The sequence below is a fragment of the Weissella cibaria KACC 11862 genome (assembly GCF_000193635.1).
Taxonomy (GTDB): Bacteria; Bacillota; Bacilli; order Lactobacillales; family Lactobacillaceae; genus Weissella; species Weissella cibaria.
In genome coordinates, this window is record NZ_AEKT01000039.1 from 1 (window position 1) to 57,671 (window position 57,671).

At 45.5% G+C, this 57,671-nt stretch carries 46 protein-coding genes (1 of these 46 running past the window's edge); 10 read left to right on the forward strand and 36 right to left on the reverse strand.

The features are described from left to right. Positions 1-291: 291 nt before the first annotated feature. The 18 genes from lysS to ESE_RS0108610 all read right to left on the reverse strand — a co-directional run bounded on the left by lysS (position 292) and on the right by ESE_RS0108610 (position 26,786). A complete protein-coding gene (gene lysS, locus ESE_RS0108525; protein ID WP_010373869.1) occupies positions 292-1,776 on the reverse strand; it encodes a lysine--tRNA ligase in 1,485 nt (494 codons plus the stop codon). Between the two features lie 103 nt (positions 1,777-1,879). Continuing rightward, positions 1,880-2,773 (reverse strand): Hsp33 family molecular chaperone HslO, encoded by an 894-nt coding sequence (gene hslO / locus ESE_RS0108530; RefSeq protein WP_010373871.1) that lies wholly within the window; start codon positions 2,771-2,773, stop codon positions 1,880-1,882. 92 nt (positions 2,774-2,865) lie between these two features. After that, positions 2,866-4,929 carry an ATP-dependent zinc metalloprotease FtsH gene (gene ftsH, locus ESE_RS0108535; RefSeq protein ID WP_010373872.1) on the reverse strand — a complete coding sequence of 688 codons (2,064 nt, stop codon included), beginning with the start codon at positions 4,927-4,929 and terminating at the stop codon, positions 2,866-2,868. Positions 4,930-4,993: 64 nt separating this feature from the next. Next, positions 4,994-5,590, reverse strand: a complete 597-nt coding sequence (hpt, locus tag ESE_RS0108540; RefSeq protein WP_010373874.1) for a hypoxanthine phosphoribosyltransferase — start codon at positions 5,588-5,590, stop codon at positions 4,994-4,996. Positions 5,591-5,697: 107 nt separating this feature from the next. After that, entirely contained in the window at positions 5,698-6,675 is a 978-nt protein-coding gene (tilS, locus tag ESE_RS0108545; protein WP_010373876.1) for a tRNA lysidine(34) synthetase TilS, read from the reverse strand. 101 nt (positions 6,676-6,776) lie between these two features. After that, complete coding sequence (locus tag ESE_RS0108550) at positions 6,777-7,151, reverse strand: FtsB family cell division protein (protein WP_010373879.1); 375 nt, start codon at positions 7,149-7,151, stop codon at positions 6,777-6,779. Between the two features lie 241 nt (positions 7,152-7,392). After that, positions 7,393-7,668, reverse strand: a complete 276-nt coding sequence (locus ESE_RS0108555) for an RNA-binding S4 domain-containing protein (RefSeq protein WP_010373881.1) — start codon at positions 7,666-7,668, stop codon at positions 7,393-7,395. Then, positions 7,668-9,257 (reverse strand): polysaccharide biosynthesis protein, encoded by a 1,590-nt coding sequence (locus tag ESE_RS0108560; RefSeq protein ID WP_010373883.1) that lies wholly within the window; start codon positions 9,255-9,257, stop codon positions 7,668-7,670. The genes ESE_RS0108555 and ESE_RS0108560 overlap by 1 nt, the downstream gene beginning before the upstream one ends. Then, positions 9,244-12,762, reverse strand: a complete 3,519-nt coding sequence (gene mfd, locus ESE_RS0108565) for a transcription-repair coupling factor (protein ID WP_010373885.1) — start codon at positions 12,760-12,762, stop codon at positions 9,244-9,246. Before mfd ends, ESE_RS0108560 begins: the two co-directional genes overlap by 14 nt. 10 nt (positions 12,763-12,772) lie before the next feature. Further along, the gene (gene pth, locus ESE_RS0108570; protein ID WP_010373887.1) at positions 12,773-13,339 is read right to left on the reverse strand and encodes an aminoacyl-tRNA hydrolase; all 567 of its coding nucleotides are present in this window, start codon (positions 13,337-13,339) and stop codon (positions 12,773-12,775) included. Positions 13,340-13,540: 201 nt separating this feature from the next. Beyond that, entirely contained in the window at positions 13,541-15,220 is a 1,680-nt protein-coding gene (locus tag ESE_RS0108575) for a glycoside hydrolase family 13 protein (protein ID WP_010373890.1), read from the reverse strand. A gap of 12 nt (positions 15,221-15,232) precedes the next feature. Then, positions 15,233-17,644: a glycogen/starch/alpha-glucan phosphorylase gene (locus ESE_RS0108580; protein ID WP_010373893.1), complete on the reverse strand. Its 2,412-nt coding sequence runs from the start codon at positions 17,642-17,644 to the stop codon at positions 15,233-15,235. A gap of 18 nt (positions 17,645-17,662) precedes the next feature. Further along, complete coding sequence (glgA, locus tag ESE_RS0108585; protein ID WP_010373894.1) at positions 17,663-19,093, reverse strand: glycogen synthase GlgA; 1,431 nt, start codon at positions 19,091-19,093, stop codon at positions 17,663-17,665. Further along, positions 19,093-20,217 carry a glucose-1-phosphate adenylyltransferase subunit GlgD gene (gene glgD, locus ESE_RS0108590; RefSeq protein WP_010373896.1) on the reverse strand — a complete coding sequence of 375 codons (1,125 nt, stop codon included), beginning with the start codon at positions 20,215-20,217 and terminating at the stop codon, positions 19,093-19,095. Before glgD ends, glgA begins: the two co-directional genes overlap by 1 nt. After that, a complete protein-coding gene (locus ESE_RS0108595) occupies positions 20,210-21,373 on the reverse strand; it encodes a glucose-1-phosphate adenylyltransferase (protein ID WP_010373898.1) in 1,164 nt (387 codons plus the stop codon). Before ESE_RS0108595 ends, glgD begins: the two co-directional genes overlap by 8 nt. Further along, complete coding sequence (gene glgB, locus ESE_RS0108600) at positions 21,366-23,258, reverse strand: 1,4-alpha-glucan branching protein GlgB (RefSeq protein ID WP_010373901.1); 1,893 nt, start codon at positions 23,256-23,258, stop codon at positions 21,366-21,368. Before glgB ends, ESE_RS0108595 begins: the two co-directional genes overlap by 8 nt. A gap of 261 nt (positions 23,259-23,519) precedes the next feature. Further along, a complete protein-coding gene (locus ESE_RS12285; RefSeq protein ID WP_010373903.1) occupies positions 23,520-23,693 on the reverse strand; it encodes a hypothetical protein in 174 nt (57 codons plus the stop codon). 189 nt (positions 23,694-23,882) lie between these two features. Then, on the reverse strand, positions 23,883-26,786 hold the full coding sequence (locus ESE_RS0108610; protein WP_010373905.1) for a YhgE/Pip domain-containing protein: 2,904 nt from the start codon (positions 26,784-26,786) through the stop codon (positions 23,883-23,885). Between the two features lie 157 nt (positions 26,787-26,943). Here ESE_RS0108610 and ESE_RS0108615 point away from each other — a divergent pair, with 157 nt between their 5' ends. Beyond that, a complete protein-coding gene (locus tag ESE_RS0108615; RefSeq protein ID WP_010373907.1) occupies positions 26,944-27,546 on the forward strand; it encodes a TetR/AcrR family transcriptional regulator in 603 nt (200 codons plus the stop codon). Between the two features lie 76 nt (positions 27,547-27,622). Here ESE_RS0108615 and cbpA read toward each other — a convergent pair whose 3' ends face one another. From cbpA to ESE_RS0108635, 4 genes are all read right to left on the reverse strand, one after another. Further along, positions 27,623-28,267, reverse strand: coding sequence for a cyclic di-AMP binding protein CbpA (cbpA, locus tag ESE_RS0108620; RefSeq protein ID WP_010373909.1), 645 nt, complete (start codon positions 28,265-28,267; stop codon positions 27,623-27,625). A 180-nt stretch (positions 28,268-28,447) separates the two neighbouring features. Then, positions 28,448-29,545 carry a DUF871 domain-containing protein gene (locus ESE_RS0108625; protein WP_010373912.1) on the reverse strand — a complete coding sequence of 366 codons (1,098 nt, stop codon included), beginning with the start codon at positions 29,543-29,545 and terminating at the stop codon, positions 28,448-28,450. Positions 29,546-29,547: 2 nt separating this feature from the next. Further along, the gene (locus tag ESE_RS0108630) at positions 29,548-30,882 is read right to left on the reverse strand and encodes a PTS sugar transporter subunit IIC (RefSeq protein ID WP_010373914.1); all 1,335 of its coding nucleotides are present in this window, start codon (positions 30,880-30,882) and stop codon (positions 29,548-29,550) included. 198 nt (positions 30,883-31,080) lie between these two features. Then, entirely contained in the window at positions 31,081-32,463 is a 1,383-nt protein-coding gene (locus ESE_RS0108635) for an MFS transporter (protein ID WP_010373915.1), read from the reverse strand. Positions 32,464-32,775: 312 nt separating this feature from the next. Between ESE_RS0108635 and ESE_RS0108640 the strand changes: the two genes are divergently transcribed. Continuing rightward, on the forward strand, positions 32,776-33,108 hold the full coding sequence (locus ESE_RS0108640) for a hypothetical protein (RefSeq protein ID WP_010373917.1): 333 nt from the start codon (positions 32,776-32,778) through the stop codon (positions 33,106-33,108). A 201-nt stretch (positions 33,109-33,309) separates the two neighbouring features. Here ESE_RS0108640 and ESE_RS0108650 read toward each other — a convergent pair whose 3' ends face one another. Beyond that, positions 33,310-33,771 (reverse strand): LysM peptidoglycan-binding domain-containing protein, encoded by a 462-nt coding sequence (locus ESE_RS0108650; RefSeq protein WP_010373921.1) that lies wholly within the window; start codon positions 33,769-33,771, stop codon positions 33,310-33,312. A gap of 529 nt (positions 33,772-34,300) precedes the next feature. Between ESE_RS0108650 and ESE_RS0108655 the strand changes: the two genes are divergently transcribed. Continuing rightward, positions 34,301-35,221, forward strand: coding sequence for an aldo/keto reductase (locus ESE_RS0108655; protein WP_010373923.1), 921 nt, complete (start codon positions 34,301-34,303; stop codon positions 35,219-35,221). Between the two features lie 58 nt (positions 35,222-35,279). On the opposite strand, the gene xylB is transcribed toward ESE_RS0108655, so the two are convergent. From xylB to ESE_RS0108670, 3 genes are all read right to left on the reverse strand, one after another. After that, complete coding sequence (gene xylB / locus ESE_RS0108660; protein WP_010373925.1) at positions 35,280-36,788, reverse strand: xylulokinase; 1,509 nt, start codon at positions 36,786-36,788, stop codon at positions 35,280-35,282. A 267-nt stretch (positions 36,789-37,055) separates the two neighbouring features. Then, positions 37,056-38,441 (reverse strand): xylose isomerase, encoded by a 1,386-nt coding sequence (gene xylA, locus ESE_RS0108665; RefSeq protein ID WP_010373927.1) that lies wholly within the window; start codon positions 38,439-38,441, stop codon positions 37,056-37,058. A 272-nt stretch (positions 38,442-38,713) separates the two neighbouring features. Next, positions 38,714-39,937, reverse strand: a complete 1,224-nt coding sequence (locus ESE_RS0108670) for an ROK family protein (RefSeq protein ID WP_010373929.1) — start codon at positions 39,935-39,937, stop codon at positions 38,714-38,716. A gap of 362 nt (positions 39,938-40,299) precedes the next feature. Between ESE_RS0108670 and ESE_RS0108675 the strand changes: the two genes are divergently transcribed. The 6 genes from ESE_RS0108675 to ESE_RS11595 all read left to right on the forward strand — a co-directional run bounded on the left by ESE_RS0108675 (position 40,300) and on the right by ESE_RS11595 (position 47,937). Further along, entirely contained in the window at positions 40,300-41,748 is a 1,449-nt protein-coding gene (locus tag ESE_RS0108675; protein ID WP_010373931.1) for an MFS transporter, read from the forward strand. A 252-nt stretch (positions 41,749-42,000) separates the two neighbouring features. Beyond that, on the forward strand, positions 42,001-43,689 hold the full coding sequence (locus ESE_RS0108680) for a glycoside hydrolase family 43 protein (RefSeq protein WP_010373933.1): 1,689 nt from the start codon (positions 42,001-42,003) through the stop codon (positions 43,687-43,689). A gap of 293 nt (positions 43,690-43,982) precedes the next feature. After that, on the forward strand, positions 43,983-45,371 hold the full coding sequence (locus tag ESE_RS0108685; RefSeq protein WP_029237501.1) for a sugar porter family MFS transporter: 1,389 nt from the start codon (positions 43,983-43,985) through the stop codon (positions 45,369-45,371). Between the two features lie 94 nt (positions 45,372-45,465). Beyond that, positions 45,466-46,356, forward strand: a complete 891-nt coding sequence (locus ESE_RS0108690; RefSeq protein WP_010373937.1) for a YihY/virulence factor BrkB family protein — start codon at positions 45,466-45,468, stop codon at positions 46,354-46,356. 341 nt (positions 46,357-46,697) lie between these two features. Continuing rightward, complete coding sequence (locus ESE_RS0108695; RefSeq protein ID WP_010373939.1) at positions 46,698-47,465, forward strand: threonine/serine exporter family protein; 768 nt, start codon at positions 46,698-46,700, stop codon at positions 47,463-47,465. Positions 47,466-47,478: 13 nt separating this feature from the next. Continuing rightward, complete coding sequence (locus ESE_RS11595; RefSeq protein WP_010373941.1) at positions 47,479-47,937, forward strand: threonine/serine exporter family protein; 459 nt, start codon at positions 47,479-47,481, stop codon at positions 47,935-47,937. A gap of 66 nt (positions 47,938-48,003) precedes the next feature. On the opposite strand, the gene ESE_RS0108705 is transcribed toward ESE_RS11595, so the two are convergent. The 5 genes from ESE_RS0108705 to ESE_RS0108725 all read right to left on the reverse strand — a co-directional run bounded on the left by ESE_RS0108705 (position 48,004) and on the right by ESE_RS0108725 (position 51,484). Then, positions 48,004-48,567: a DNA-3-methyladenine glycosylase I gene (locus tag ESE_RS0108705; protein ID WP_010373943.1), complete on the reverse strand. Its 564-nt coding sequence runs from the start codon at positions 48,565-48,567 to the stop codon at positions 48,004-48,006. 84 nt (positions 48,568-48,651) lie between these two features. Next, a complete protein-coding gene (locus ESE_RS0108710; protein WP_010373945.1) occupies positions 48,652-49,503 on the reverse strand; it encodes an undecaprenyl-diphosphate phosphatase in 852 nt (283 codons plus the stop codon). Between the two features lie 89 nt (positions 49,504-49,592). Then, the gene (locus tag ESE_RS0108715; RefSeq protein ID WP_010373947.1) at positions 49,593-50,531 is read right to left on the reverse strand and encodes a DUF4097 family beta strand repeat-containing protein; all 939 of its coding nucleotides are present in this window, start codon (positions 50,529-50,531) and stop codon (positions 49,593-49,595) included. Continuing rightward, the gene (locus ESE_RS0108720; RefSeq protein ID WP_010373948.1) at positions 50,524-51,162 is read right to left on the reverse strand and encodes a DUF1700 domain-containing protein; all 639 of its coding nucleotides are present in this window, start codon (positions 51,160-51,162) and stop codon (positions 50,524-50,526) included. The genes ESE_RS0108715 and ESE_RS0108720 overlap by 8 nt, the downstream gene beginning before the upstream one ends. Then, positions 51,152-51,484, reverse strand: a complete 333-nt coding sequence (locus ESE_RS0108725; protein ID WP_010373950.1) for a PadR family transcriptional regulator — start codon at positions 51,482-51,484, stop codon at positions 51,152-51,154. The genes ESE_RS0108720 and ESE_RS0108725 overlap by 11 nt, the downstream gene beginning before the upstream one ends. A 134-nt stretch (positions 51,485-51,618) precedes the next feature. On the opposite strand from ESE_RS0108725, the gene ESE_RS0108730 reads away from it, so the two are divergent. Further along, positions 51,619-51,882: a PspC domain-containing protein gene (locus tag ESE_RS0108730; protein ID WP_010373952.1), complete on the forward strand. Its 264-nt coding sequence runs from the start codon at positions 51,619-51,621 to the stop codon at positions 51,880-51,882. Positions 51,883-52,243: 361 nt separating this feature from the next. Here ESE_RS0108730 and ESE_RS0108735 read toward each other — a convergent pair whose 3' ends face one another. The 5 genes from ESE_RS0108735 to phnC all read right to left on the reverse strand — a co-directional run. Continuing rightward, the gene (locus ESE_RS0108735; protein ID WP_010373954.1) at positions 52,244-53,485 is read right to left on the reverse strand and encodes a NupC/NupG family nucleoside CNT transporter; all 1,242 of its coding nucleotides are present in this window, start codon (positions 53,483-53,485) and stop codon (positions 52,244-52,246) included. Between the two features lie 176 nt (positions 53,486-53,661). After that, on the reverse strand, positions 53,662-55,221 hold the full coding sequence (locus ESE_RS0108740; protein WP_010373956.1) for a bifunctional metallophosphatase/5'-nucleotidase: 1,560 nt from the start codon (positions 55,219-55,221) through the stop codon (positions 53,662-53,664). Between the two features lie 105 nt (positions 55,222-55,326). Beyond that, positions 55,327-56,121 carry a phosphonate ABC transporter, permease protein PhnE gene (phnE, locus tag ESE_RS0108745; RefSeq protein WP_010373958.1) on the reverse strand — a complete coding sequence of 265 codons (795 nt, stop codon included), beginning with the start codon at positions 56,119-56,121 and terminating at the stop codon, positions 55,327-55,329. Continuing rightward, on the reverse strand, positions 56,121-56,903 hold the full coding sequence (gene phnE / locus ESE_RS0108750; RefSeq protein WP_010373960.1) for a phosphonate ABC transporter, permease protein PhnE: 783 nt from the start codon (positions 56,901-56,903) through the stop codon (positions 56,121-56,123). The genes phnE (ESE_RS0108745) and phnE (ESE_RS0108750) overlap by 1 nt, the downstream gene beginning before the upstream one ends. Before the next feature lie 2 nt (positions 56,904-56,905). Beyond that, positions 56,906-57,671, reverse strand: partial view of a phosphonate ABC transporter ATP-binding protein gene (gene phnC / locus ESE_RS0108755; RefSeq protein WP_010373962.1) — the 3' portion only. The gene runs 2 nt beyond the window's last position; 766 of the gene's 768 nt are visible here — the last part of the coding sequence; only part of the start codon is in view: it crosses the right edge, with 1 base visible at position 57,671; the stop codon is at positions 56,906-56,908.

Below are 57,671 nucleotides of genomic sequence, written 5' to 3' on the forward strand. Positions count from 1 at the left end.
TTTGACAACTTATTCATCTTATCAGTTCATCAACTCGTTGTCAACAACTTGTTTCAAACTGATTTCGATTCGATTGCAACGAGATGAATACCCCGTAACAACTTAATCTATATTACAGAAGCGAACATCAATTGTCAACAACTAATTTCGACTTCTTTTGTTTCATTTTTCGAGCGAAAGTCGCTCACTGAAAAACTCAACTTGAATATAATACGACTATCATCCAAACTTTGCAATACTTTTTGTAAACAAAAAACGCGGATGATTACTCATCCGCGTTTTCAGTCGTTATTAACGCATTGTTGGGAACAACAATACGTCACGAATCGTGTCCGTGTCAGTCAATAGCATGACCAAACGATCGATTCCAATTCCCAATCCGCCTGTAGGTGGCATACCGTATTCCAAAGCCTCAATAAAGTCTTCGTCAATACCTTCCGCCTCATCATTACCAGCATCACGTTCAGCCACTTGGGCCTCAAAACGCTCACGTTGATCAATTGGATCATTCAATTCTGTAAAGGCATTACCGTACTCTGCACCAACAATGAACAACTCAAAGCGATCCGTAAAGCGATCGTCTGTTTCGTTCTTCTTAGCCAAAGGTGACACTTCAACCGGGTGACCGTACACAAATGTTGGTTGGATCAACGTATCCTCAACAAACTCCTCAAAGAATTCGTTGATGATGTGACCAACACCCCAGTATTGTTCATACTTAACGCCCTTGTCGTCAGCAATTGCACGAGCTTCTTCGATCGTCATTGGTTGCCAGAAATCAACACCCGTCGTTTCCTTGATCAAATCAACCATGTGCTTACGAGCGAATGGTTGTGCCAAATCAATATCGTGGCCTTGGTAGGTTACCTTCAAGTCATCAGTAACCGCAGCAGCTGCTGCCTTAATGATGTTTTCAGTTTCAACCATGACATCTTCAAAGTTCCAGTAAGCTGCATACGTCTCAATTACCGTGAACTCTGGGTTGTGCTTAGGGTCCATTCCTTCATTACGGAAGACACGACCAATTTCATAAACACGTTCCATGCCACCAACAATCAAACGCTTCAAGTGCAATTCAAGCGCGATACGCATGTACAAATCAATATCCAACGCATTGTGGTGCGTGATAAATGGACGTGCAGAAGCACCACCCGCTTCGTTTTGTAGCATTGGTGTTTCAACTTCAATAAAGCCTTCACCGTCCAAATAATGACGGATAGCCGTGATAATCTTTGAACGCTTTACAAAACGTTCAAATGAATCTTCGTTTGAAATCAAATCCAAATAACGTTGACGGTATTTAGTTTCCACGTCAGTCAAACCGTGGAACTTGTCTGGCAAAGGACGCAATGCCTTCGTCAAGTGTGTCAAAGCCGTTACGTTAATTGACAATTCACCAGCGCGGGTCTTCATAACCGTTCCAGTGAAACCAAGAATATCACCTAAGTCTGACTTCTTAAGCAATTCGTACGCTTCTTCACCAACAACTGGCTTTTGCACAAAGACTTGGATACGACCTGAACGATCCTTGATGTCTGCAAAGCTGATCTTACCTGAGCGACGCTTGGTCATCATACGACCTGCGATCGTTACTTCAATTGCTTGTGCTTCCAAATCTTCTGCTGTTGTATCATCGTACAACTCGTGCAATTGTGCTGCAGTGTGTGTACGCTCAAAACGGTGTCCGAATGGATCAATGCCCGCATCGCGCAACTCAGCCATCTTGTCACGACGTGCGATCATTTGGTCATTCAATGACACTTGTTGGTCAGCCATAATGTTGCCTCTTTTTCTTTCACTAATTTGTTATGACAGTGTTGTCACAGATAACTATAAGTTTGCCAATCTTAAGCACTTTTTGCAAGTGCTTAACCCAACTTTATAGTCCCTCAGCATCCTTCGCTGCAATAATTCCTGATAATTCTGCTTCATCAAACTGAATCTTCTTACCAGTAAATCGATCGACAATCTCAACACCGTGATCTTCGGCAAGCATTTCTTGCAAATCATTCATTGGTAAGGTTGCCAACATACGCTCATAATCGCGCTTCGAGATTTCAGGATACAATGCCACTTCTGTCGTTGCCAACAACTTCACATCATCCTTACCAAATAGGTTGAACAACAAATCCATTGGTGTGTGTCCCTCAACCAATTGTGATGAAATTGATGGCAAGTTAGCAAGCTTGTCTTCCAGTGCCGTAATATCTTCATCTGACGCATCAGGCAATGCTGAAATCATAAAACCACCCGCGGCAGCCACGGTACCATCTGGGTCAACCAAAACTGACACCGCTACGGCTGAAGGAATTTGTTCTGACTTGGCCATGTAGTACGTCAAGTCATCGCCAATTTCCCCCGTCATCAATTCAACTTGACCCGTAAAGGGATCACCTTCACCAATTTCCTTAGTAACTTGCAAGAATCCATTAGATCCCACGGCACCAGCCACATCCTGCATGCCCTTAGCCGTTAGGGGCAACTCAACCGTTGGGTTCGTCACGTAACCGCGTACCTCACCTTGAGCTGATGCTTCCACGACAATTTTACCAGCAGGGCCATCACCATTAATGACCACTGCTAAACGCTCATCGCCCTTCAAAATGGCATTTGAAACCATCAGAGAGCCGAGCAACGCGCGACCCAAAACGGTCGTACCAAGTTGTGAGGCCTCGTGGAACTTTGAGACTTCTGCCATCATTTCAGTCGCGTCAATGGCAATTGCACGGAAGTTTCCGTCAGTTGTCACTGCGCGTACAAGTGTATCTGTCATATTATATGTGCCTCTTATTATTTGTTTATTTTAGTATCAGTTTAACAGAAAAACCCGCCCAGGTAGAACCTGAACGGGCTTTCTTTCAATCATTAATCTTCATCAGTATGACGTGGTTCCAAAACTTCTGGCTTAACTGTTGCCTCTGACGCTTCTTCGTCATCAACCAACTTGTTATTAGCCGCTTGCTTGGCTTCCTCGTATGACATTGGCGTAACCGTATCATTTTGAACCTTCGTTGATTCTGGCATCTTACCAGTCTCAAACAAACTCAAAATTTGCTTTTCGTCCAACGTCTCGTACTCCAACAAAGCCTTTGCGATTGCATCATGCTTGTCCTTGTACTCTTCGATGATTTCGTGGGCCTTATTGTAACCCTCAGTCGTGATACGACGAACTTCTTCGTCAATCAAGCGTGCTGTTTCATCTGAATAAGCCGCTGACTCACCGTATGAACGGCCCAAGAATGGTTGACCACCATTCTCAAGTTGGACCATACCAAGCTTGTCAGACATACCGTACTCCGTCACCATTGAACGCGCAATGTTTGTTGCTTGCTCAAAGTCGTTTGAAGCACCTGATGACTGTTGGTCAAAGATAATTTCTTCGGCCGCACGTCCACCCATCAAACCAGCAATTTGGTCCATGGCATCCGTCTTATTCATCAACATTTGATCTTCACGAGGCAACATAATGGCGTATCCGCCGGCACGTCCACGTGGCACAATCGTTACCTTGTGGACAACACGTGCTTCGTTCAATACCAAACCAACAATCGCGTGACCCGCTTCGTGGTAAGCAACCGTTTGACGTTCCTTAGCAGAAACCACACGATCCTTCTTAGCTGGTCCCGCAATAACACGGTCTTCAGCTTCATCCACATCCTTGGCGTAAATCGTATCGTGGTTTTGACGAGCAGCCAACAATGCTGCTTCGTTCAACAAGTTTTCCAAGTCAGCTCCAACGAAACCAGGTGTTTGCTTAGCAATTTCCTTCAAGTCCACATCATCAGCCAATGGCTTATTCTTAGCGTGGACGTTCAAGATAGCCTCACGACCCTTAACGTCAGGACGACCAACCAAAATCTTACGATCGAAACGACCTGGACGCAACAACGCTGGGTCCAAGACATCTGAACGGTTGGTAGCGGCCATCACAATGACACCCTCACTACCAGAGAATCCGTCCATCTCAACCAACATTTGGTTCAATGTTTGCTCACGTTCATCGTGACCACCACCCATGCCGGCACCACGTTGACGACCGACCGCATCAATTTCATCGATAAAGATGATTGATGGCGCAGCCTTCTTCGCGTTGTCAAACAAATCACGGACACGACTAGCACCGACACCGACGAACATCTCCACGAAGTCAGAACCTGAAATCGAGAAGAACGGTACGCCAGCTTCACCGGCAACTGCACGGGCCAACAAAGTCTTACCAGTTCCGGGAGGGCCCTCAAGCAAAACACCCGATGGAATACGAGCACCCAGCTTTAAGAACTTCTTTGGATCCTTCAAGAACTCAACAACTTCAACTAGTTCTTGCTTTTCTTCTTCAGCTCCAGCAACATCCGCAAAGCGAACCTTGTTTTCTGAAGGATCAGCTGGCTTTGCCTTAGACTTACCGAAGCCCATCATGTTACCACGACCGCCTTGGCCACCTTGGCTCATGCCGCCCATCATCAAGTAGAACAAACCAACCATCAACAAGATTGGCAACAACATCGTTGCCATGCTTCCCCAGAAGTTTGAAGGTTGTGGCTTCGTTGTTACTTCCGTCTTCGTCTTGTCAGCAGCCTTCTGCATTTCCTCAACAATTGGGTCATTACTAATCAATTGTGTCTCAAAACCAGTTACCTTAGCTGATGAACCACCAACTAATGACACAAGTGAATCGGACTTTGCGTCCTTATCAGTTTGTGCTTTGCGGTACTCACCCTTTACGTCGTAAACGCCGGCACCTGGTTGAATCGTGACATTTTTGATTTTCTTATCACGCAATTCCGTCATAAATTTCGACGTAGAAATAGTCTTCGTATTAGAAGTTTGCGATGGACCGGCTACCCAGTAAATCAACCCCATAATTCCGAGGACTACGATTACGTAGAACAAACTATTCCGGACGAAATTGCCGTTTCGTTGATTCTTCATCCATTCCTCCTACCGACAGCAACCGCTATCTGCGTTGTTTAATATATGTTATCCGAGTTGGAAATTAGTGCTCAGGTGTGATATCCACCGTGTCTACGACATCAGCGTGGGCTGGGTCATAAACTTCGCGCTTCAAGACACCAACATATGGCAAGTTGCGGTAAAGTTGCTTGTAATCCAAACCATAACCCACCACAAATGCCTTTGGCACATCAAAGCCGATGTAATCAACAGTTGCTTCTACAACACGGCCTTCCTTCTTGTCGAGCAAGCTGGCCGTCTTAACAGACTTTGCACCACGTTCCATCAACAAGTCGATCATAAACTTCAATGAACGACCCGTATCAACGATGTCCTCCATGATGATGACGTCGCGTCCTGCGATATCCGTTTGCAAATCCGTTACAAGGTCAACTTCACCTGAAGAAGCAATCCCACCGTTGTAGCTAGAAACGTCAATAAATTCGACTTCAGCATATTGCATGTGGCGCATTACATCGACCGTCCAAAGTACGGCACCCTTCAAAACTGACAAAATGATTGGTGTACGTCCTTCATAATCGGCAGCCAATTGCTTACCAACACGTTCTGCTGCTTCGGCGATATCTTGCTCGCTATAAAGCACGCGTTCGATATCGTTATTCATGTCCCATTGGTTCATGTCTGTTCAATCTCCTAAATCTTAATTCCCCTACCGTTACATAGCATTAAGAATACCATGTTTGACGGTAAATGTTTAGTGCTACAAATAAAAGAAATGTGAACGCTTTAATGTTTTTGTGATAACAATAAATAGTTATCAAAGCGTTCTAGCTGTAATTGTCCACCTAAATCAATTAGCCCCGTCGACACACTTGGATTGCGCATCAGTTGAATTGCCTGGGCAATTTGACTATCTTTGACGTTTAAGACGTGTTTCTTAGTTAGCCACGTTTGTATGATAATCGTCAAGACACTCTCATCAACTGTCCAATCCAGGCGTCCGGCCTCTAAAGCCTTAACGTGAACGTTAATCGCACCATTCGCAAGCTTTTGCAGCGCCGCCAACTGGGTTGCAAACGTCACCACGTGTTCAGCAGCCTGTTCATTAATGCTAGTCAAAGCTGGCAGCACTGTTTGGCGCATGCGATTACGGGCAAATGTTTCGTCCGCATTGGTATAGTCTTCTACCCATTCAGTCAGCGGTTGAATGACCAAATCTGCTAGGTCAGCTTTCGTTAAATTCAGCAATGGCCGGGCCAAATCAATATCACCACGTAATTGCTGCCGTGGTGCCATCCCCACCAACTGGGTCAAACGACTGCCACGAGTCAGCTTATACAAAATGGTTTCAACTTGATCCCCTTGATGATGGGCGGTCACGATAATGTTAGCGCCCACTTCACGGGCCATTTTAATCAGTGCTTCGTATCGCTTTTCCCGGGCTTGTTCTTCAACTGCGACAGTTGGAACGGCCTCCCAAGTAAGTGTTTCTATCAAACCGTAGGCTAAATGCGGTGTGGCCGCAAATGTTCGGCGAACCAGCGCTTCCTCTGCAGCGGCATCATCCCGTAACTGGTGATTCACATAGCCGGCACTCACCGTCGGTTGCACATCAGCCGGCAGCGTTCCTTCTGTTAACCAGCGCAACAAGTGTAAGGAATCTTGCCCACCCGAAACAGCCACCAACACGTGATCATGTTGGTCAAATAATCCCTGTTCCCGTATCTGTCGGGTTAAGTTCGCACGTAAAACTTTTGGTTGCATCGTTAACCTTCTTCCTCAATCACTCTTGGTTATTATTATAGCTTGCTTTGTACGAAAAAAAGGCAATCAGTGTCCTGATTACCTTTCTTTCATTCACTTCATTACTCACCTGGCAAATTGAAAACAATCTCGCCATCTTTGGTATACATGTACTTTTCACGCACTAACTTTTCGAGATACGATTCATCACCCAAATCTTTGACTTCTTGCTTCAAATTTTGATGCGTAGTTTTCGCACTCGCTAACTGCGTTTGTGTTTTTTCTAAACTCGCCGAAGCGGTTGTATATTTATTATATTGTTGGTGAAAGCAAACCATGGCATAAATCACCGTGGCAATCATAAACGCTGCCAAGACGAAGCGACGCCGTAAGTGTACCTTACGTTGGTAAGCTTCTTGTCGATTATTGAATTCAAGTGTTCGTGCCCCACCGGCGTTCAGCGGCCGGATGTTTGTTTTTGTGTTCATAGACATCATGCCGCTGACCCCCTACTGTCTGATTGGCAACGTTATTGATAGACAATTCTTTTTCTCGATACCTTTACGTTTTACACTGTACAGTACAAGTAGGCTTTTCTTAAGCGTAATTACCTTTCCTTAACATTTTCGTATCAAAACCTAACGGATAGTTATCCACAGAGTTATCCCACCTTAATCCACACATAGTTTAGACACAAAAAGCACCGCAAATGCGGTGCTTTTTTCTCACAACTGTCAATTATGCTTCTTCGTTGAAGTTTTGTTCGTATGACTCTGATACAATGCTGTACATGTGTTCAGCTTCTTCCTTACGAACCGTCTCCTTGGTACTCTCAACCTTCATGATTGATGTCTTGTTACCAAAACGAATCGTCAATTCATCCCCAGCCTTAACATCGCTTGATGACTTGGCCGTCTTGCCGTTGATATCAATACGACCTTGGTCTGAGATTTCCTTCGCAACCGTACGACGCTTAATTAGACGTGATACCTTCAAATACTTATCTAAACGCATTATTCTTTTCCTCGTTTCAATATTGCATATAGGCGGTCACCCTTTGGCAACGCCTCCCACTCTTCCGTGGTTAACAAATCTGTCGTTGCCACCATCACTACGAAAGCAACGGCCCCAACAATAACGGCCACCACAGCCGTTAGAACGCTTGCCCCACGCGATACACCGAACAGGTTATCACTGACCAGGGTTGCCATTTTGGCGAAGACGCCAGTAACCACTAACGTCCCAAATAATTTTAGCCACCAATTTTGCGGTAACCACCCTTGCCACAAAGTCCGTGGTAATCGTAGTAAAGCATACCCCAAAATCGGTAAAAGCGCGACTGTTGTGGCGATTGACGCGCCAGTTATGCCCCAGTGTGGAATTAACCATACATTCAGGCCAGCCTTAACCGTCATCGTCACCCAGACAAACCAAATGAGCCCCCGGGTGCGATCAAAACTTTGTAAGGCACTCGTTGCAATGGTCATCAACGTCGCCGGCACAATCGCCAACACAAACCATGACAAAGCAGCGCTACCTTCGCGGGAACCAAACAACAGCTGATTGACCGCGGGCATCACCGCAACTAAGCCAATCGCTGAGACTCCGGACAAGATAATCGCCAAACGCATCGTTAACTGAAAATCATGACGTAACGCTACGTTATCTTGGCGCACAAAATGCTGGCGGAGTGCTGGCAACAGCGACGTACTCAATCCCGTCGCTAGGACCATCCCCAATTGTACTAATGGTTGGCCACGATCGTAGACCCCTTTTGTATATTCGGCTTTGGTCGCCGATAAACCAAACGTTTCTAACAAGGCCTTGGTCGAAAACGAATCCACCAATTGCAGTAACACTAACAGTGCTGCTAACAATGCCAACAGCCCGCCTTCAAACCATAAGCGCTTGAATAGGTGGCGCCAGGTAATCGTTTTATCTTGCTTAACAGTCAACGTAATCGGCTGTTGCCACACACCCCGTAGTGTTCGTACCAAAAACAAGGTCGCCGCCAATCCAGCAATGGTCGCGCCAAACGTGGCCCATTCACCAATTCGGTAATCTGACCATCCCGTGTGAACACCCCACCAGGCAACCCCGATGATAATTGCCACACGGACAATCTGCTCAACTACCTGCGATGTGGCTGTTGGAATCATATTGCGTTGGCCTTGCGCAAAACCGCGACCAACTGCCAAAAATGGCATAAACCAAAACATCCATGCAACCGCGCGGATTACTGGTGTTAGACGAATATTGCCCCCCATCGCCAAAGCCAGCGCTGGCGCACCGCCAAAGACAATTGTAAAGAGGACCGCACTAATCCCGACTAACGACCAAAATAAACGCCGCGCTACCAGTTGTTGATGCGCATCGTCTGGCTGTTCCGTAATAATTTTTGATATAAACAATGGCCAGCCACTCAGCGCTAACACCATGCCGATACCATAGATTGGATAAACTTGTTGATACACATAAAAACCAGTATTACCCACCAAATTTTGGAACGGCACCCGGTAAATCGCGCTCAACACCTTAGCAACTAATCCAGCGGCTGCCAAGACACCGGCGCCCGCCATTAAATTTTGACTACTTTTGCTCATTTGTCACCGTCTCTTCTGGCGCTAACAAATTGAATAACGTTAGCAAACCAAATAGCCAATCTTCAGCCGTTTGGTTTGGTTGAATTGGAATCTCGGCTTGAACTGGCGCATCCTGCTTGACTTGCCCACGCACCTTTGCCAACGTCAACGCCTTTTGGAAAGTATCTGCCGTCACTGACGCACGTGGATCGAAGTTCACTAACAACACGTTTTGTCGTTTGAAGTCTCGACGCAACGTTGCCAAACCGGCGCGATCAGCAGCTGCCTTAACACGACCAACTAGCAACAAGCGTTGGGCCGCTTCCGGCAATTCACCGAAGCGATCCAACAAATCGTCTTCAATTTCTTCGAACGCCGCGGTCGTCTTGGCCTTGCGAATACGCTGATAGAGATCAATCTTTTGTGGTCCATCAGCGACATAATCAGTTGGCAAGTAGGCTTCAACCTGTACATCCAACTCAGCATCAAAACTCTTTTTGCGCTTACCCTGTTTCTCAGCGACTGCTTCGTTCAACATTTGCGTGTACAGATCATACCCAACCGCATTAATAAAGCCGTGTTGTGACTGTCCAAGCAAATCACCAGCCCCACGAATTGATAAATCACGCATCGCAATCTTAAAACCTGAGCCCAACTCTGTGAAATCACGGATGGCGGTCAAACGTTTCTCTGACTCTTCATTCAACGAGCGTGTACCAGGGTACGTAAAGTAGGCATACGCAATGTTGTTCGAACGGCCGACACGGCCACGGAGCTGGTACAGTTGTGCCAAGCCCATGTGATCAGCGTTTTCAACGAACAACGTATTCGCATTTGGAATATCGACCCCAGTTTCGATGATGGTTGTCGTTACCAACACGTCGTACTCACGATTAATAAAATCAACCAGAATACCTTCCATTTGCGCTTCTGTCATTTGACCGTGGATATAACCCACGCGCGCTTCTGGCACCAGCGATTCAATCATCCCCGCCACCTGCGCAATGTCTTCAACACGATTATGCAAATAGTACGTTTGCCCACCACGAGACATCTCACGTTCGATTGCGCTTGCCGTTACGCGGCCATTTTGCTCCATCACATACGTTTGAATTGGGTAACGATTGGCCGGTGGCGTCTCAATGACAGACAAGTCACGCACACCGACCATTGCCATATTCAAAGTACGTGGGATTGGTGTGGCCGTTAACGTCAACACGTCGACGTTGGTCTGCAACGCCTTCAGTCGTTCTTTGTGCTTCACACCAAATCGTTGTTCCTCATCAATGATTAGCAAGCCCAAGTCGGCAAAATCCATGTCCTTCGACAAAATCCGGTGAGTACCAACGACGATGTCAATTGTGTGGTCTTTCAAGCCCGCTTTGGTTGCATCCATTTGTTTCTTGGTTTGGAAACGCGACATTATCGCCACATTCACACCGAATCCGTCAAAGCGATTCAACATTGATTCGTAGTGCTGTTGCGCCAAAATCGTTGTTGGCACCAACATGGCAACCTGTTTACCAGCGTGGGCTGCCTTAAAGGCTGCACGCAACGCAACTTCTGTCTTTCCAAAACCAACGTCCCCAACCAACAGGCGATCCATCGGCCGGGTCTTTTCCATATCCGCTTTAATTTCTTGGGTTGAGCGAATTTGATCAGGTGTTTCGGGATATGGAAAGGCATCTTCAAAGTCCCGAATCACATCATCATCTTGAGGAAAAGCGAAGCCTTGCTTCAATTCACGCTCGGCATATAGCTGAAGCAGCTCGTCCGCAATATCTTCAACCTTCTTAGCAACCTTAGCTTTCGCCTTTTGCCATTCAGTTCCCCCAAGTTTATTAATCTTGGGGGCCTTTTCAGCCGCACCGACATACTTTTGCACCAAGTCTAATTGCGTGACCGGTATGAAAATTTTCGCATCTTGTTGGTATGCAATCGTGATGTAATCTTGCTTCACCCCACGATTTTCAATCGTCTGCATCCCTTCATAGACACCGACACCGTGATTAATGTGAACCACATAATCCCCTGGCTTCAGTTCGTTATAACTCTTAATGCGTTCCGCGTTCGACAACGTTTGGCGCTTAGGTGCACGCTTACGAACTTGTTGAAAAAGCTCACGTTCAGTCAATACAACCAAGTTTTGAGCCGGCAATTCAAAGCCCGCACTCAACGGCAAGGTCGTGACCTGTGTCCGGCCAGGCGCCAAGGCATCTGGTGCAACATCATTCACCTTCACCCCAAAATCATTAAGGGTTTGAACCAACTTTTCCCGTCGATCAGGCGTATTGGTTAGGAACAAAATTGTTTGGTTTTGCTTCTGCCAACGCGCAATTTCATTCTTTAGCAATGGCATTTGACCAAAAAATTGTTGCGCTGGGCGCACGGTCAAATTCGTCAAACTCGTTTGCCGTAATTGACCGATACCACGTTGCAGAGGTGAAAACACCAAACTGGTTTGGCGTACGTCTCGGGCCAAATCGCTCAATTCCCAACCAAAATCAGCCGTTGGCAAAACCAAATTATCCGCCAAGCGATCGGTCCACCAATTATTGTTATCTAATGCCATTTGACCCGCGTTTTCAAGCGCACGGGGATAGTCATCAAACACTGCAATACCGTCTGCCGGCAAGTAATCTAACAGACTTACCGCATCAGGGTAGAGTAAATGCAAATATTGGCGTACCTCGGGCAACAAATCCCCTTGAGCCATCACCGTTAACAACGGATCGAGTGCTTCCGTTAAATGACGCTTGGCAGCGCCGTCTAACTTATCGCGTGTTTCCGTCATCGCAACTTCTAAGCGCGTCGTAGCAGCTTGCAAATCAGCGGCATCAATGACCAAATCCGTTGCGGGTAAAATCGTCACGTGTTCAAGATTTTCCAAACTGCGTTGCGTCTCTGCATCAAAGCTACGTAATGAATCCAACGCCGTATCAAAGAAATCCAAGCGCACCGGATAATCCGCATCCAATGGGTAAATATCAACAATTGACCCACGGACCGCGAATTCACCTGGCTGTTCAACGCTGCCATTCCGTTGATAACCCATTTGGTATAACGTTGCTTGCAACTCCGCTAATTCATATTCATGATCAAAATCAATTTCAAGTGCTGCAGCGGCGAAGGTTGCCACTGGTGGTAAGTAGCGTTGCACCCCGGCAACACCGGTGACCACAACCGCCTGTGGATCCGTCAACAACAAATGCAATGCTTGCACACGTGCTAAACGGGTATCCAAAGACGTCACAGCAATTTCCGCAGATAACGTCTCTTCCGTTGGGAAAACCGCCACGTGTTCGTCGCCAACCATCGCTGCTAAATCTTCGGCCAACTGATCGGCGTGGAACTGACTGTCACCAACAATCACCATGGGGCGCTGGATATTTTCATGCAGTGCTGCCAAATAAACGGTACGCGCAGTTCCCGAAATACCGGTCATCAAATGACGACCACCTTTTTTCAGTCCAGCTGCTAATGTTTGAAAATCATTATCTTGCTGGAGTAACCCTGCTAATTCCATCGTTGCTCCTTTAGTTAAACTTGTTCATTAAAGTTGGCATATCGCTACCTGACGCAAAGGCTTCAAAAATATCCAACGCCTTATCGATACCGCCAAGCATCTCTGGTTCTTCATCCTTGCCAAACTTTCCCAACACAAAATCAACCACCGCCTTTTGTGTATGGGCTGGGTGACCCACCCCAAACTTCAAGCGATTAAATGTTTGGGTATCAAGGTGTTGGGCGATACTCTTAATCCCGTTGTGACCACCCGCTGAACCCTTCTGGCGCAAGCGCAAACGACCAAGTTCCATATCCATATCATCTTGCACAACCAACAAATCTGGAATATCCAAATCATAGTAGTCCATTAATGGACGGACAGCGCGACCTGAATCATTCATGTAGGTTGTTGGCTTAACCAACAACACTTTTTCGCCGGCAATCCGAACATCCGCAACGAACGCATTGTGGGCACCATCTTGCTTGAAGGTTGCATTGTGCTTATCTGCCAAAGCATCTACCGTCATAAACCCGATATTGTGACGCGTCCGGTCGTATTCTTTACCAATGTTTCCTAATCCAACAATCATCTTCATGAGGGGCTATTCTCCTATTTCAATTCCGCGCATTAACGCACGAAAGGGGCAGAGTCGCAATGACCCTACCCTGTTACATTTCTTATTTACTTCATCTATTTTATCGCACTTTCAACTATTGGTCACTTTTCGTGCATTTTTTATAAGAAAACAGCTAGGCCACACGTGTCTTCATCGTGCGACCTAGCTGTTTCATTTTTTCTAATGCTTAATAATTGATAGCCCCGTTTTGCGGTTAAATTGGAGCATTTCGTGTTCGCTATCCTTGTGATAGGCGTAAATCAAGGTATCTGGATCAATGGCGTGGCATTCAAACCAATCCGATTGCTGCCACCACGGTTGCCGCGACTGGAGTAACCGTTGGAAATGATTGAAAATTTCCCCACGCGGTTGGTCCCACGGGAAGTACGCCCGGTTATCCGGGTCCTTACCGCCGGCCATCCCCATTTCATCACCATAATAAACGCACGGCACACCAGGCATCGTCAGCCATAACTCAATAGCCCGCTTCGTCAATTCCTCATCTTCGTTCATTTCAGTAAACAAACGACGGGTATCGTGTGTCCCCATGTTCGTAAATGCGCCGAAAAAGGCGGACTTGGGATAATTTGACTCTAACGTCATAATCATCGTTGTGAAAACCTTGGCATCAATTTCACCCAGCATAAAATCCAAAATTAAATTTCGTAATGGATAATGCATCGTTGCTTGCAGACCACCACCGAGCAAATACTTACGGCGCTGATTGTAGGCGACTTTGTTAGATGCATCTTCCCAGACTTCACCAATTAGGATTTGGTTCGTTGACAGTTGGTCACGAATTCCCGCGATAAAATCATCTGGCAATTCATCCGCGACGTCCAAGCGCCAGCCATCAACACCAAATTTATTCCAGTGGTTAATAACTGAATCGTCATCGGCATAAATGAAATTCCGGAAACTTGTCTCGCCTTTATTCACAACTGGCAAATCCTTCACGCCCCACCACGAATTGTATTCATCGGGGAACTTTTCAAAATCAAACCAGTGAAAATACTTCGACGTTGGTCCTTGATAGGCCCCCGGTTCAACAAAGTAGCCATCTTTGTTAAAGTAACGTGAAAATTGCCCAACGTGATTAAAGACACCATCTAAGATAACGTGCATATCGCGCTTATGGATTTCATCCAGCAAATACTTGAAGTCGTCTTCCGTCCCCAAAATTGGATCTAAGGCCATGTAATCCGAGGTGTCATACCGATGATTTGAATTGGCCGCAAAAATTGGGCTTAGATAAATCGCTGTACAACCCAGTTCCTGGATGTAATCCAACTTGTCCGCAATCCCACGGAAATTACCACCGAAAAATTCCCAACGAGCAATCTCACCTGCCTTGTCACGCACATAAAATGGCCGATCATGCAAATCAGCATAGACAAAGGTGTTTGGTTTTGGGCTGTTAATATGATGGTCCGCATTACCGTTATTAAAGCGATCGACGAAGATGTGATAAAACTTCGCAGTCGCATACCAGTCCGGCAACTCCTCCATCTCGGCTAAGACCGTAATTTGAAAATCCGGAATTGATGAATAGGTCATCTCATAACGTTGCGCTTCACCACCCAAATTATTACCTTGGGCGGCTAACCAGTATTGGTCATATCCTGAAATGACTTCAAAGCGGTAATACAACAATCCCGCATGCGCAGCTGAAATCGAAATCGACCAATTATCATCAGTCGTTTGTTCCAAATCATGCCACGTCACCTTACCAGTCTCGTCATCATAAACCCGCAATCGTACTTCATCCGCTTTACCTGCCGTTTGCAGGGTGACCGTCTCGCCAACAACAACGGCACCATATGGATCACGGTGGGAAATGAAAAATGAATTAAATTCCATTTAAGCCACCCCTTACTTGCTTTCTTGTTGCGCTAATAGGTTGTGAGGCACATGCCAAATTTCATCGGCATACGCCGCAACAGTATAGTCCGCTGAGAATTCCCCACTGGCTGCAATATTCGCCAATGACTTACGTGTCCAAGCATGTTGGTTTTGATAATCTTGGCCAAGACGAGCTTGTGTATCCACGTATGATTCATAATCGCCTAAGACAAAGTACTCATCGTTATCACGAATCAAAGAATCAAAGACGGCTTGCCCCTCTTCTTTCACATTTGGCACTGTACCATCAATCAAGGCATCCAGCACGCGGTGCAACTTTGGATTGTTTTGGTAAATATCCCAAGCAGAATAATCATGTTGCTCATAGTGCTTGTACACCGTGTCCGTATCCATGCCAAAGGCATATGCATTTTCAGCGCCAGCAGCATGAATAATATCAATGTTCGCCCCATCCATCGTCGCCAATTGCAAAGCGCCGTTCGCCATCAACTTCATGTTTGATGTACCGGATGCTTCCTTACCAGCCGTTGAAATTTGTTCTGACACATCAGCGGCCGGAATAATCAATTCTGCTAGCGACACGCCATAATTTGGAATGAAAACCACTTGCATCTTATCATTCACGGCTGGGTCATTATTCACCATATTCGCGACTTCATTAATCACCTTAATGATTTGCTTGGCATAGTGGTACGACGGTGCAGCCTTCGCGGCAAAAATATGAACACGTGGCGCCACATAGGCATTGGCATCATGCTTCAACGCCAAGTAATCCGTCAAAATACCGAGCAAATGTAGCAACTGACGCTTGTAGGCGTGCAGGTGTTTGATTTGCACATCGAAGATTGCATCAACGTTAATGTCGATACCCATGTTATGTGATACCCAATCGGCTAAGCGTTGCTTATTTTGCCGCTTCACGACTGCCAATTCACGCAAGAACGCTTCGTCCATATTGAAATCACGTAACTTCGTAATGTCCTTAAGCAACTTGCGCCAATCGCGTCCAATCTTCGTATCAATCAGCGCCGACAACGACTCATTGGCCGCATGCATGTAACGACGGTGCGTAATCCCGTTCGTTTTATTTGAGAACTTAGCTGGCCATAAAATGTAGAAATCATGTAACACCTTGTCTTGCAACAGTTGACTATGCAACGGCGCCACCCCATTGATGGCGTGTGATCCAATGGCTGCCAAACGCGCCATGTGCACTTGACCGTCTTGCAGCGGTGATGTGCGCCAGGCAAAATCTTCCCCATGTTCACTCGCTACGCTCACCCGGTGGCGGCGATCAATTTCTTGAATCAACTGGAACAAGCGCGGCAATTCTTGCGCGAATAAATCTTGTGACCAACGTTCCAAAGCTTCCGCTAGCAACGTGTGGTTCGTATAACTAACCGTGCGGGTGGTGATACCCCAGGCTTCTTCCCAGCCAAGACCGTGTTCATCCAACAAAATGCGCATCATTTCTGGAATGACCACCGTTGGATGGGTGTCATTGATGTGAATGGCCACTTGGAATGGCAACGCATGCAATGAATAACCATCCGCTAAGTGGTGCTTAATAATATTTTGAACACCAGCTGAACTAAAGAAGTACTCCTGACGTAAACGCAAGCGACGACCTTCTTCATTGGAATCATCGGGATACAATTCACCCGAAATACTTTCAATAACGCTACGTTCAGAAACGGAAGCTTTCACCCCTTCCGGCACTTCAGCTGACCACAGCCGGAGCGTGTTCACGACATCGTTATCAGCACCGACCATCCCTGTATCATACGGCACAGCTAATACGTCTAACCCGCCATCATAGACTGGTCGCAAGCCATCTGGCGTATCTTGCAAGTAAACATTACCGCCATAATGGACGACTTGTGCCTCATCATCTTGGCGAACTTCCCAAACATCATCATTTTTAAGCCAATCATCGGGATACTCGACTTGATAGCCATTAATAAAGGCTTGGCGGAACAATCCATAGCGGTACCGAATGCCGTTACCATTACCAGCCAGCGCAATACTTGGCATCGCATCCATGAAGTCAGAAGCCAATCGACCCAAACCACCATTACCAAGTCCTTGATCAACTTCCGCTTCCATCACGGCATTGAAGTCAACATCTAACTCCGCCATCATCTGCTCTGTATCAGCTAGCAACCCCAGGTTAAGCAGGTTCGCACGCAAATAGCGACCTGGCAAAAATTCAATTGAGAAATAATAAACCTGCTTGGCGCCCGTGTCGCGGTAATCTTCCTTAGTCCGACGCCACTTTGTTGCAATCTTTTGCTTGACCACGGCTGCCAACGCTTGATAGCGCTGCAAATCAGTCGCATCCGCCAAGCTAACCGCAAAGTGTGCTTCAAGCGAGTCTAAAAATTCCTGCTTTAATTGTGTTACCGTATCGTTTTGTTGCATCCTGCCACCTCATTATCTTTATAGTTGTTCGTAGAGTGCGTGATAGGCTTCTGCTGAACGTGTCCACGACACATCCACACCCATCGCTTGTTCTTGCAATTGGCGCCAAACTGCTGGCTTGTGCAAGAACGTTTGTTGCGCGTAATCCATCATCCAACCAAGGGTGCCGGCATCAAATTGCTTGAAGCCGAACCCATTTCCTTCTCCCGTGACTTCGTTATACGGCTCGACAGTGTCGCATAGCCCACCAACTTGGTGCACCAATGGTAGTGTCCCGTACAATTGCGCCATCATTTGCGAAATACCACATGGCTCGAACGCACTTGGCATCAAGAACATGTCTGCCCCCGCATATAGTCGTTGGGCCAAATGCACATCAAAATCAATGATGACCCGCAATTGGGTTGGGTACTGCGCTGCCAAATGGATCAATTGTCCTTCCAATTCTGGAATGCCTGTTCCCAAAATAATAATTTGTGCATCGTGGGTCGCCATAAAGTATGGCAATGCTTCAGCCAGCAAATGCACACCCTTTTGTGGCGTTAAGCGTGACACCATAACCATCAATGGTCCCGCCGCATCTGGTAGTGAAAACTCTTCGCGCAACGCTTGTTTATCAGCTTCTTTGCCACTCAAATCATCGCGTGAGAACTTCACTGGCACATCCGGATCGGTCTCTGGATTATAACGATCTGTGTCTACCCCATTAACAATTCCTGATAGTTTGTCCTCGTATAACCGCAAGATTGGATCAAGACGCTCACCAAATTCGGCGGTCTTAATTTCTTCAGCATACGTTGGACTAACCGTGTTAATGCGGTCCGCAAAAACCATCCCCGTCTTCAACCAATTACTACCGTCACCAAACCGGGCTTCACCACTGCTGTACATGTTCCAATCCAAATCAAAGAACGTTTGCAACGTGTCTGCTGCATAAGCACCTTGGAATTGCATGTTGTGAATCGTCAGCAATGTCTTAATGTTGGCCAACGGTTGTTGCCAGTTATAACGTGTCTTTAACAACGCTGGAATCATTGACGTATGCCAATCATTCACATGCAAGACATCCGGAATAAAGTCAATCTCTTGCATCATCTCAATAACCGCTAGTTGGAAGAACGCAAATCGTTCCCCATCATTCCAGTGGTCATATAACTTTTTACCTGAGAAATATGAACGATTATCGATGAAATAGTAAATCACACCGTTTAATCGCATTGTCTTCACACCTGCGTATTCTTCGTGATGATTAATCCACACGGTGAACCAACGCAAATCCATCAATTGGTCACGGTACTCATCTGGAAAGATATCGTGATAGAACGGCGCGACAACACGCACATCGTCACCTTGCTTATTTAAGGCATTCGGCAACGCCCCGGCCACATCGCCTAAGCCACCCGTCTTGTAAAATGGCACCACTTCACTTGCTGCAAACAGTGTCTTCATTAGTTCAGTACCTCTTCACGCTTGGCGCGCACCACAGCATCCTTGCCAACCACAATTGGCATCTCTGGTGTCCCATGGAGCACAACACCTGGTTCGATAATGGCATCCTTGTCCATGATGACGTAATCCAAGTCGGCACCAGCGCCGATTTGACCACCTTGCAAAATGACCGAGTGGCGTACCTTGGCATCCTCAGCAACGGTTACTGTCCGGAAAACGACCGAGTCTTGTACCGTACCAGCAAACGAACCACCCGTTCCAAACAATGAACGATGCGTGGCCGCCGTGTGTTCAAAGCGGGCTGGCGCTTCATTCTTCGCCTTAGTGTGAACTGGTCGTTCCATCAACAGGCTGTAGTAGTTTTCGTAGTCTAGCAAGGCTTGATTCGCTTCAAAATAGCTTTTGACATCATGCACTGGCAAGTGAATGCCTTCGTGAACAACCACGTTTGCGCCAAAGTCGTTCATCATACGACGAATAATGGCTTGCACGTTCTTACCCGTGGCATGCTCCAACTCGCGGTCGCAAGCGATGGTCAAGATATCCGCATTAACCACACTGGCTTGCAAGTACACCAATACTTGTTCACCCTTAACGTGGCGAATACGCTCCGCTGGCACTAAATCACGTGCTAAGCCATTGTCGGTCAATTCCAACACCAGCATTCCTGGCAACAACTTTTCCGTCGCCATCCACGTCGCAATCACCGTGACCGGTTGTTCCTGTTCACGGTGACTCGCCACCATTTGCGACAAGTCCAAATTTGCAACTTCTGACGTGCCCATAATTGCCGTGTATGGTGTCTTGGCATGGGTCACAAACCGGTGCATGTCCTTTAACAACGCCCGGTTCTCCTGGAACGTCATGAACAAACCACCGCCCAAGCGATCCATTTGCCATTCCCGACCAGTGCGCACGTGGTCCAAAATTGATTGGCAACGTGCGGGCATTGCCATCATCGTCTTGGTCACCCCAGCGTTACTGGCAGCTGACAATGGAAAATCAATCAATCGGAACTTGGCCCCAAATGGCATGCTGCCGAGTGGTCGGTCAATCGTTAATTGCCCCAACGTGTGGCTTTGCGACTCATTCAAATCTAAAATGACACTCAATTCATTACGCATTCGTCAATACTCCCTCGTTTACAGTCGTTTGGTTGTAATACTCACCGCAACCAACCACGGCGATATCATCCGGCGTACCAACAATGACCGCGCCTGGCGCAATTTCAGCATCTTCACCCACAATCGCGTATGACACTGCTGCTCCTGCGCCAACCTTCGCACCTGGCATGACGACACTGTGATCGACGATGGCATGCTCTTCCACCGTTACCCCCGTTGAAATCAAACTGTGCGAGACACGCCCACCAACATAGACCGCATCAACCATTAAACTATCGTGAATCTGCGCTTCTTGCGCCACGTACATTGGATTTTGGTTTGTTGTGTGTGAATAGATTCGCCAGTGACGGTCAGCAAGTTGCAATTCATTGTGCTTATCAAGCAATTCCATGTTGGCTTGCCACAATGATTGAATCGTACCAACGTCGCGCCAGTAATCTTTAAAGGCATAGGCGTACACGTTTTCGTTGTTCGCCAAGTACGCCGGAATGACGTTCTTACCAAAATCAACCATGTCGTTGCCACCTTCAAAACCGGCTACCAAATATTCGCGTAACTTGCGCCAGTTGAAGACGTAAATTCCCATCGATGCCAAGTTCGACTTTGGTTGCGCTGGCTTTTCCTCAAATTCCAAAATCTTATGGTCGTTATCCGTGTTCATAATGCCGAAACGCGATGCTTCGTCCATTGGCACTGGCATCACTGACACTGTTAAGTCAGCGTGGTTTGCCTTGTGTGCTTCCAACATCTTTGTGTAGTCCATCTTGTAAATATGGTCGCCGGACAAAATCATCACGTACTCCGGATCCTGACGATCGATGTAGGCCATGTTTTGGTAAATCGCGTGAGCCGTTCCTTCAAAGAACTTGTTGCCCTTGCCATCGGCGTATGGCTGCAAAATCGAAACACCGCCACCCATCACGTTCAAGCCCCAATCCGAGCCGTTCCCAATGTGTTGGTTCAATTCGTATGGTTCATATTGCGTAATCACGCCAACTGATGTGATATTTGAGTTGGCCAAGTTACTCAACGTAAAATCAATAATCCGGTAACGTCCCCCGAACGGTACCGCGGGCTTGGCCAAGTTTTTCGTCAACTTACCCAAACGTGTTCCTTGTCCTCCTGCAAGGATCAAAGCTGTTACTTTATCATCCATTATTTTTTCCCCGTACTTGCTTCTTTTGCTTAATAATCAGTGCCCCCGTCGCTGGCAAAATCACTGAAATTTCATAGTGATCACCTACCAAGAAGGCTTCGTAGTCTGTTGGAATATGTTGCCAAGTCCCACCAAAGGCAATATCTTCAGTGTTTAGCAAAACATCATAGCGACCGGCGCGTGGCACAATCACGCGGTAATCATCTTTTTGCACTGGCAACGTATTCATCGCCATAATGATGGTGTCACTTGGTTTCTTACCATGACGCATCAATGCCATCGTGCCCTGAGCACCTTGGTCAGTTTGTGAAAAGTTCACCCCGGCTGGTACAAAATCTTGCGCCCAAAAGGCATGTTCATCACGATAAAGTTTGTTCAGTTCGGCCGTGAAGTGTTGCATACTCCGGTTCATACCATCCTGTAAATCGCGCCATTCCAACCCTTCTTCATCGCGCCACTCCAAGAATTGGCCCCATTCGCTCCCCATGAAGCGTAGTTTCTTGCCCGGATGCGCCATCATCCAAACCATCATCGTCCGCAAATTGGCGAACTGGTTGTAGCGATCACCGAACATCTTGTGCATCAAACTCTTTTTCCCGTGCACCACTTCATCGTGTGACAGTGGTAACGTGAACTGTTCGTCAAACGTGTACATAAAGCTAAACGTCAAATTATTGAATGCACCCGTGCGATAGAGATAATCCAATTCAAAGAAATCGAGCGTGTCATGCATCCACCCCATATTCCACTTGAAATCAAAGCCTAATCCTTCTGGCTTTGTCACCCCAGGATATGCCGTCGCTTCTTCAGCAAACATCAAAGCCGATGGTACGCGTTCATGAATAATGGCATTTAGCTTTTGTAGAAATGCGACACCTGCATAATCAATCGCCGTACCGTGCTCGTTGAACCAATCTTCCTTACCGGCATCTTGGTTCAAGTAAATGATGTTTGATACCCCGTCAACTCGAAGACCGTCAAAGTGGACATCCTCCAACCAGAAAAGTGCGGCCGAAATCAGGAAACTTTGCACCTGTGACTTACCCAAATCAAAGTTCCATGTCCCCCAGCGGACGTTTTCTGCAATCGTGACATCCCCCGCTTCAAACGTCGGTGTGCCATCAAAGCGATAAAGCGCATCATAGTTCTTGATAAAGTGTCCCGGCACAAAATCAAGAATCACCCCAAGGTTTGCCTTATGTGCTTCGTCGACAAAATATTGCAAATCTTGTAGATAACCCATGCGTGAAGTTGCCGCGAAGAACCCGTATGATTGATAGCCCCACGACATATCAAGTAAGTGTTCCGTAATCGGCAACATTTCGATGTGGGTGTAGCCCATTTGCTTCACGTACGGAATCAACTCATCAGCCAGTTCGCGATATGATAAATACGAGCCATCCGTGTGACGACGCCATGATGTCATATGCACTTCATAAATATTAATTGGCTGATTCAACTTATGACGGCGACCTTGGCGACCACGATACAACCCGTCATGCCACTTGTATGGGCACGTGTTGACCACCGCTGCTACACCAGGCTTTTTCTCATACTCGTGGGCAAACGGATCCGTCCGTAAGACCACGTCCCCAGCCGGCGTTTCGATAGCGTACTTGTATAAATCGCCTTCCTTCAGTGCCGTTGTGGTAATTTCCCATACGCCCGTCTCCTCTAACGGATGCATGGCAAACGCCTCGCTAGGCATCCAATCACACTGCGCTGATGCAAGATGCACAGCCTTAGCGTGTGGTGCCCAAACGCGAAATGTTAGTTCAGCCTTATCCCGCGTAATCCCAAAAAACTTATCCGCACGATATGACTGACCAGTATTGAACAAGTATGCTGCTTGTAAATTTTCCTCTGGCACTTGTACTTTCAGCATAATAATTGCCCCTCTTTCATTTCCCCATGTAAATCTAAATTTTTCTAAGCGTTACGTTATGATACCGAAGAGATATGAAATCCATGTCCGAAAATATGTGGTGATTTTTTTATTTCTACGGTGCAAAATTCATGTTTTGTTCAACTTTGAGCATTTTTCGACGACACGTTGGCATCCGGCCACAAAAAATCCCGTAACGCTTAATTTCGTTACGGGATTCGTTTTGTATTTGTTTCATAAGATTTTTTGAATGGTTTCATCTTACGACATTGTCACTTGGTGATACACTGGCGCTGGCGTGTGCGTCGTTATTTGCTGATCTGCATACGCCGACTGCCGGATATCTGCATCCGTACCATTATTTTCTGTCGAAACAAAGTCACCAATTCTTACATCATAGACCAGTTGTGAATAATCAATTGCGCTATTGTTCATTGTTTCATCCTCCGTGACATTATGTGCTTTCGTTGTTGAGTTGATGTCTACATCATAAGTCGCCTTGGTTAACGAAAACTTAGCGCCCGGTTAGTGCAACCTTAAATTCACGCTACGCCCTTTCAACAAAAAACGCCGACAGTCACATGACCGTCGGCGTTTTTAATCTCTTATTTCTTCTCTCTTTATTTACTTAGCAGTCGCGTCAGCCAACATATTATAGTGGCGACGGTGACTCAAATAGTAAATCATCATTGCCGCAATTGATACAACAAAGATGCCAACCAATACCTCAACTTGCGGTGCGATCGAACCACCAATCATCACCGTTTCACGTAAACCATCAACCGTGTATGTCATTGGCAAGTATGGGTGCAACCACTCAAAGAACTTGTTTGACAATTGAATTGGGTAAGTTCCAGCCGAACCACTCAATTGGATGACCAACAAGACCATGGCTGCAAACGCACCAGCTTTACCGAACCACATGTAAATTGCCGTAACCAACGCAGCGTCCATCACTGCAATCAGAACCATGAAGCCATATGTTGCACCCGGGTTGATTGGGTCCATACCTAGTACAGCCAAACTCAAACCATACAAAACCGTTGCCGCAACAATAGCAATACCAAACAGCATTGCCATCTTAGAACCGGCCCATGCCCACAATGATGAAATCTTTGTGCGTGGTGAAATCATATCAAGCATCAAATTCAATGCCATCATCCCCACGAACATTGCCACTGAGAACATGTATGGCACCATACCCGTACCATTATTAGCAACGTGATCCTTTTCCTTGTGGCTAGCCTTTGCTGGCGTCGCAACTTGGTGATACGTTGACTTCGTTGCGTGTAGCTTCTTGACCTTATCTGACGCGTCACCCATCTTGTTAGCCAATGTTTGGTTACCATTCTGAACTTGGGTCAATGCAGGGCCAATTTGCTTTGAACCATCAGCCAACTTTTGTGAGCCATCACTAATTTGACCGGCGCCACTTGCTAATTGACCAGCACCGCTGTTCAATTCATTATTCTTGCCAGCCAACGTATCCAAACCACTCGTCAACGTATTTGCACCATTTGCCAATTGGCCAGCGCCGCCTGCTAGTTCGTCAGAACCGGCTAGCAATTGCTCAGTACCATTGTTCAACTCAGCTGACTTGCTGTCTAGCGTGTTTGCACCAGCAACTAATTGGCCAATACCGCTGACCAACTCACCTGACTTATTGTTTACTGCATTCGCACCATTTGCCAATTGACCGATACCATTAACCATGGCTCCTGACTTTGATAACAACTCTGACGTACCATCATTCAACGATGCCGACTTACTATTTAATGTATTCGCACCATCCGTAAGTTGTGCAATACCGTTGACCAACTCACCTGACTTAGCCTGTAATTCAGACGTGCCATCCGTTAATGCTTGTGATTGACTATCAATCTGATTAGCACCCGCATCTAGTTGCTGTACCGCGCCTGGCAAAGTCGCTAATTGATTTAGCTGATTCTGAGCATCTGTCAAAGTACTATCATTAACCTCAACCGAGTCTACCAGTTGCTTATTGTCATCAATCATCTGTTGAATTGGCGCAACTTCTGAAGACAATGCAGTATATTCGCCCATCATATCCTTCATCAAAGTCGCAACTTGCGAATTATCTTGTGTCGCTTGCACAGCCTTAGCAACCGCCGCTTGTTGCTCTGGGTTCATTTTGGTATCCGTAAATGCCTGCTGTAAATTGGCAGTCATTGCATCACTATCAGCCTTTTGAGCTGCTTGAATTTTTGTAACATCATCTTGCAACACATTAACGTGTTGTTGAATACCCGCTAAAACATCTTGTCCACTTCTACCCTGATAACTATTTTGTAATTTTGCAACCGCTTGTTGAATGTCACCAAGTGTCTGTTGTGCATTAGCAATCTTATTAGTCATATCAGATTGTTGCAACTGAGTGTTCAACTCGTCTAAACCTTGTGTTAATTGCTTAACACCAGCCGTGTATTGATATGTACCATCATTAATCTGCGCAATACCTTGCGTCAGTGTTGGTGTTTGCTCATTCGCTTGATTTAAACCACCAGTGATCTTCTCAACACCAGCTGTATATTGATGCGTACCATCATTAATCTGCGTAATACCTTGCGTTAGTGTTGGTGCTTGACCATTTAGCGTATTCAAACCGTTAGTCACTTGACTAACCCCACCTGTATATTGGCGTGCACCATCGTTCGCACGGTTCAAACCACCTGCCAACTGATTTACACCAGCTGTATATTGGTGCGTACCGTCATTTAACTTTGCCACACCTTGTGTCAAAGTCGGTACTTGGCCGTTCAACTTATTCAAACCGGCTGCCAATTGTTGACTACCTGAATCAGCCTGCGCAACCCCGGCTGTGTATTGCGACAAGCCATTGGTCAACGTGTTCGTACCGTCCTTAAACGTTAGTGAACTTGATGCCAACTTTTCTAGGTTCGTGGTCACCTCATCGCTACCAGACTTAATCTTAGTCGTCCCATCGGCCAACTTTTGATTGGCGTCGGCAGCTTGGGTGATCCCCTTACCCATTTTCTTCACTTGACCAAAAATTGTCTTAGCATAAGTTTCCGTCACTTGGGCTGAAACCTTAGCCGTAATCGCCTTGGCACCTGATTCTGACAACTTTCCTGCGATAAAGCTGTGACCAGAACTCGTTTCATAGTGCAACACCATCTTTTTAGGTTGCTTATCGAGCAGTGTCGTGGCGTTCTTAGAAAAGTTTTCTGGAATCGTAATGACCGTGTAGTACTTACCATCCTTCAAGCCCTTCTTTGCTGCGGCATCAGTTGGAAAACTGAAATCCATCGCCTTCGACTTTTCTAATTGCTTCTTTAAATCTGATCCTACCGTCAGTTTCTTACCTTGGTATTTAACTGACTTATCATGATTCACTACCGCTACCGGCAGGTTTTTGACTGCCCCATAGGGATCCCACAATGAACTCAAAAACGTCACTGCGTAAATTGATGGCACGAAAAACAACACGAAAATAACTAATAGATAGAATTTGTGCTGTTTTAGCCATGCCCATTCCGCTTTCAGCATGTCATATCCCTCCTACTTAATAATCTCTCACACTTAACCAACCAGTTATTGAACAACTTGTTGAATAAATTATCTACTTGCATTATATTAAGTCTGTACAGTAGAAACTACAATATACAATTTTGAACAGGGTGTTCAATAACTTTGGAGAGACGCTATGAAACAGGCTGACCGTAATGCAAAAACGCAACAAATTATCAAAGAAGCATTCATTGATTTAATTAATGAAAAAGGGTTCAACAATTTAACTGTGTCTGACATTACCCGGGCAGCCGGCGTCAGTCGTGGCACGTTCTATGTTCACTACACGGATAAGTACGAACTCCTCACTAAAATTGAGGACGAATTGGTCGCCAACATCACCCACGCGTTGAGTGAAAATTTGGATGAGCCACTTACCAAGCACACCGCTGAAGAAATTTCAGGTTCAACCTACCGTGTCTTTAACAAGGCGCTCAACTATGTCGACAGCGAGCGCATCACCATGCGGGCACTCTTCTCACCAAATGGTCATCCCCAATTCTTCAACCGTATCAAAAATTTGGTTGACGTTTTGTTTACCGATCAGTTAACTGCGAACCACGGTCGTTTTTCAGACGCGCTACCGATTGACTACACCAAAGAAATCGCCCTCAACAGTCTACTCAATATCGTGCGTCACTGGTTAGACAAGGATAACCCAGAAACACCAGATGAATTAGCGGATATTTTAATGCGGAGCCGATTTATCGCGCCTCACGAACTCATTACCTTTGAATAGTCAAAAAATCCTTTCGAAACACATTTAAAAACCGCCAATCCTCCGATTTTAAATCGGGAGATTGGCGGTTTTTTGTTTACATATATGATGTTTTTGATAAGTCCTCAAGCGACTCCAAGTGGAAGCCCTTGCGCGACAGCACATTAATAATCTTTGACAACATTCCTTCATTAACCGTGTCCGGTAACGTAAAGAGAATTCGCATCGTACGGGGGTTATTGTCAGGATTCAAAGTCATTGATGACGCAATTTGCGTATAACGTGTGATAATCTTGGCAGCCTTTTCCAAGCTACCACGCTCACCATCCGTCACAAGCGTCAACGTGTAACGTCCTTCATCTGTTTGCCAAGAATCAGCCATCAAACGCATCATCCGACTGTGCGTCACAATCCCCACAAAATGATTTTCTTTGTCGAGCACTGAAATGAATGGCAAATCACGGAGCGTAAAGAACATTTCAAAAAACGTTGCTTCGATGCCGACAAATTTCGTCATGTTACGCATGTAAGTCGTAACTGGCAAATCCATGCGTCCGCCATCTACCTGGTGTCGGTAAATGTGCATCTTATAAATGGCACCGCGGAACAATTGACCACTCTCATCCAAAATTGGAATAGCACGAAAATTTGAGTTATCAAAGATATCCAAGGCATCCTGTAATGTCGCATTTTCGCTGACCGTGGTCAATACATCACGTTGCTTAATTAAAGTTGCTAGCATTTTTGCCGACTCCCGTTTCTTAGTTTCTAATTCATTTATAATACCACGAATGCCTACCCACTGCACCTTTTTATCAAAACTGTCAACCTTTCTTCTAAAAAAATGAGAGTTAACTTTGAACCAGAAGTTAGCCCGCAGCAAAAAGCGGTGACACCAGCCTTTGGCATCACCGCTTTCATATTACATCTTTTTAGCTGGTTGTAAGGTAAACCCATGCCATGGTTCAATCAACGCCAACAACGTTAGATCTTCTGGATGGATATGGCCGACCACGTTAATGCGCCCATCATTCGGCAAATCACGCAACGCAATTTGCAACTCACCCTTATATTGACCGTAGTCATTATTATCAATCAAAACATCCCCACGCGTCACGTCAACCGTGTTAAATGCTGGAAAATCTTCCTGCTTATACTTAACGCGTGTCTGCGTTGAACGTAAAACGTAATCGGAACGATCACCACGATACATTTGTGGTTGCCGGTACATCACTGCCTGCGACACGTCAGAAACAAGCGGTTCTTCGACAACACGCAACCCAACCATTGTCCGGTTGAACGCTTCGGCCGCTGCTTTCAAGTCGTCATCATCAGCGAACGCATCCGCAATCAACACATCATCAACTAACCCGTTAAAGCGCAATTCCTGCACTTGCGTCGCAATCGGCAAGTTACGATGGTCTTCCAATGACACCAAACCATCGCTAACTGGCCATGGACCAAATGTACCACTTGGCGCATTAACAAACGCTGCCGTTCGCAAGCCATAGCGCCGGTACTGCTGTGACGTTTCCGCGAAATAATCACGGCCTAAGCCCGTCCAGCGCTGTGGATAGAAATTGTGTGAGCCAATTAGATTATCGCGATTCACACCAAAATCCATAATCAAATCAAGATAGTGCTGACCACGTGACATATTCAACTCAATCTTTAAGCCATAGGGATTATGCGTCATTTGTGCCTCTTCAGATCCAGTAAACCCGAGATCCAGGCGCAAGCCCCATGCACCCATTTCCGCAAACAAGCGTAAATCCGTATAACTCGTCCCTAATTGTTCAAACAATTCTGGGTTGATATCCAAAATGGTTTTCATCCCCAGCTCATTACCACGTGTAATGACCTGCTTGTACTGATCAAGCAAATCATTCATGTCTGGCGTCAATTCAAGCAACGACGTAAAAATACGCGTATACCCATAACTAGCCGCCTTTTCAATATAGGCAATATTGTCCGTCACACTCGCACGTGATGGATACACCGAAATTCCTAGTTCCCCCATGGTTAGGCCTCCACTGAATGTCCTTCAAACGCCTTTTCTTCTGACGTTTCATCTGCCAACGTTTCGCCTTCAAGCATTTGACGTTGACGGTCTACTAACTTGAAGAATGGGATGTAAAGCAACGTATCAAGTACGAACAAGCCAATTTGCAAGACCGCACCTGAGATGTGTGAACCAGTTGCCAAGAATCCAGAAATAATTGGTGGCATCGTCCAAGGAATCACGACACCAACCGTTGCGTGAACAATCCCTGTTGCCATCGTAACATATGCGATGATGGCATTGATAACTGGTACAAAAATAAATGGAATTAACAAGTAAACATTCAATACAACTGGTGTTCCAAACATGGTTGGCTCATTGATGTTGAACAGTCCTGGTGGCGTAATCAACTTTGCCAACGTCTTAAATTCCTTACTCTTAGCTGTCAGCACCATCGCGGCAACCAAACCAATGGTTGCGCCACCACCACCAAGGTAAACAAACAAATCCATAAATGGTTGGGTCACGATGTGTGGCATCGTCGCATCAGCATTTTGTGAGTAAACCTTAGCATTTTCAGCCATCAAACCAAGCCAAATTGGCGACATAATCGCACCAGTAACGTTACCACCGTGCACCCCGATAAACCAGAACAGCGATGTAATGATTGACACAACAATCGCACCGGCCAATGAGCCACCGAACGCTGACAATGGTCCACCCAAAACTAATTGCAAGATACCATGAATTGATGCCATTGGCGTTGCAGCCAAGCCGGCATAGATTGCCCCCCACAGCAATACGATTACGGCACCTGGAATCAATGCCGCAAATGAATTGGCAACCGCTGGTGGCACACCATCAGGCATCTTAATGCGGATGTCTTTCTTCATGAACCAAGCAAAAATCTTGGTCGAAACCAATGCGATCAAAATAGCTGCAAACAAGCCTGAAGCGCCCATGTACGTTAATGGGAAACCTTCGCCTGCCTTTGCCATAATCGTCGGCGTTGAAATCACATACCCTGACAAGGCAATGATTCCTGATGATACGCCATCCACCTTCAATTCTTGTGCATATCGGTAAGCGATTCCGAACACGGCAACCACACCCATCAGGCCAAATGTACCGTTAGTAATCTTCACAAGCCAATCGAATGACCCATTATCAATTAACCACGTCTTAAACGCGTCAATTGAAAACCCGTTGGCAATTAACATCGTTAACGAACCAACAATAACCAATGGCATCGCGTAGGCAATCCCATCACGAACGGCATTCAACGCCTTATTAGCAGCAAGCTTTGCACCAATTGGCATCAAATAACGTTCCAGCAACTCTGTCACTTTCTTCATTGTGACGTCCCCCTTTGTCTAGTTGCCTAAATCGTATCTAAAAAGCGGGACGACCGCATGCGCCCTTTGTGAAATATCCTTGACCAAGCGTCAGATAATTTAAAAATTTAACGTTATTGCTAAAAAAGGCATTATTTATCACTTCCCCTACTAAAAAACAGCCCCAATGCCTATGCATCAGGAGCTGTTTAGAACGTCCTATTTACCTGTCTTAGTTTTAACGAAGCCAGCTAGCCAAACCAAGCTCAAGCCAGCGATTACAGCACCTACCCAGAACATGTGACCCATGCCCGTAGCAGTTTCTTGCGCAATCAACTTGGCTGATGATCCATCCGTCTTAATCAAGACCGCGGCAATTGCTGTACCAACAGCTCCGGCAAATTGTTGAATCGTGTTAAAGATGGCGTTCACATCACCAGACACCTCACGTGGCACCTCTGCCACCCCAGCTGTCATGGCCGTGGTAAAGGCCAAGTTACGGCCCAGCGTGAACAATGCGTACATAACCGTTAACCCAATTGTCGTAATCGATGGTGACATCACAGCAAACACAATCATCACAATAAAGAAGGCGATTGAACCAATCGTCAATGGCTTCGTTGCACCAGCGCGGTCATAAAAGGCCCCATAAACTGGTGATGAAGCTGATCCCAACAATGATCCTGGCATCAAGACAAAGCCAGCCACCATTGTTGAAGCGCCCAATGTTAATTGCGCATATTGTGGAATAGCAAAGTTCACGGCTAAATTAATCGCTTGTGACATCGCATAAATCAACAACGCAAAGACCATTCCCTTGCTCTTGAAAACAGACAAGTTTAACAACGTCTTTGATGAACGCAAGGCAATTCGAATAAAGACAATCATAGCCAAAATCGCAATAACCGCTAAGACAACAATTGAAACCGTTAGCTTACCTGCTTCAAGCTGTCCTAATGCCAACAAAGCCGTGGTCAATGAAATACCTAATACAATGAATTGCATAAAATCAAAGCTTGCCGTTTGATTTGGCTTTTCATCAGACAAATTTCGCAATCCCAAAATCATCCCAATCAACACGATTGGCAAGACGATGATGAAGATAGCACGCCATCCCCAAGCGTATGTGACCAGACCACCATACACTGGGCCAAGGGCTGGCGCTAATGACAAAATCAGCCCACCAAAGCCCATGTACTTACCAATTTGCATTGGTGGCACACTCATCAAAATAACGTTGAATACCAATGGCAAGGCAATACCTGTTCCGATTGCCATCACCAAACGGCCCGCTAGCAATAGCCAGAAGCCTGGTGCGACAATGGAAATCACGTCACCAATCACAAACAAAGCCATCCCCCACATAAAAATCTTACGTGGACTCATAATTGCCTTTAAGAAGGCTGAGGTTGTCATCATCAAGGCCACAACAAGCAAATAAGCTGTGGTTAACCATTGCACAGTCCCCATCGGTACGCCAAATTGCTTAATCAAATCAGGAAAAGTCACGTTCATTGACGTTTCTGTCAAAATCCCGACAAATCCCAAAATAGCGGTCGCAACAATCGACCAAATCACACGTGGTGATACTTTTTCTGTCATACTTAAAATACTCTCCTTCAATAATAGAAACGCTTGGAATAATTGCGTCACTAGCTATTGAAGCATACTTTGCACCCTCTTCGTAAGTACTTTTTTTAAAGACTGTTTAAACCACATCATTCCGAACGCTTACCGCTCATTAAATTCATTCTTCATTGCCAGCATTTCACGATATCTCAGCTCCGAACACCGTCCTGATATTCTTAGATACATCAGTCTCAGTCTTCGCTTTATTTATGATGGTTATAAATCGGCGTATGATTAGAGACAACTAGACAAACACTCAGTATTTTTTAGAGGGAGGGCAAATTTATGCTAAAAGGTGCATTAGTTTACAACGCTATGCCATTACTAGGGGTTAATTCTATTTTTTTCACGCCAAACGGGGTATTGGGTGGAAATCCCTCAAAATTTAAAGCCGCTTTAAATGCGGCCTTAGCAAACATAAATAGTTCCATACAAATTGATCTTGATATTTCAAATGGAAATCCACGCGAACTTCAAGATTACCAATATATATTGGTCACCGATTACGCTTCAAAATGGGTAAACAGTCACGATTTCCCAAATTCACAATTAGTCGCCATCTCAAGTAGTGATTTTTTCGACAATAAAGTTGATAATGTCATCAAGCAATTAATTTAACCAATTTGGTGGAAACCATAAATGGACCACAACAAAAGGCCACTCAACACGTTCCAAAACGTATCGGGTGGCCTTTTTCAGACGATATACTTTGATTTCATTCAATTAGTGGTTATGTTTATCAATAAACATTTTCAATAGAAAACTTAACGTCACAATACCGACTAATACTATCGCTGTGAACAATACGTCAGTTTTTCATTATTGCCGTACTACCAGCGTTTGTCCCGCTTGGACACCATTCATATCAACCCCTGGATTCAAAGCCTGCAATTGCGCCAGCGTCAACCCATGTGACTTTGCAATCGCAAAAGCTGTCGTCCCCGCCTTGACTACCACTGTCGATGAAGCCGAGGCATCGGTAGCATCATCAGAGTCTGATGTTGAGCCACCAGTCGCAGCACTCACTTCACTCTCAATCGCTTCAGACGCCGTATCAACATCGGCTGCCTTTTCAGTTGTGGCTGTCTCTGGGTCAGCCTTACTCTCAGATTTTTTTGACGATGACTTTGCCGAAGTCGTTTCTGTCGTCTCAGGACTCTTAAATACATCACCTACCGCATCAACAGCAACTGGTGCAAAGAATCCAACGGCAAACAAAATAACGTATCCAACCGCAATTACAGACCAGAATTGCAAACGTGTAGGTCGTTTAGGTTCCATATCTCTATACCCTTATCCATTTTACTTACTAATAGCGTATCATTATTACACCATTTTAAAAACTAGTATACCCACGTAACTACTGTTTTTTAAACACTATGGCGTTTTTGTGAATAACTTTATTTGGTGTCATCGTCGCGTTGCGACGAGGCGCGGCAAACGGGGAGTAACTCCGACAAAAATCCGTCTGGGTAAACTCCGCCGGCACGAGCACCGGCTAGCACCCAAATAATTGGGTTAAGAGTTTAGGTCCGATCGCCTTATCTAACCGGCGGTCGGCCGAACTTGTGAGTTCACCCAGACGGATTGCTCCGTTGCTCCCCGTTCACCACGCCAGCAGCCGAGATATTCTTATCCATTATCACATTGCATTTAATTTTCGCTCGTACTTCCCGAAATTTTGATTCATAAACACCAACCGGCTACACCTTTCCAACGTTATTTTTTGTAAGCGTATTCAAAATTAGTGTAGACTAGTTCATGAATACAACGTTATAACTTGAATTTCTGCAATACAAAGGAGAAACCAATGGCCTATTTAAAAAACTTCACGACTTTCAACAAGTTTGGTTTGGGTACCAATAAGGTTGGTGGCCACAATTTATTCGATAACCTTGCTGACGAGGACGGTATCGCCCTAGTTAAAGCCGCTTTGGATAGTGGCGTCACTTTGTTAGATACGGCATTTGCGTATGGCTTCGGTCGTTCAGAGGAACTTATCGGCCAAGTCATTAAAGATTACGACCGCTCACAGTTAATCATTGCTACAAAAGCCGCCCACGATCCGGCGCAAAACTATGCCTTTAACAATTCACCTGAATTCTTACAAGCGTCAGTTGATAGCGCGTTGCAACGCTTAGATGTTGACTACATCGACATTTTTTACATCCACTTCCCAGACGCATCAACTGATAAGCGTCTGGCTGTCCAAGCTTTGCAAGAAATGAAAGCGGCGGGCAAAATTCGGGCCATCGGTCTTTCTAACTTTAACCTGGACCAAATTAAAGAAGCCAATCAGGATGGTTATGTCGACATCGTGGAAGACGCCTATAGCTTGGTTGACCGTACTGCTGAACAGACAACTTGGGCATATTTGCAAGAACATGATATCGAGTTCGTTCCTTATTATCCACTTGCTTCTGGATTATTAACTGGTAAGTACACAAAAACACAAACCTTCACGAGCGATGATTGGCAATCGCGCAATCCGAACTTCCAAGGCGAACGTTATCAAGCCATTTTAGCTGGGGTTGATATCTTGGCCGAAATTGGTCAAGCTTATAACGCTAGTCCCTCACAGGTTGCGTTAGCTTGGTACCTCAAGAATCCTAACATCGCGGCCTTGATTCCAGGAGCCCGCATCGCAGCACAATTGCATGATAATTTGAAAGCGCTCGATGTTGCCTTGAGCGACGAAGATTATCAAAAAATTGACGTCGCATTTAAGTAGTCCACCTGATACAAAAGAGGTTGCAAGCCATCTGACTTGCAACCTCTTTTTCATTTTATTACTTAGCTGAACGACGGAAGTCCAACAATTCGTGTGAGATTTCAGCAGTAGCGCCGTAAACCTTCTTGTAAATTGCGTGAACTTCTTCGTAACGGGCAGCACGCTCTGGATCTGGCAAGTATTCCTTGTCAAATGAGTTCCAGGCAGTTGCCGCATCTTGCACTGTGTCAAACCAGCCCAAACCAGTAGCGGCCAAGATAGCTGCTCCCATTCCAGGACCTTGCTCGTTCTTCAATGACACAACCTTCTTGTTGAAGATGTCAGCTTGAATTTGCAACCACAATGGTGACTTAGCACCACCACCGATGGCAACAACTGTATCGAAGTCAGTACCAGCTTCTTCATAGATATCAAAGATGTCCTTGAATGAGAAGATAATACCTTCCAAAACTGAGCGCACGAAGTCAGACTTCTTGTGGGTACCGTCGATACCAGTCCATGACGCACGGATATCACCGTCAGCGTATGGTGTACGCTCACCAACCAAGTATGGCGTGAACAACAAACCGTTAGCGCCAACCGTTGACTTACCAGCTGATTCAACCATTGCAGTAAAGTCTTCATCAGCAGCAAATGTCTTCTTGAACCATGACAAGGCGTAACCTGCAGCCAACGTCACACCCATTGAGTAGAACTTGCCTGGGATAGCGTGGTTGAAGAAGTGCACTTGACCCTTGTAATCAACATCTGCATTGTCTTCGTACTTCAATACAACACCTGATGTACCAATTGATGACATCACCATGTTTGGTTGCAAGATAGCTGATCCGATAGCACCGGCAGCGTTGTCGGCAGCACCACCAAAGACCTTAGTATCAGTCGTCAAACCTGAGAAGGCAGCATACTTTGGTGAGATGTTACCCGCAAACTCTGGTCCTTCGATAATCTCTGGGAAGAAGTCAGGCTTCAAACCAAAGGCTTCTTGGACTTCCTTTGACCATGTACGGTTTGCAACGTCCATCGCAACTGTACCAGCAGCGTCAGAAATTTCCATCGCCAACTTACCAGTCATACGGTAACGCACGTAATCCTTTGGCGTTACGAATGAAGAAGCTTGTGAGAAGATTTCTGGCTCGTTTTCCTTAACCCACAAAATCTTTGGCAATGTAAATCCTTCCAAAGCCTTGTTACGCGTGATATCGATGAATTCTTGACCCATCTTCTCAGCGATTTCCTTAGTTTGTGGCGTTGTACGTGTGTCATTCCACAAAATTGCTGGACGCAACACTTGGTTGTTGTCATCCAACAAAACCAAACCGTGCATTTGACCTGAGTATGAAATACCCGTAATGTCTTCTGGCTTAATACCATCATCCAAAATCAAACGAACGATTGCGACGGTCGTACCGTTAACCCAATCTTCTGGGTTTTGCTCGCTGTATCCTGGCTTTGGTTGTGATAGTGGGTAATCATATGATTGTTGTGCAACGATGTTACCTTGACGATCAACAGCAGAGATCTTTACTGATGACGTTCCTAGGTCAACACCCAATACGACTTCGCTCATGTTTATGTCCTCTTTCTTTGTTATGTATACAACGAGGGCTGGGCTAATTTAATGGCCCAGCCCTCGTTGCCGTAGGGAATTGCCCTACTGTTATGTTCGCTATGTGAGCGTGAGATTGGCACTCGCAATGCTTTTAGTTGAGATTATTTTTGAGATTTTTTGAGATTGAGAGTGTCAGTTAGATTCATTGCAAAAGGCACCTAACCAACAAACTGATTTTCATCAGCTGCAAGCCTTTTTTACATGGTTTTACTTAGTTAAGTCGGATTACTTGTTGAAAGTTGAACCCAAAACTGAGTAGATGTAGTTGTTCAACGTAGCCTTGATAGCTTCCAAGTGACCTGACTCAACAGTAGCGAAGATTTCTTCGTTAGTCTTGTTCAAGATGTAAGCTTCGAAGTCAGCAAACGTAGCCTTGTCGTTTTCGAAGTCAGCACCGATACCAGTATCGAATGATGCGTAACGCTCCTTGTAGATGTTCTCCAAGAAGTTGTCTTCGATCATCTTCATAGCAACACGGAATCCGGCAGCGTAAACGTCCATACCAGCCATGTGTGCGTAGAACAAGTCTTCAGCCTTGAATGAAGCACGACGAACCTTTGAGTCGAAGTTCAAACCACCAGTTGGCAATCCACCGTTCTTGATGAACTCGTACATAACCAAAGTAGCTTCGTAGATGTCGTTAGGGAATTCGTCGATATCCCAACCAGTTTGCTTGTCACCCATGTTGGCGTCCAATGAACCCAACAAACCAGCTTCACGAGCAAAGCGTGCTTCGTGCTCGTAAGTGTGACCAGCCAAGTAAGCGTGGTTACCTTCCAAGTTCAACTTGAAGTCCTTCTCCAAGTCGTACGTCTTCAAGAATGCGATAGTCGTTTGCACGTCAGTATCGTATTGGTGAGCAGTTGGCTCCTTTGGCTTTGGCTCCAACAAGAATTGACCAGTGTAACCAATTTCGTTAGCGTACAACTTAGCCAACTTGAAGAACTTAGCGATGTGGTCCAATTCGCGCTTCGTGTCAGTGTTCAACAATGACTCGTAACCTTCACGACCACCCCAGAATACGTATGATTCTGAGTTCAAGCGCTTAGCAATTTCCAATGAGTGCTTGATTTGTGCAGCAGCGTAAGCAAATACGTCAGCAAATGGTGTCGTAGCACCACCGGCCAAGAAACGCTTGTTCGTGAACAATGATGACGTGTTCCACAACAACTTCTTGCCAGTCTCTTGCATCTTTTGCTCGATCTTGTCGACAACCTTGTCCAAGTTAGCGTTCGTCTCGGCCAAAGTCTTACCTTCAGGAGCCAAGTCACGATCGTGGAATGCGAAGTACTCAACACCCAACTTGTCCATGAACTCGAACATGTAGTCAACCTTCTTCAAGGCTTGTTCCATGCTAGTTACATCATCAACACCATCAACATCCCAAGGACGCTCGGCAGTACCTTCACCAAATGGGTCAACCATGCGTTGGTCCATCGTGTGCCAGTAAGCAACTGAGAACTTCATCCAGTCCTTCATTGACTTAGTTTCACCGTTAATCGTGAATACTTCTTCTGGGTTGTAGAAGTTGTAACCCTTTGCGTCCAAGAAGTTAACACCCTTTGCACCACCAAGGAATTCTACCTTAGGAAAGTCGAACAATTCTGACATAATGTCATCCTCCAAAATACTTTTAAAATCTGTCTTATCAATCAAAACCTGTTTCGGTTTTGGTTAGTTGATTTAGGCAACCAACTAACTTACGAGATTTATTATAGGGTACCCAAAGTAAGAATGCAACCCTTTTCATGTGATTTTCTTCTCAATTGCGTCACACAGAAACAAAAAACGCCTAGAAATAAGCTTCTAGACGTCTTTTATGATAATTTTTCTAATTTTTGCATGCGCTTTCATAAGTTTGATTGTGCACTTTTTACAAGCTTTTACAACCAATTGGCATCCGCTTGATCTTCCTCGGTCATCGTAAACTTCAACTCATAACCCATCATATCAAGCAAGTGGCGCGTGACAATTGCGACACCACCCGCCAAGGTCGCTTTATTAACTGAATTCTTAGCAAAGAATAGCGGTGTGTCCGATTCTGGCAGTATCTCATGATACGTTTGCAGCAACAGATCCAACAACTGTGGTGTCCCCGCAATAAAACGTGAATGAACGAAGATCGCTTCTGGTGCAGCATATTGGGCTAGATTATAAACCGTCCGGCTAATGGCATGCACCCACTCTTGTAACAGTGCAATTGCATCCGAGTCGCCACCCATATATAAGGAAAGAAAATCATCACGCGTGATTTCATCCTGTCCTTTTAGAACGCCAAGTCGACTTAACATCGCATCTTCGGCATACAAATCTTCTATATGAATTGGTGCATCAAATTTACCAGCTGATAGATAATCATTGTTAATAATCACCTGACGACCAATTTCACCCGCCTCACCATGCAAACCACGGAACAAGCGTTCATTTTGAATAATTCCGGCACCAATTCCGTTATGGATGTTCACGACCGCAAAGTTGCGGTAAGTCTCTTCTGAGTCATAATCGTGAAAATCACGTAAGTAGACTGCCGCCAAATTAGCTTCGTTTTCCAAAAATACCGGTACATCCAGTTCTTCAGTCAATTCGGTAGCCAAATCATGTTCTAGTAAATCTGTGTGGAATGGGGTGTACCGTACACAATTATCTTCTACAACACCGTGAATGGCCACACCCACGCCAATCAAACCACGTTCCGTGTGCATATCACCCAACTGCGCAACATATGATAGCATTGCCCGCTTGATATCGCGGTAAGCCATCCCTGTCACAGTCATTTGGCCCCGAGCAATTGTTTCGCCCGTCATCCGCGCAACTAAATAGCGCAAATGGTGCCGTCCCAAATCAAACGATACAATGTAACCAAACTGACGGTTAAATCGAATTAGCTTAGGCTTGCGACCACCCGCTTTCGAAACGGCTCCCTCACCAAGCTCTTCAATATAACCCAAGTCCTCTACGTCACGATAGATAGTTGTAACCGTCGATTTGTGTAACGCAATTTGATCAGCGATTTCACTACGCGATGTTTGTTCCGCATTAAAGAGGGCTTGCAACATCAATTTACGGTTAACATCCCGCATGGCATCTTGATCAACTTTGTTAACCATACTTTTCTCCTTTATATAGGTAAATTATTTTCTCACTGTGCACTTCATGTGCTTCTCTAAAATTTTCAATCCTTAATTATTGTACAAGAGATTGCCATAGCATGCCCATCTCATCCAAGTTAATTCACGATTATCAACCAACCCAGTCACAATAACTTCTATTGTATCCCAAATGCGGTACAAATTACAAAGACTATGTGAATAAATTATCAAACAGTTAGTTGTCAGGCGGAACTAACCATGTTATTATAAGTGAGTAAAAGAAATGAAAACGTTTTCTATATATCGTTATTTGATACACATGATAACGTTTTAACTTCTAAAAACATCTCTCACATATATCTTTTAAGGAGTTATTCATTATGGATGCAAACGTAAAGAACGACGAGTTTGCGAAGCTTTCATTAATGGACCGTGTCGCATATGGTTTGGGTGACTTTGCCCAGAACCTTGTGTTCGGTACCGTTGGTGGTTTCTTGCTATTTTATCTCTCAACAGTTAACGGTATCTCAGCCGCAACTGGTGCCACAATCTTCTTGATTGTCCGCTTGGTTAACGTGGTTTGGGATCCATGGGTTGGTGCTACGGTTGACCGTCGCGACCCAAAGGGTGGTAAGTACCTCCCTTACATTCGTAACTTCGGTATTCCGCTAGTTATCTTGGCCGCAATGCTGTTCTTGCCATTCGGTCAATGGTTCCCAGCAATTAAGTTGCCATTCGCCTTCTTGTCATACTTGGCAACGGCAATGATTTACTCATTCGTTAACATTCCATACGGTGCCTTGAACGCATCATTGACGCGTGACAACGAAGAAATCGCTAAGTTGACAACGGTTCGTATGACTTTGGCCAACGTCGCTAACTTGATGGTTTACACATTGTTCCCACTATTCGTGCAATTGGCTACGTCAGTTGGTCGCGAATCTAAGGATATCGGAATGTTCGGTATTCACTTGAACTTGGGTAACTATGCTTCACCTCAATCAGCCGGTGCCTGGTTTAAGGTCTACGCCGTTTACATGGTGATTGGTTTCATCGCTTTGATGATCACTTACTCAAAGACGAAGGAACGTGTCTTGCCAGAAAAGAACCAAGAACAAGTTAAGTACTCAGATTTGTTTGCCGAGTTCAAGCGCAACAAGCCTTTGCAAATCTTGGGATTGTTCTTCCTGGTTGGTTTCACATTTAACTTCTTTGGTTCAACTGCTTGGCCATTCTTCTTGCAATACAACATTGGTCACTCAGAATGGAACGGTTCAATCTCATTGATTGGTTCAATTCCTGGTATCTTCTTGGTTGCTTTGTGGCCTTTGATTCGTTCGAAGGTTGGTAAGAAGGGCTTCTTCTACCTATTCTTGGCAATGTTCTCAGCTGGTTCACTTGTTTTGTGGATCTGGACTAAGACGCCAGACACAATTGCTTTGGGTTACGTTGGTCGTTTCCTACAACAATGGGGATTGACTTCAGCCACTGGCTTCATGTGGTCATTGGTTCCAGAAGTTGTCTCATACGGTGAGTACACGTCAAAGAAGCGTGTTGCTGGTATTATCAACGCTATCATGGGCTTGTTCTTCAAGCTTGGTTTAGCTTTGGGTGGTATCATTCCTGGTTACATCAACGCCGCTACTGGTTTTGATGGTACTAAGAAGGTCCAATCAGCCACTGCTTTGATGGGTGTACAATGGTCAATGGTTTGGTTGCCAATTATCATGGCAATCGTCGCTGGTATCATCATCGCCAAGTATCCTTTGACGGATGACAAGGTCGCTGAGATGAACCACGAAATCGAAAACCGTCGTAACAACAAGTAATCATAATTAGAAAGATCGGTAGCCTGCTGCCGGTCTTTTTTTGTGCACCAAAAGTTTGTGAATTATAATTCAAATAGTTAGTTGCACTAATCAACTAACCATGTTATATTTAACGTACAGAGTTAATGGTAACGTTTTCAAAGGTCTGTTTAATCTTGAACATGCCCCCACAATAACACCACTAACTATACCCGATCTCTCACAACTAATCGGGACACATACAAACTAATTTCACATAAGGAGCATCTCACAATGCAAATTCAAAACCCTGTATTGCCTGGATTCAACTCAGATCCATCAATCATCCGTGTTGAAGACACGTACTACATTGCAACGTCAACTTTCGAATGGTTCCCTGGTGTTCGCATTCACGCCTCAAAGGACATGGTTCACTGGAACTTGGTAACAAACGTTCTTGATACGGTTGAATTGTTGGACATGAAGGGTAACCCTTCATCAGGTGGTATTTGGGCCCCTGACTTGTCATACGCTGATGGTAAGTTCTGGTTGATCTACACTGACGTTAAGATTACTGACGGTGCCTTCAAGGACATGACAAACTACTTGACGACTGCCGAGAACATCGAAGGCCCTTGGTCAGCACCAATCCGTGTTAACGGTGTTGGTTTTGACGCCTCATTGTTCCACGATCAAGACGGTCGTAAGTACTTGGTACAACAAACTTGGGATCACCGTGAATACCACCACCCATTTGATGGTATTACGTTGACTGAATTTGACACTGACACAATGAAGTTGAAGCCAGAAACAGCTCGTACGATTTTCGAAGGTACTGACGTTAAGTTGGTTGAAGGTCCTCACTTGTACCAAATCAACGGTGAATACTACCTATTCGCTGCTGAAGGTGGAACTGTCTTCACTCACCAAGAAGTCGTTGCTCGTTCAAAGAGCTTGGATGAGAAGTCATTCGTGGTTGAGCCAGATGGTCCATTCTTGACGAACTTTGACACACCATACTCATACTTGCAAAAGCAAGGACACGGTGCCTTGGTTGACACACCAGGTGGTGAATGGTACTACGCTTCATTGACTGCTCGTCCATGGAACCACGACACTGAGTCATCAACTGACCCACGTGGCTGGTCAACTTTGGGACGTGAGACTTCAATCCAAAAGGTTGAATGGGATGAAGCTGGTTGGCCACGCGTTGTTGGTGGTCACGGTGGTCAAACGTTCGTTGAGGCACCTAAGGATGCTATCTTGACAGAGGCACCTGCTGACCACTCACAACACGATGAGTTTACTGACGCTAAGTTGGACATGAACTGGAACACGTTGCGTGTGCCATTCTCAGATGAATTCGGTTCAACTGGTGACGGTTCATTGAAGTTGATCGGTCGCGGTTCATTGGTAAACTACCACGACTTGTCATTGATTGCTCGTCGTTGGCAAGCATTCTACTTCGACGCTGAAACGAAGGTTAAGTTCGACCCATTCTCATACCAATCAATGGCTGGTTTGACGAACTACTACAACCACTCACACTGGTCATGGATCTTCATCACGAAGAACGATGACGGTCAAAGTGTCATCGAAGTTGCTGAGAACAAGGGTGGTCAACGTAACGGTACGTACACGTCATACTTGAAGGACGACGCTATCGTCATCCCTGAAGGTACTGAATACGTTTGGTTCAAGACGAAGGTTCGCAAGGAATCATACACGTACGAGTACTCATTCAACGGTACTGACTGGACTGAAGTACCCGTTGTCTTGGATGCCGCAGTCTTGTCAGATGACTACGTTGTCCAATCATACGGTGGCTTCTTCACGGGTGCTTACGTTGGTTTGGCAGCTGTCGACTACTCAGGTTACGACACAACTGCTGAATTCGACTACTTCGACTACAAGGAACTTGGCGACAAGCAACTTGAAGACGGATCATACTCATGGGAAGCTTCAGAATCACGCTTCGGCTAATATCTAAAGACTAACTACTAAAAGGTAGCGATGCAGACGCGTCGCTACCTTTTTTGCGTAACCAGAATAACTTTGAGACCATCAGACAATTTACTGGCATCGCTCCACAATACCGGCCTTAACATGCGCGTAATTCGCACACTTTTATTGTGAAAATGTTATCAAACACTATTAACAAGTACGTATATAAAGTGTATAGTTAACTATGTTAATTGAGTTGTTAACGTTTTCAGTAATTGTGAATTCGATAACGATACAGATGCAAATATTTTATAGAAAGCGAGTATGCAATTATGCGTAAAATCTCACCTCGTTTGATTTATTTCTTTGGAGCCCTTGGTGGACTTCTTTTCGGTTATGATACCGGTGTTATCTCAGGAGCAATCTTATACGTCAAGCGGACCCTTGATTTAACCGCTCTTGAAGAGGGAATGGTTGTTTCTTCTGTTCTACTTGGTGCCATGATTGGGGCCATGTCAATCGGTCCTCTATCTGATAAATTTGGTCGTAAGAAGATGGTCATGTTCGCCGCCTTGATTTTCCTTATCGGATCACTCGGCTCTGCCTTTTCACCTGAATTTATCACCTTGGTTTTGAGTCGTGTTGTCCTTGGAATCGCAGTTGGTGGCGCATCAGCGCTGGTACCAACGTACTTGGCTGAAGTTGCCCCTGCTAAGATGCGTGGCTCACTAACATCTCTGAACCAATTAATGGTCATGTCAGGAATCTTAATGGCCTACATCATCAACTACGCTTTCTCAGGTATGGCCCACACCGTTTCATGGCGTTGGATGCTTGGTTTTGCTGCCATTCCTTCAGCCATCTTGTTTATCGGTGGTGTCTTCCTACCAGAATCACCTCGTTACCTTGGTCGTATCAAGAAGTTCGATGAGGCTTTGGCTGTTTTGAACATGTTGCGTGAGCCTGCTGAAGCACAAGCTGAGTTACAAGAAATGAAGGACGCTGATGAAGTTGAACTTGGTGGTTTCAAGGAACTCTTCTCAAAGTTCGTCCGTCCCGCTTTAGTTATCGGGGTTGGTTTAGCTATCTTCCAACAATTCATGGGAATCAACACCGTGTTGTATTACGCCCCAACGATTTTTAAGGCCATTGGCATGGGCGATAGCGCCTCATTGATGGGAACCGTTGGTCTTGGAACTGTTAACGTGATTATCACCGCTTGGGCTGTCCGCGTCATGGAAACCCGTGGTCGTAAGGAATGGTTGTTAATCGGTGGTGTCGGCATGGCCGTTTCATTGGTCGCCCTAGCCATTTTGACAAACTTCGCTGCAACTGGCATCATGTCATACGTCACCATCGTTGCGATGGCATTCTACTTGATTTTCTTCTGTGCTACTTGGGGACCAATCATGTGGACGATGATCGGTGAAGTCTTCCCACTAGCCGTTCGCGGTGTTGGGGTTGGTTTCTCTTCATTGGTTAACTGGGGCGCCAACCTACTTGTTTCATTGATGTTCCCAGTGTTGCTACAGCACTTCTCAATGCCAATTATCTTCGGTGTCTTCGCCGTAATGTGTGCATTGGCATCATTCTTCGTTAAGCGCTACGTCTTCGAAACACGTGGTCGCTCACTTGAAGAAATCGAAGCTACTTTGCGTGACCGCGCTAATGTGGTTGAGGACGCCAGTGTGGTCGCTGGCACCACACCAATCGCACACTAGCCTTTAATTGCAACACCTAAACCGAGTCGGTTGGTTACCGACTCGGTTTTTATTTGCTAAAATAGGTGTATTGCGTCAAAAAGGAGGAGCTGCCATGTCGGAAATCATCAAACGGATTTTTAATAATCGCGTCATTAAAACTATCATTGACGTTTCAATGCGTGTTGATATCGTGACGGCCAGTTCATCAATTGCCTACTTCGGTCTCCTATCGATTTTTCCGGCAATCATCATTATCGCAACGCTCCTGCCCTACTTTGGCTTAACCATTTCAACGGCCCTCAGCTACGTCCAAATGGCCGTTCCGACATCAGTATACGACTTTGCCCGACCTATTATCGAATCGATTCTAGGTCAAAAAGGGGTCGGCGTGCTATCAGCTTCAATTATCATCACTCTGTGGTCGTTATCGCGAGTCGTCGCATCAATCCGCACAGCGCAAAACGGTATTTACGGGGTACAACCTAAAACAATTGCCATTATCGATCGCTTCATTTCAATGGCTTGGATGATCCTTGTGTTAGGGATTATGGGTATTCTACTGATCATTGCTTCAGTTGGCTCTAACATTCTTGAAGCTTTACCCATCAGCGCTAATCTTGTGCAACAAATCGAATCCGCCAAATCACCAGTGGTCATCGGCGGTTTGTTCATTGGTGCGTCGCTTTTCAACTGGGTTTTGCCGGTTAAAAAGCCCCGCTTGCAATGGGCCCTCGTCGGGACAATCGTTCAAGTGGCAATCGTCATCTGGTTAGCAAAAATTTTCGGTTGGTATGTCAGTTTAGCCTCACAGGCTTATACATTCTACCAAGCTTTAAGTTCGGCCATTATCCTGTTGCTTTGGATTAACTTTATTGCACTAGCCGCACTAATCGGTACCATCGTCACCGCAACCTTGGAGGAGTTATTCCCCTCGCAAAACGATAAATTGGCCGTTATTCAAACATTTGGTAAGTCTATTATCCGAAAAAACGGAAAAAAGTGAGTGATATTTATTGTTTTATTAAGCTAGTCACGTTATGATTAATAGTGTTGATAAGGATAACTTGTTAACATTAGAGACAGCAACTTACTCATATCGCTGAGCTTAACCAACTCAGCAATTGTAGGTCTAACCAACCTACAACCTACTCCTTAAGAATTACCCAGTGTGATGGTCTAACCAACCATTGTTATAACACGCCTAACCAACGTGTTTTGGGAAAAAGAGTCGTCCTCGGACTGACTCCGAAACCGCCTACGCCTAACCAACGTAGGCGGTTTTGTTTTGCCCAATTATCCGGTAAAATCAAAGGATACAAAGGGGAAGCATTGGGGATTTTCATTATGACAACATCGCATGAGCACGCCGTGTTAGACGTGTGTGCCCGTATCGGGCGCATCTTACTAGAAAGTGGCGCTGAAACACCACGCATCGAAGAAACCGTGGAGATCATCGGACGAACAGCCGGCGTTGCAATTTCATGCTACGTCACATTAACGGCTGTTTTCGTATCATTAACGAACCAACCTGAAACACAATTAACCAAAACAAAACTTGGCGCATTCAACCTACAAAAGGTTGATGACATCAATCAACTCTCCCGTGAATTTTCGGCGGGACAGGTGTCATTTGATGATATTGTAACGCGTGTCGCCGCCATCGATCAGCACGTGATTGATTTCAACTGGCCGACTAAAATTTTGGGTGCTGGGCTCGTGTCCGTCGCGCCCATGCTGGTATTTATTGCCGATTGGTCAGATTTAGGCTTGGCCTTTTTCATTGGCATCGCCGGTTACTTAACTGCGCAACTCGTCGGCCGCAAAGCCACGGCCACCCCCTACGCAAAAGAAGTCGCCGGAGGCTTTGTGATTGCTTTATTGGCGTGGGGCCTGGTCGCTAGCGGGGTTGGCCACCATGCTGAAAACATGATTGTCAGTGCCGTTATGCCCTTAGTGCCCGGCGTCGCATTGACGAATTCAATGCGTGAAATTATGGCCGGCCATATGATATCAGGAACGGTCCGGGCCCTTGATGCGCTCTTAATCGCGGCCGCTATCGGCGGGGGCGTGGTCTTAGCAACCACACTTCTGCACTTATGTGGCATGATTTAAGGGGGGGCGCATCATGACATATTTAATCCAATTCATCATTAGTTTCGCATCGACGGTTGGCTTTGGCATCATCACAAACATCCCCCGTCGCGCCTTACCAACAGCTGGTTTAACAGGTGGCACCGCTTGGACTTGTTACATCTTCGTCCAACACTTACACGCAAATGTCTTTCTCGCGAACATGACCGCCGCCATCATCATCGGACTCCTTGGTAACTGGTTTGCGATTCGCAAGCGGGTACCCGTTAATATGATTTACATCCCCAGCTTAGTATCCCTGGTGCCCGGCGGTACTATCTACCTCGCGATGAAAAATTTCTCGCTAGGCCATTACGCCAATGCACAAGCCGGCGTCATCACAACGGTCACGATTGCAGTTGCACTAGCAGTGGGGTTTGTTTTAGCCGAAGTTATTGTCCGACAAATCAAGCAACACTTAAGAAGTCGTCAGCAAGACTCACTTGCCCGATAATAAAAAAACACATTTAAAAGGTCGCCGATCATCCCATTCAACTGGGTGATTGGCGACCTTTTATGCTTAACCATGCCACTCACACGTCAACTCGTGATCATTAATCAAACCAGTAGCCTGCATGAACGCATACACCGTGACAGGACCGACGAATTTAAACCCATAGGCCTTCATGGCTTTAGACACACTTTTTGATAAGTCGGTTGAACTAGGCATTTGCGTATAATCAATCACACGATTATCAATCGGTGTTCGCTGCACAAATGACCATAGCCAGGCGTCAAAAGAACCATAATCATGCTGAATACGTTGGATACCTTGCGCATTCGCAATAGTCGCTGTCAATTTTTGTCGGTGTCGAATAATGTCAGTATTTTGCAAGAGCCTGTCGATATCTGTCGCCGTCATTTGCGCGACCTGGTCAATATCATATTGGGCAAACGCTATGCGAAAAGCCGCCCGCTTATGCAAAACTGTCTGCCAACTGAGTCCCGCCTGATACGTTTCCAAACTCAACAATTCAAATAACCGCTGGTCACCATGGGTCGGACGCCCCCATTCGTGATCATGATACGCCGTCATTAAGTCATCTTCACCGTAATTCGCTACCCAAGTACATCGCACCACCATAATACCCCTCCAATTTATTAAGTTAAACCTAATTGTAAATTAAAATAAAACCGCTAACAAGTCTGTTAACGGTTTATAGCGCTTTTAGTGCATGTGCAACATGCCGGCAGCGCCCAAGGCAAGGACTACGATACCAACAACAATACGGTAGTATCCAAAGACCTTAAAGTCATTATTTTTAATGTAATTCATCATGACCTTAATGGCAAAGTAAGCCACAATCCATGAAACAATAAAGCCGACAACCATAACGCCAGTTTGGGCACCTGTAAAGCCACCACCACCTAGCAAGTACTTACCCACCTTCAAAATGGTTACCCCAAACATCACTGGGATACTCATGAAGAATGAGAATTCAGCAGCAACAAAACGTGACGCTCCCAAAATTAGCGCGCCCAAAATAGTTGATCCTGAACGTGACGTTCCTGGTACGATTGATAGCACTTGGAACAACCCAATGAACAAAGCCATCTTGTATGACATGGCATTCAAATCCGTCAAAATCGCATTCTTGTTTGCCAAGTAACGCTCCACGACAATGAATAGCACACCATAAACAATCAACATCGCTGCCACAACCCAAGCATTTAGCCAGTGGGCATCCATGTAATCGTTCAAGGCCAATCCTGCAATCACGGCCGGCAAGACACCAACAATCACCTTAAACCAAAGCGTCCATGTTTGACGCTTTTCCAAAGATGACTTTGATGGTGAAAAAGGGTTCAACTTTTTGAAGTAAAGTTGAATAACCGCAAAAATTGCCCCTAATTGAATCGCGTAATCAAACATCGCCGTGAAACTCTTAGTCCATACGGCCCCGCCTGGGATGTTCATGAATGACTCCGCAATAATAATGTGTCCGGTTGATGATACTGGCAAGAATTCAGTTAATCCTTCCACAATACCAATCACCAAGGACTTCAACAAATCAAGCATGTCTTGCTCCTTATTTTTAAACTTATCGCTATTACAATACCAGAAAAAAAGCGGTGCGCCTATACACGCAACGCCTTCTTTACCCTGGCTTAATTGACGTGAATATCACCATCTGTCGCAATAATACTCAAGCGATCTGGTGCCGTTTCATTTTCGCTAAATTGACCAGCATACTTGGTTCCCTTAACCATCACATCACCATCAGTTGTTTGCAATTGCAACCCACCGAATTGGGCTTGTGCGGCCTTAAAGTCACCATCACGTAAGGTAAATGTATTCACTCCCGTATACCGGCTCGCAGTCGTCGTCACATCACCATCGTTCACTTGCATTACACTTGCATTAAGTGCCGTATGATTCAAATGCACATCACTATCAGTACCAGATAACAACAACTTACCCAATTCACCATTTTGCACCGTCAAATCAGAATCGCTCATGCTAATCGTTGATTGCTTAAGGACGGCATCCGTTAAGTGCACACTACCATCACGGTTAGCCACCGTCATATCTGGGGTAGTCAAATTATTTAACGTAATATCACCTGCAGTGGCACTAATTTTAACTGTCTTAGCCGTCAAATCCTTTAACACAATGTCTGACCCGACTGACGTTTGCTTAAATTTATCAAACGGCTTATTTTGCGGTACGCTGATGGTAATGTGTTCCGGCTTCTTTTCGCCAAAGCCAACGCCCACACCATTATCATTTTCCGTATTGTACTTAACATATAGTGTGTTATGCCGCACCGAAATATGTAACCGGGCTGCATCACGCACACTCGACTTCACCGCATACGTATCATCGTTATTCGTCACTAACCGTACGTCAATATCCTCAGTGTTAATATTGACCGACTTAAACGCCTTCACTTGTTGATTAACAGTTTTTACTTGCGGCACCACAAAATGCCCATCACGCCAGTTCAAGCTATTTTGACCATCGTTTGACAAGCCAACAAACATCAAAACGACACCGACAGCCGCAATCACTAGTCCCGTCAGTATCCAACGCATCATCTTAGGCATGCTTCGTGCCTCCTTCTTGCTTACGTGAGAACTTACGGCCAATATACTTAACAAAGTTCATTAGGCCACCAAAGATTACGCGGACAATGGCAAAGCCAATTGGCCAAGCAATAAATTGGAGACCAATTAAAATCAGCCCAATACCACCTTGGTACAAAGCCGTTTGCCAGCTTGCCCCAATGATGGCAACCGCCCCAACAACCTGGAACAAACCAGTTGCTAGGAATACCAATAGCAACATAATCAAAAATACGGCAATCACAATGACAATAAACAAGCCCAACAAAATCAGAATCATTGCTGGAATCCACACAACGGAGGTTACCAAACCAACCAACACAACCCACAATAAGTTGAATTGTCGCCCGATTCGTTCACGGAAATGATGAACTGGTGTTTCATTCTCTTCCGGTGCATCTTGATCCGCCACATCATCGTAGCGAATTGAGTAATCTACTAATACGCGGCGTGCCAATTGCTTAGGCGTGCCAAATTCTCGAATCAGCGTTTCGCCGGTCAAACCTGCGTCTGACGCATATTCACGATAAAAATCCAACACATCTTCGCGTTCTTCATCAGTCAAACCAACCAAGTGGCCCTTCAGTTGCGTGAAGTAAATGTTATTTTCCATCAACCTTTTCCCCTTCTGCCGGCATCATTAAGTCGTTCACATTGTGACTAAATACCCGCCATTCTTCTTGCACACGCGTCATTTCAGCGCGGCCATCGTCTGATATTTTGTAGTAGCGTCGGTTGCGTCCTTCAAAAGGTTCATCATAAGTTGTCACCCAGCCTTTTGCTTTTAAGCGTCGTAACACTGGATACATCGTCGACTCCGAAACTGAAAAGCGTTCCTGAACTTGTTTCGTCAACGCGTAGCCATATAAATCTTCCGATGACAGCAACGACAAGACTAGTCCATCCATCAGATCACTAGATAATTGCATCGCCATGGTTCATCTTCCTTTACAATACTATAACTCATATAATATACTCTAAGTATAGGGAACGCAGGGGGTTGTGTAAAGCATTTTGCTACCCCCTTTAACAATTCACTTTGGGTTCATATAGAAAGAAGGTTTTCATTATGGCAAGTAAGAAACTAACGAAGTCAAACGACAAAGTCTTTAGCGGGGTCCTTGGTGGCGTCGCTGACTATTTCAACTTTGATGCAACACTTGTGCGCATTATCTTTGCGGCCTTGGTTGTATTCACCGGCTTTTTCCCAATGGGTATTTTGTACATCATTGCGGCCGTTGTTATGCCCGATGCCCCAACTCACCACGAATACGAGTTTAAGGATGACAGTCGCAAGGACATCACCCCAAACCGTTTCGACGACGATATTTAATAGGCTTAACGAAAAAACACCGCATCGCGCGGTGTTTTTTTGATTGGTAATATGGATGACCGTCAATACTCCCCTAGAATATCTCAGGTGCTGCAACAGGAGTGGGTTGTATCCGGAGCGTTCAAAAATCGGCAACATGCCGCATGGCCGGCGCTATTCAGAAAAGCCCATACAGACCTTGAAGGCTTAGGGGGAATTATTTGCCCCGCTGAATGGCGTCCGCGCCATTCGGTTGCCGAGTTTTTGAACAAAGGCGCAGGATACAACCCACTCCTGTTGCTCGTGCGGTAGCACGACACCAACACAAAAATGAGCGTCACCGCAAATGCAGTGACGCTCATTTTTTACACTTTAAATTTGTTTACCAGCTGAACAATCCAACCATCGCCGCTGACATCAATGATACCAGGATACCTGATACCAAAATCAATGGCACGTTAGCTGCAATTAGTTCGGCCTTTTCACGATTAACCAAGCTCTTGTATGAACCGATAATCATCCCCAATGTTCCAAAGTTGGCGAAACTCGTGACAAACACTGTCAAGACAGCGCGCGCGTGAGCTGACGCAAACATACCTGAGTGGTGAGCAACTTGCTTTGAGACTTCTCCCATCACCACAAATTCGTTCGTCACCAACTTCGTTCCCATGTATTGGGCAATACGGAAGGCATCATCGACGTTAAAGCCGAGCAACCAAGCAAATGGGAACATAATGACACCGAAGATATTCTCCAATGATAGCCATGACAACGTCGTCAATGACAACAAGTTGTCGATCAAAGAAGCCAAACCAACAAAGGCAATTACCGTCGCCACGATAATAACCGCCACCAAACCGGCACCTTGGATTGAATCACCCAAGAACGCAAAGAATGGTTGGCGCTTAACCTTACCATCCTCAGTCGTTTCATCGTGATCCAATACCGCGATTGTATCATCAGCTTCGGCGACTTGCGTTGGATTTAAGATTGTCGTCATCATGATAGCGCTCAAGATGTTCAACGGAATCGCCGTCAATACGAATTGACCAGGCATCATCCCAACGTATGACCCAACGATGGCGGCCGTTACCGTACTCATCGACATCATGGCAACCGTCAAATTACGCTTAGCGTCCATTTGTTGCAGTTGCAACTTAGAAACGGCCAGCACTTCAGTCGTGCCCAAGAACATCATTTCAACTGAGAAAAATGATTCAAACTTAGGTTGTCCCGTCAAAAATGACAAACCTCGGCCGACCCACTTAACCAACCATGGCAATACACCAATGTATGTCAAAATATCAAACATTGGGATAATCACCAAAATTGGCAAAACGGCTGACGTCACAAAATTCATCGTTCCTGATGCAGGCTTGACCCAATCAGGCAACGCAAAGGCAATCCCGTCAAAGGCCGCACTGGTTAACCATTCAAACCCATTCGCTGCGGCTAACACAGCATCTCGGCCAATTGAAAAACTCGTAAAGAACCAAGCCAAAATTAATTGGATAATCAAGATGACACCAACTGAACGCCACTTGATGTTCTTACGATCACGTGAAAATAAATATGCCACCCCTAGAAATACAAAGATTCCGAGGATGTTCATCAACAATAGCATGTGCTACTTCTCCTTGAGGGGTTCTTACTTATGTAAAATAACTTAACAAACTAAGTGTATCAAAAGTAAGGCCTTTGTAAAACGGTTAACCTCGATAATCCGTCCGGTAAAACGTTTAACGTACCAAAATTAACTAAAAAAACTGTTGCGCATGCCACACAACAGTTCCTTTTTACTTAATTTTGAAAGCCAACCGCCGTGATATTCGTTGGTTGGGCAATATGAATTTCAGGGTGGGCCATAATGTAGTCACCAATCAATTCAGCTGTCTCTAACTGCACTTCACGCACAATCTTATCCGTACTAAACATCGTAAAATTACCCGCCCCACCGGCACGGTAGTTATTCATTGCCACCTCATACGTTGCTGCCATATCCAAGGGTTGCCCTTGGTACGATACTGCCGTAACTCGATCGCCTGCTGGTCGACTAAAATCAAACGTATAATCAATACCACTCCAAATATCATAGTTGTAGTGCTGGACTTTCGGCTCAATAAACAGCGGATTAACCGTCAACGTACCATCGGCTGCCACTGTAAAGTAACGCCCGTTTACCTCCAGTGCATCCTTAATATCTTGCCCTGTCAGTGCTTCTACAACTAATGTATTCGGATAAATATAGTTAGTCATAATATCACGTAACGTGACATCATTCGCCAAACCGCGTACTTCATCATTAAACAATGCCGTATTGGCGATAGTCGTCTGCGTTGCGTCCATTTGGACACGGTTAACCAATTCAATAAACGGGTGACTGTGGAGACGCGCCGCAAAATGGTCGGTAATGCGCATGTTGTCACCAACCGTACCAACTGCCGTATCAAGCCATTGATTCGTTTGGCTTTGCAGTGGTTCAATTAGCGCCACGATATCTGCCCGTTCTGCGGCGTCCGCTGTCTTGATAAGACTCGCTTCCCGACCAACAACTGTCTGTTGCTCATCTAGATCAAGGGTGATTAGCCCCACGTTATCCGCCCGGTAACCCGGTTGTGTCGTCGGTACACCATCCGCAACTTCGGCAATCATTCGGTGTTGGTGACCTGTGACAAGTGCATCAACACCTGGCAAGTGCAACAATTGATACCCTTGGTTTTCAGAGGTCAGGCGTTCTAGTGGCTCACCAGTTTGCAAATCTTCCGCAAAACCACCGTGATAAGCAATCACCAACACATCAACTTGAGGGCGTAACTCAGCGATATAGTTTTGGGCCACTTCAACCGGATCGGCAAATAATAATCCTCGAATATTATCAGCCTGTTCCCACTTGGCCACATATTTGGTTAACAACCCAATCACACCAATTTTAACGCCCGCCCGTTCAAAAACAGCGTACGGCTTACCAATAAACGGTTGGTGTGTTTCTGCATCAAGGACATTCGCATTCAAGAGTTGTGGCGTATCCGCCATCACCCGCTCTAAATAATCGCGACCGTAATTAAACTCGTGATTCCCGAAGACGCGGACATCATACCCAACTGCATCAGCCAATTGTTGATAAATACCCGCAGCCTCTGGCGCTTGTTTTTCCACGTAATTCGTTAGTGGGGAACCTTGAATAAAGTCCCCATTTTCAATCGTTACAACCGCTTCGCCATGTGACGCCCGTTCTTGTAGCGCTGCAATAACCGTTGCCGCACGTGTTAAGCCCAGTCCGTCATTTAATAATGGTCGACGAAAATCATCCGCTCGCACATAACCATGCACATCAGACGTCGAAATGATTGATACTCGCATCTCTTATATCCCCAGTCTACTTTATGTACAACAGGCTGCCAAATTAAATTCAGCAGCCTGTTTTCACGCATTTTTACTATGTTATATTCTAAGCTACTTTGGCTGTTAAACCAACTTTTTACGGAGTTGACCTGACAAGAAATCAATCACCGTCACCATGATAATAATCCCAAGTAGAATGATCCCCACCTTTGGCCACTGACGTGTTTGCAATGCAAAAATCAAAGGCGCTCCAATTCCACCGGCACCAACCATACCTAAGATAGCTGCTGAACGGACCGCAATTTCAAAACGGTATAACGTGTAATTCATAAACTCTGGCATAACCGCTGGCAAAGTTGCTAACGTTAACCCATCGAGCGCTGAACCACCGGCTGCGACAATCGCTTCATTTGGTCCACGATCAATGTTTTCAACCGCTTCTGAGAATAGCTTTCCCAGCATACCAATCGAGTGAATCGATACTGCCAAGACACCTGCATACGCACCAGGGCCAACCGCCTTGATGAACATAATGGCCAACACAATTTCAGGGAAGACACGGACAATTGTCAAAATTACCTTACCCAAGGTTGACCGTGGTGTGAAGAAGCCTTTCTTCGTTCGTGCAGCTAGAAACGCAAACGGTACTGATAAAATGGCCGAAATAAACGTTCCTAGAAAGGCGATGGCCAGCGTTTCAACCAATGCAGTCACCAAATCTTCGCCATCCCCCGTATAAACGTATGACCAATCCGGATGGAATAAGCCATGAAAAATAGCCTTCGTAATAATCAACGCTTGTGGCTTAACCGATGCCAATGGAATCCCCGAGAAGGCCCAGGCAAAGATCAAGACCACGACTGCCGTAATCACCCAAGGCCGAAATCTTTGCCAGGGGCTTTGTTTTACTAATTGCATTATGCCAACGCCTCCCGTAATCGATTAGAAATACCATCCACGATAATGACCACGACCAAGATTGCCAAAATAACAATCGCCGTCCGATCGTAGCGGAAAAGCGACAACGTTTGACTCAAGTACAATCCCACACCACCAGCACCTAGATAACCCAAGACTGTCGATGCACGGACGTTGATTTCCAACGTGTACAGGAAGTAACTCAAAAATTGGTTAAACACCTGAGGGACAACTGCGAAGACAATCGTTTGAATGCTGTTTGCGCCAGCTGCAGTCAAGGCTTCAATCGGCCCGTCGTCAATCGTTTCAATCGCTTCATAGAACAACTTTGAAATCATGCCAAAACTGAACACCGTCAAGGCCCCAACTCCGGCCATTGGCCCAATACCAACAATCGCCACAAACAACGCCGCTAAGAGCAAATCAGGTAATGCACGCACCAAGTTCAAAAAGAACCGAATGACGCCACGCGCCACAGCATTTTTCATGATATTACGTGCTGCTAACAAACTAAATGGTACGGCAATAATAGTACCGAGCAACGTCCCAACCAAGGCCATTTGAATCGTTTCTAAGATTGGTGTCACAATCGCTGACACGTATGACCAATCTGGTTGCGTCATCTTAATCAAGATTTGCCAAAATTGATCCCAACTAAAATCTGTCGAGACACCCGTCATTTGTCCTGACCCAAATAGGATCAAGATGACAAGCACGACTGTCAGTAAGCCTTTAATATGCCATTTTTGACTAAACTGACGCTCTGGTAATAATGATTCCATGACTACTCCTTATCTCCAGCTTCAGCATAAATACCGTCAAAATCGTGTTCATTAACTTCAGCAATCGGCTTATCATAAACCAACTTCCCCGCACGCAATCCCACAATCCGGGTCGCATACGCCATCGCCAGTGGCACACTGTGCAAGTTAACCACCACCGTCATCCCGAGATCTCGGTTTAGGTGTTGCAAGTCATCCATGACCATCTTGGTCGTTTTCGGATCCAACGACGCAATCGGTTCATCAGCCAAAACAACCGTTGGTGATTGCATCATCGCGCGTGCAATTGCCACACGTTGTTGTTGCCCACCTGACAATTCATCAGCTCGTGTATAGTATTTATCAAGCATATTCACTTTATTCAAGTTTTCAGCAGCCTTCTCCTTATCAGCTTTTGAAAACAAACCGAACGTACTCTTAAACGTCGAGTAGTATCCCACGCGACCAGCCAAAACGTTTCGGGCCACCGACGCGCGCTTCACCAAATTAAAATTTTGGAAAATCATGGCAATATTACGACGCAACACTCGCAGTTGGCTACCCTTGGCTTTGGTAATATCTGCACCATCCAATAAAATTTCACCCGCTGTGACATCGTGCAAACGATTGATTGCCCGCAACAAGGTACTTTTACCAGCCCCCGACAGGCCGACAATCACCACGAATTCACCTGAAGTAATATCTAAGTTAATGTGATCGAGTCCCACCGTCCCATTTGGGTAAACTTTTGAAACATCTTTTACTTGGATTGTGCCAGTTTGGCTTGCC

What these genes read in the sequence shown, in the direction of transcription:
- cbpA (WP_010373909.1), bottom strand. Translation starts at nt 28,267, where the DNA reads ATGCTAGCAACTTTAATTAAGCAACGTGATGTATTGACCACGGTCAGC.
- hpt (WP_010373874.1), bottom strand. Translation starts at nt 5,590, where the DNA reads ATGAACCAATGGGACATGAATAACGATATCGAACGCGTGCTTTATAGC.
- xylB (WP_010373925.1), bottom strand. Translation starts at nt 36,788, where the DNA reads ATGAGCGAAGTCGTATTGGGTGTTGACCTAGGAACGTCATCAGTAAAG.
- glgA (WP_010373894.1), bottom strand. Translation starts at nt 19,093, where the DNA reads ATGAAGACACTGTTTGCAGCAAGTGAAGTGGTGCCATTTTACAAGACG.
- ESE_RS0108675 (WP_010373931.1), top strand. Translation starts at nt 40,300, where the DNA reads ATGGATGCAAACGTAAAGAACGACGAGTTTGCGAAGCTTTCATTAATG.
- ESE_RS0108550 (WP_010373879.1), bottom strand. Translation starts at nt 7,151, where the DNA reads ATGATGTCTATGAACACAAAAACAAACATCCGGCCGCTGAACGCCGGT.
- glgB (WP_010373901.1), bottom strand. Translation starts at nt 23,258, where the DNA reads ATGCTGAAAGTACAAGTGCCAGAGGAAAATTTACAAGCAGCATACTTG.
- ESE_RS0108685 (WP_029237501.1), top strand. Translation starts at nt 43,983, where the DNA reads ATGCGTAAAATCTCACCTCGTTTGATTTATTTCTTTGGAGCCCTTGGT.
- ESE_RS0108715 (WP_010373947.1), bottom strand. Translation starts at nt 50,531, where the DNA reads ATGCCTAAGATGATGCGTTGGATACTGACGGGACTAGTGATTGCGGCT.
- ESE_RS0108575 (WP_010373890.1), bottom strand. Translation starts at nt 15,220, where the DNA reads ATGGAATTTAATTCATTTTTCATTTCCCACCGTGATCCATATGGTGCC.
- phnE (WP_010373958.1), bottom strand. Translation starts at nt 56,121, where the DNA reads ATGCAATTAGTAAAACAAAGCCCCTGGCAAAGATTTCGGCCTTGGGTG.
- ESE_RS0108635 (WP_010373915.1), bottom strand. Translation starts at nt 32,463, where the DNA reads ATGACAGAAAAAGTATCACCACGTGTGATTTGGTCGATTGTTGCGACC.
- ESE_RS0108555 (WP_010373881.1), bottom strand. Translation starts at nt 7,668, where the DNA reads ATGCGTTTAGATAAGTATTTGAAGGTATCACGTCTAATTAAGCGTCGT.
- ESE_RS0108690 (WP_010373937.1), top strand. Translation starts at nt 45,466, where the DNA reads ATGTCGGAAATCATCAAACGGATTTTTAATAATCGCGTCATTAAAACT.
- ESE_RS0108580 (WP_010373893.1), bottom strand. Translation starts at nt 17,644, where the DNA reads ATGCAACAAAACGATACGGTAACACAATTAAAGCAGGAATTTTTAGAC.
- ESE_RS12285 (WP_010373903.1), bottom strand. Translation starts at nt 23,693, where the DNA reads ATGAACAATAGCGCAATTGATTATTCACAACTGGTCTATGATGTAAGA.
- ESE_RS0108740 (WP_010373956.1), bottom strand. Translation starts at nt 55,221, where the DNA reads ATGCGAGTATCAATCATTTCGACGTCTGATGTGCATGGTTATGTGCGA.
- lysS (WP_010373869.1), bottom strand. Translation starts at nt 1,776, where the DNA reads ATGGCTGACCAACAAGTGTCATTGAATGACCAAATGATCGCACGTCGT.
- ESE_RS0108595 (WP_010373898.1), bottom strand. Translation starts at nt 21,373, where the DNA reads ATGGATGATAAAGTAACAGCTTTGATCCTTGCAGGAGGACAAGGAACA.
- glgD (WP_010373896.1), bottom strand. Translation starts at nt 20,217, where the DNA reads ATGCGTAATGAATTGAGTGTCATTTTAGATTTGAATGAGTCGCAAAGC.
- pth (WP_010373887.1), bottom strand. Translation starts at nt 13,339, where the DNA reads ATGAAGATGATTGTTGGATTAGGAAACATTGGTAAAGAATACGACCGG.
- ftsH (WP_010373872.1), bottom strand. Translation starts at nt 4,929, where the DNA reads ATGAAGAATCAACGAAACGGCAATTTCGTCCGGAATAGTTTGTTCTAC.
- ESE_RS0108720 (WP_010373948.1), bottom strand. Translation starts at nt 51,162, where the DNA reads ATGGAAAATAACATTTACTTCACGCAACTGAAGGGCCACTTGGTTGGT.
- ESE_RS0108650 (WP_010373921.1), bottom strand. Translation starts at nt 33,771, where the DNA reads ATGGAACCTAAACGACCTACACGTTTGCAATTCTGGTCTGTAATTGCG.
- ESE_RS0108680 (WP_010373933.1), top strand. Translation starts at nt 42,001, where the DNA reads ATGCAAATTCAAAACCCTGTATTGCCTGGATTCAACTCAGATCCATCA.
- ESE_RS0108655 (WP_010373923.1), top strand. Translation starts at nt 34,301, where the DNA reads ATGGCCTATTTAAAAAACTTCACGACTTTCAACAAGTTTGGTTTGGGT.
- xylA (WP_010373927.1), bottom strand. Translation starts at nt 38,441, where the DNA reads ATGTCAGAATTGTTCGACTTTCCTAAGGTAGAATTCCTTGGTGGTGCA.
- ESE_RS0108625 (WP_010373912.1), bottom strand. Translation starts at nt 29,545, where the DNA reads ATGGGGGAACTAGGAATTTCGGTGTATCCATCACGTGCGAGTGTGACG.
- phnE (WP_010373960.1), bottom strand. Translation starts at nt 56,903, where the DNA reads ATGGAATCATTATTACCAGAGCGTCAGTTTAGTCAAAAATGGCATATT.
- tilS (WP_010373876.1), bottom strand. Translation starts at nt 6,675, where the DNA reads ATGCAACCAAAAGTTTTACGTGCGAACTTAACCCGACAGATACGGGAA.
- ESE_RS0108710 (WP_010373945.1), bottom strand. Translation starts at nt 49,503, where the DNA reads ATGCTTGATTTGTTGAAGTCCTTGGTGATTGGTATTGTGGAAGGATTA.
- ESE_RS0108730 (WP_010373952.1), top strand. Translation starts at nt 51,619, where the DNA reads ATGGCAAGTAAGAAACTAACGAAGTCAAACGACAAAGTCTTTAGCGGG.
- ESE_RS0108670 (WP_010373929.1), bottom strand. Translation starts at nt 39,937, where the DNA reads ATGGTTAACAAAGTTGATCAAGATGCCATGCGGGATGTTAACCGTAAA.
- ESE_RS0108615 (WP_010373907.1), top strand. Translation starts at nt 26,944, where the DNA reads ATGAAACAGGCTGACCGTAATGCAAAAACGCAACAAATTATCAAAGAA.
- hslO (WP_010373871.1), bottom strand. Translation starts at nt 2,773, where the DNA reads ATGACAGATACACTTGTACGCGCAGTGACAACTGACGGAAACTTCCGT.
- ESE_RS0108725 (WP_010373950.1), bottom strand. Translation starts at nt 51,484, where the DNA reads ATGGCGATGCAATTATCTAGTGATCTGATGGATGGACTAGTCTTGTCG.
- ESE_RS0108630 (WP_010373914.1), bottom strand. Translation starts at nt 30,882, where the DNA reads ATGAAGAAAGTGACAGAGTTGCTGGAACGTTATTTGATGCCAATTGGT.
- ESE_RS0108640 (WP_010373917.1), top strand. Translation starts at nt 32,776, where the DNA reads ATGCTAAAAGGTGCATTAGTTTACAACGCTATGCCATTACTAGGGGTT.
- mfd (WP_010373885.1), bottom strand. Translation starts at nt 12,762, where the DNA reads ATGGAATTAGCAGGGTTACTCCAGCAAGATAATGATTTTCAAACATTA.
- ESE_RS0108560 (WP_010373883.1), bottom strand. Translation starts at nt 9,257, where the DNA reads ATGAGCAAAAGTAGTCAAAATTTAATGGCGGGCGCCGGTGTCTTGGCA.
- ESE_RS0108610 (WP_010373905.1), bottom strand. Translation starts at nt 26,786, where the DNA reads ATGCTGAAAGCGGAATGGGCATGGCTAAAACAGCACAAATTCTATCTA.
- ESE_RS0108705 (WP_010373943.1), bottom strand. Translation starts at nt 48,567, where the DNA reads ATGGTGGTGCGATGTACTTGGGTAGCGAATTACGGTGAAGATGACTTA.
- ESE_RS0108695 (WP_010373939.1), top strand. Translation starts at nt 46,698, where the DNA reads ATGACAACATCGCATGAGCACGCCGTGTTAGACGTGTGTGCCCGTATC.
- ESE_RS0108735 (WP_010373954.1), bottom strand. Translation starts at nt 53,485, where the DNA reads ATGCTATTGTTGATGAACATCCTCGGAATCTTTGTATTTCTAGGGGTG.
- ESE_RS11595 (WP_010373941.1), top strand. Translation starts at nt 47,479, where the DNA reads ATGACATATTTAATCCAATTCATCATTAGTTTCGCATCGACGGTTGGC.